General features: G+C 64.9%; 58 protein-coding genes (2 of these 58 running past the window's edge). 48 read left to right on the top strand and 10 right to left on the bottom strand.

Features of this window, described 5'->3' with window-relative positions:
- The 4 genes from AC2A04_RS09710 to AC2A04_RS09695 form a co-directional block, all read left to right on the top strand.
- Nucleotides 1-113 carry the 3' portion of a TonB-dependent receptor gene (locus tag AC2A04_RS09710; protein ID WP_484212121.1) on the top strand. Its footprint begins 2,092 nt before the window's first position, so the window shows 113 of its 2,205 coding nt (coding positions 2,093-2,205); the start codon falls outside the window, past its left edge; the stop codon is at nt 111-113.
- A 104-nt stretch (nt 114-217) separates the two neighbouring features.
- Nucleotides 218-1,465 (top strand): amidohydrolase family protein, encoded by a 1,248-nt coding sequence (locus AC2A04_RS09705; RefSeq protein ID WP_484212120.1) that lies wholly within the window; start codon nt 218-220, stop codon nt 1,463-1,465.
- Between the two features lie 161 nt (nt 1,466-1,626).
- On the top strand, nt 1,627-2,595 hold the full coding sequence (locus AC2A04_RS09700; RefSeq protein WP_484212119.1) for a fumarylacetoacetate hydrolase family protein: 969 nt from the start codon (nt 1,627-1,629) through the stop codon (nt 2,593-2,595).
- 38 nt (nt 2,596-2,633) lie between these two features.
- A complete protein-coding gene (locus AC2A04_RS09695) occupies nt 2,634-3,566 on the top strand; it encodes a VOC family protein (RefSeq protein ID WP_484212118.1) in 933 nt (310 codons plus the stop codon).
- 88 nt (nt 3,567-3,654) lie between these two features.
- Here the strand turns inward: AC2A04_RS09695 and AC2A04_RS09690 are convergent, their stop codons facing one another.
- The gene (locus tag AC2A04_RS09690) at nt 3,655-4,518 is read right to left on the bottom strand and encodes an aldo/keto reductase family oxidoreductase (RefSeq protein WP_484212117.1); all 864 of its coding nucleotides are present in this window, start codon (nt 4,516-4,518) and stop codon (nt 3,655-3,657) included.
- Between the two features lie 29 nt (nt 4,519-4,547).
- Nucleotides 4,548-5,450 (bottom strand): LysR substrate-binding domain-containing protein, encoded by a 903-nt coding sequence (locus AC2A04_RS09685; protein ID WP_484212116.1) that lies wholly within the window; start codon nt 5,448-5,450, stop codon nt 4,548-4,550.
- Between the two features lie 595 nt (nt 5,451-6,045).
- Here AC2A04_RS09685 and AC2A04_RS09680 point away from each other — a divergent pair.
- Genes AC2A04_RS09680 through AC2A04_RS09655 form a run of 6 tightly spaced genes read left to right on the top strand, consistent with a single transcriptional unit; the run spans nt 6,046 to nt 11,998 of the window.
- Complete coding sequence (locus AC2A04_RS09680) at nt 6,046-7,533, top strand: bifunctional 3-(3-hydroxy-phenyl)propionate/3-hydroxycinnamic acid hydroxylase (RefSeq protein ID WP_484212115.1); 1,488 nt, start codon at nt 6,046-6,048, stop codon at nt 7,531-7,533.
- A 20-nt stretch (nt 7,534-7,553) separates the two neighbouring features.
- Nucleotides 7,554-8,414 (top strand): SMP-30/gluconolactonase/LRE family protein, encoded by an 861-nt coding sequence (locus AC2A04_RS09675; protein WP_484212114.1) that lies wholly within the window; start codon nt 7,554-7,556, stop codon nt 8,412-8,414.
- 34 nt (nt 8,415-8,448) lie between these two features.
- The gene (locus AC2A04_RS09670; RefSeq protein ID WP_484212113.1) at nt 8,449-9,621 is read left to right on the top strand and encodes a thiolase domain-containing protein; all 1,173 of its coding nucleotides are present in this window, start codon (nt 8,449-8,451) and stop codon (nt 9,619-9,621) included.
- Nucleotides 9,622-9,657: 36 nt separating this feature from the next.
- Complete coding sequence (locus tag AC2A04_RS09665; protein WP_484212112.1) at nt 9,658-10,374, top strand: CoA transferase subunit A; 717 nt, start codon at nt 9,658-9,660, stop codon at nt 10,372-10,374.
- Nucleotides 10,374-11,033 carry a 3-oxoacid CoA-transferase subunit B gene (locus AC2A04_RS09660; protein ID WP_484212111.1) on the top strand — a complete coding sequence of 220 codons (660 nt, stop codon included), beginning with the start codon at nt 10,374-10,376 and terminating at the stop codon, nt 11,031-11,033. Before AC2A04_RS09665 ends, AC2A04_RS09660 begins: the two co-directional genes overlap by 1 nt.
- Before the next feature lie 38 nt (nt 11,034-11,071).
- Entirely contained in the window at nt 11,072-11,998 is a 927-nt protein-coding gene (locus AC2A04_RS09655; protein WP_484212110.1) for a fumarylacetoacetate hydrolase family protein, read from the top strand.
- Between the two features lie 38 nt (nt 11,999-12,036).
- On the opposite strand, the gene AC2A04_RS09650 is transcribed toward AC2A04_RS09655, so the two are convergent.
- Together AC2A04_RS09650 and AC2A04_RS09645 are read right to left on the bottom strand one after the other, a co-directional pair.
- Nucleotides 12,037-12,831, bottom strand: coding sequence for a glutathione S-transferase family protein (locus AC2A04_RS09650; protein WP_484212109.1), 795 nt, complete (start codon nt 12,829-12,831; stop codon nt 12,037-12,039).
- Between the two features lie 41 nt (nt 12,832-12,872).
- Nucleotides 12,873-13,517: a carboxymuconolactone decarboxylase family protein gene (locus AC2A04_RS09645; protein ID WP_484212108.1), complete on the bottom strand. Its 645-nt coding sequence runs from the start codon at nt 13,515-13,517 to the stop codon at nt 12,873-12,875.
- A 92-nt stretch (nt 13,518-13,609) separates the two neighbouring features.
- Here AC2A04_RS09645 and AC2A04_RS09640 point away from each other — a divergent pair, with 92 nt between their 5' ends.
- The 12 genes from AC2A04_RS09640 to AC2A04_RS09585 all read left to right on the top strand — a co-directional run bounded on the left by AC2A04_RS09640 (nt 13,610) and on the right by AC2A04_RS09585 (nt 24,596).
- Nucleotides 13,610-14,941, top strand: a complete 1,332-nt coding sequence (locus AC2A04_RS09640; RefSeq protein ID WP_484212107.1) for an MFS transporter — start codon at nt 13,610-13,612, stop codon at nt 14,939-14,941.
- 70 nt (nt 14,942-15,011) lie between these two features.
- Nucleotides 15,012-15,944 (top strand): LysR family transcriptional regulator, encoded by a 933-nt coding sequence (locus tag AC2A04_RS09635; RefSeq protein WP_484212106.1) that lies wholly within the window; start codon nt 15,012-15,014, stop codon nt 15,942-15,944.
- Between the two features lie 154 nt (nt 15,945-16,098).
- Nucleotides 16,099-17,070 (top strand): VOC family protein, encoded by a 972-nt coding sequence (locus AC2A04_RS09630; protein ID WP_484212105.1) that lies wholly within the window; start codon nt 16,099-16,101, stop codon nt 17,068-17,070.
- A gap of 49 nt (nt 17,071-17,119) precedes the next feature.
- A complete protein-coding gene (locus tag AC2A04_RS09625; protein WP_484212104.1) occupies nt 17,120-18,277 on the top strand; it encodes an alpha/beta hydrolase family protein in 1,158 nt (385 codons plus the stop codon).
- Nucleotides 18,274-19,308 carry an SMP-30/gluconolactonase/LRE family protein gene (locus tag AC2A04_RS09620; RefSeq protein WP_484212103.1) on the top strand — a complete coding sequence of 345 codons (1,035 nt, stop codon included), beginning with the start codon at nt 18,274-18,276 and terminating at the stop codon, nt 19,306-19,308. The genes AC2A04_RS09625 and AC2A04_RS09620 overlap by 4 nt, the downstream gene beginning before the upstream one ends.
- Nucleotides 19,309-19,336: 28 nt before the next feature.
- Nucleotides 19,337-20,977, top strand: a complete 1,641-nt coding sequence (locus AC2A04_RS09615) for an FAD-dependent monooxygenase (RefSeq protein WP_484212102.1) — start codon at nt 19,337-19,339, stop codon at nt 20,975-20,977.
- A 100-nt stretch (nt 20,978-21,077) separates the two neighbouring features.
- Complete coding sequence (locus AC2A04_RS09610) at nt 21,078-21,317, top strand: aminotransferase class I/II-fold pyridoxal phosphate-dependent enzyme (protein ID WP_484212101.1); 240 nt, start codon at nt 21,078-21,080, stop codon at nt 21,315-21,317.
- A 214-nt stretch (nt 21,318-21,531) separates the two neighbouring features.
- Nucleotides 21,532-22,320 carry a LuxR family transcriptional regulator gene (locus tag AC2A04_RS09605; protein WP_484212100.1) on the top strand — a complete coding sequence of 263 codons (789 nt, stop codon included), beginning with the start codon at nt 21,532-21,534 and terminating at the stop codon, nt 22,318-22,320.
- Between the two features lie 70 nt (nt 22,321-22,390).
- Entirely contained in the window at nt 22,391-22,996 is a 606-nt protein-coding gene (locus AC2A04_RS09600) for an acyl-homoserine-lactone synthase (protein ID WP_484212099.1), read from the top strand.
- A complete protein-coding gene (locus AC2A04_RS09595; RefSeq protein ID WP_484212098.1) occupies nt 22,993-23,859 on the top strand; it encodes a phytanoyl-CoA dioxygenase family protein in 867 nt (288 codons plus the stop codon). The genes AC2A04_RS09600 and AC2A04_RS09595 overlap by 4 nt, the downstream gene beginning before the upstream one ends.
- A gap of 10 nt (nt 23,860-23,869) precedes the next feature.
- Nucleotides 23,870-24,055, top strand: coding sequence for a transcriptional regulator domain-containing protein (locus AC2A04_RS09590; RefSeq protein ID WP_484212097.1), 186 nt, complete (start codon nt 23,870-23,872; stop codon nt 24,053-24,055).
- 25 nt (nt 24,056-24,080) lie between these two features.
- Nucleotides 24,081-24,596 (top strand): DNA -binding domain-containing protein, encoded by a 516-nt coding sequence (locus AC2A04_RS09585; protein WP_484212096.1) that lies wholly within the window; start codon nt 24,081-24,083, stop codon nt 24,594-24,596.
- Here AC2A04_RS09585 and AC2A04_RS09580 read toward each other — a convergent pair.
- Nucleotides 24,593-24,814 (bottom strand): helix-turn-helix domain-containing protein, encoded by a 222-nt coding sequence (locus AC2A04_RS09580; protein WP_484212095.1) that lies wholly within the window; start codon nt 24,812-24,814, stop codon nt 24,593-24,595. The genes AC2A04_RS09585 and AC2A04_RS09580 overlap by 4 nt on opposite strands.
- A gap of 86 nt (nt 24,815-24,900) precedes the next feature.
- Here AC2A04_RS09580 and AC2A04_RS09575 point away from each other — a divergent pair, with 86 nt between their 5' ends.
- Nucleotides 24,901-25,176, top strand: a complete 276-nt coding sequence (locus AC2A04_RS09575; protein ID WP_484212094.1) for a hypothetical protein — start codon at nt 24,901-24,903, stop codon at nt 25,174-25,176.
- 60 nt (nt 25,177-25,236) lie between these two features.
- Here the strand turns inward: AC2A04_RS09575 and AC2A04_RS09570 are convergent, their stop codons facing one another.
- Nucleotides 25,237-25,467 (bottom strand): hypothetical protein, encoded by a 231-nt coding sequence (locus AC2A04_RS09570; RefSeq protein ID WP_484212093.1) that lies wholly within the window; start codon nt 25,465-25,467, stop codon nt 25,237-25,239.
- 110 nt (nt 25,468-25,577) lie between these two features.
- Here AC2A04_RS09570 and AC2A04_RS09565 point away from each other — a divergent pair, with 110 nt between their 5' ends.
- From AC2A04_RS09565 to AC2A04_RS09545, 5 genes are all read left to right on the top strand, one after another.
- A complete protein-coding gene (locus AC2A04_RS09565; RefSeq protein ID WP_484212092.1) occupies nt 25,578-25,751 on the top strand; it encodes a hypothetical protein in 174 nt (57 codons plus the stop codon).
- Between the two features lie 170 nt (nt 25,752-25,921).
- Nucleotides 25,922-26,893, top strand: coding sequence for an ArdC family protein (locus tag AC2A04_RS09560; RefSeq protein ID WP_484212091.1), 972 nt, complete (start codon nt 25,922-25,924; stop codon nt 26,891-26,893).
- Nucleotides 26,890-27,324, top strand: coding sequence for a DUF2958 domain-containing protein (locus AC2A04_RS09555; RefSeq protein WP_484212090.1), 435 nt, complete (start codon nt 26,890-26,892; stop codon nt 27,322-27,324). Before AC2A04_RS09560 ends, AC2A04_RS09555 begins: the two co-directional genes overlap by 4 nt.
- A gap of 90 nt (nt 27,325-27,414) precedes the next feature.
- Nucleotides 27,415-29,172 carry a ParB/RepB/Spo0J family partition protein gene (locus AC2A04_RS09550; RefSeq protein WP_484212089.1) on the top strand — a complete coding sequence of 586 codons (1,758 nt, stop codon included), beginning with the start codon at nt 27,415-27,417 and terminating at the stop codon, nt 29,170-29,172.
- Nucleotides 29,173-29,329: 157 nt separating this feature from the next.
- The gene (locus AC2A04_RS09545; protein ID WP_484212088.1) at nt 29,330-30,277 is read left to right on the top strand and encodes a hypothetical protein; all 948 of its coding nucleotides are present in this window, start codon (nt 29,330-29,332) and stop codon (nt 30,275-30,277) included.
- On the opposite strand, the gene AC2A04_RS09540 is transcribed toward AC2A04_RS09545, so the two are convergent.
- Complete coding sequence (locus tag AC2A04_RS09540; protein WP_484212087.1) at nt 30,274-31,245, bottom strand: restriction endonuclease; 972 nt, start codon at nt 31,243-31,245, stop codon at nt 30,274-30,276. The two genes, AC2A04_RS09545 and AC2A04_RS09540, sit on opposite strands and share 4 nt — an antisense overlap.
- 209 nt (nt 31,246-31,454) lie before the next feature.
- Here AC2A04_RS09540 and AC2A04_RS09535 point away from each other — a divergent pair, with 209 nt between their 5' ends.
- Complete coding sequence (locus AC2A04_RS09535; protein WP_484212086.1) at nt 31,455-31,697, top strand: hypothetical protein; 243 nt, start codon at nt 31,455-31,457, stop codon at nt 31,695-31,697.
- Nucleotides 31,698-31,748: 51 nt separating this feature from the next.
- On the opposite strand, the gene AC2A04_RS09530 is transcribed toward AC2A04_RS09535, so the two are convergent.
- On the bottom strand, nt 31,749-32,153 hold the full coding sequence (locus AC2A04_RS09530; protein WP_484212085.1) for a thermonuclease family protein: 405 nt from the start codon (nt 32,151-32,153) through the stop codon (nt 31,749-31,751).
- Nucleotides 32,154-32,480: 327 nt separating this feature from the next.
- On the opposite strand from AC2A04_RS09530, the gene AC2A04_RS09525 reads away from it, so the two are divergent.
- The 10 genes from AC2A04_RS09525 to AC2A04_RS09480 all read left to right on the top strand — a co-directional run bounded on the left by AC2A04_RS09525 (nt 32,481) and on the right by AC2A04_RS09480 (nt 44,394).
- A complete protein-coding gene (locus tag AC2A04_RS09525) occupies nt 32,481-32,780 on the top strand; it encodes a DUF736 domain-containing protein (protein ID WP_343890338.1) in 300 nt (99 codons plus the stop codon).
- Nucleotides 32,781-33,113: 333 nt separating this feature from the next.
- Nucleotides 33,114-33,353: a helix-turn-helix domain-containing protein gene (locus AC2A04_RS09520; protein ID WP_343890339.1), complete on the top strand. Its 240-nt coding sequence runs from the start codon at nt 33,114-33,116 to the stop codon at nt 33,351-33,353.
- Nucleotides 33,340-33,924 carry a S26 family signal peptidase gene (locus AC2A04_RS09515; protein WP_484212084.1) on the top strand — a complete coding sequence of 195 codons (585 nt, stop codon included), beginning with the start codon at nt 33,340-33,342 and terminating at the stop codon, nt 33,922-33,924. Before AC2A04_RS09520 ends, AC2A04_RS09515 begins: the two co-directional genes overlap by 14 nt.
- Nucleotides 33,912-34,520 (top strand): lytic transglycosylase domain-containing protein, encoded by a 609-nt coding sequence (locus tag AC2A04_RS09510; RefSeq protein ID WP_484212083.1) that lies wholly within the window; start codon nt 33,912-33,914, stop codon nt 34,518-34,520. Before AC2A04_RS09515 ends, AC2A04_RS09510 begins: the two co-directional genes overlap by 13 nt.
- Before the next feature lie 179 nt (nt 34,521-34,699).
- Nucleotides 34,700-35,092 carry a hypothetical protein gene (locus tag AC2A04_RS09505; RefSeq protein ID WP_484212082.1) on the top strand — a complete coding sequence of 131 codons (393 nt, stop codon included), beginning with the start codon at nt 34,700-34,702 and terminating at the stop codon, nt 35,090-35,092.
- A gap of 251 nt (nt 35,093-35,343) precedes the next feature.
- The gene (gene rlxS / locus AC2A04_RS09500; RefSeq protein ID WP_484212081.1) at nt 35,344-37,320 is read left to right on the top strand and encodes a relaxase/mobilization nuclease RlxS; all 1,977 of its coding nucleotides are present in this window, start codon (nt 35,344-35,346) and stop codon (nt 37,318-37,320) included.
- A gap of 90 nt (nt 37,321-37,410) precedes the next feature.
- Complete coding sequence (locus tag AC2A04_RS09495; RefSeq protein WP_484212080.1) at nt 37,411-39,075, top strand: DNA cytosine methyltransferase; 1,665 nt, start codon at nt 37,411-37,413, stop codon at nt 39,073-39,075.
- Nucleotides 39,076-39,114: 39 nt separating this feature from the next.
- The gene (locus AC2A04_RS09490) at nt 39,115-39,540 is read left to right on the top strand and encodes a very short patch repair endonuclease (protein ID WP_484212079.1); all 426 of its coding nucleotides are present in this window, start codon (nt 39,115-39,117) and stop codon (nt 39,538-39,540) included.
- A 43-nt stretch (nt 39,541-39,583) separates the two neighbouring features.
- Nucleotides 39,584-42,679, top strand: coding sequence for a helicase C-terminal domain-containing protein (locus tag AC2A04_RS09485; protein ID WP_484212078.1), 3,096 nt, complete (start codon nt 39,584-39,586; stop codon nt 42,677-42,679).
- Nucleotides 42,676-44,394, top strand: coding sequence for a hypothetical protein (locus tag AC2A04_RS09480; protein WP_484212077.1), 1,719 nt, complete (start codon nt 42,676-42,678; stop codon nt 44,392-44,394). Before AC2A04_RS09485 ends, AC2A04_RS09480 begins: the two co-directional genes overlap by 4 nt.
- On the opposite strand, the gene AC2A04_RS09475 is transcribed toward AC2A04_RS09480, so the two are convergent.
- Nucleotides 44,375-45,982: an NERD domain-containing protein gene (locus AC2A04_RS09475; RefSeq protein WP_484212076.1), complete on the bottom strand. Its 1,608-nt coding sequence runs from the start codon at nt 45,980-45,982 to the stop codon at nt 44,375-44,377. The genes AC2A04_RS09480 and AC2A04_RS09475 overlap by 20 nt on opposite strands.
- Nucleotide 45,983: 1 nt before the next feature.
- Complete coding sequence (locus tag AC2A04_RS09470; protein ID WP_484212075.1) at nt 45,984-47,195, bottom strand: sigma-70 family RNA polymerase sigma factor; 1,212 nt, start codon at nt 47,193-47,195, stop codon at nt 45,984-45,986.
- 288 nt (nt 47,196-47,483) lie between these two features.
- On the opposite strand from AC2A04_RS09470, the gene AC2A04_RS09465 reads away from it, so the two are divergent.
- From AC2A04_RS09465 to trbF, 9 genes are all read left to right on the top strand, one after another.
- Entirely contained in the window at nt 47,484-49,520 is a 2,037-nt protein-coding gene (locus tag AC2A04_RS09465; protein ID WP_484212074.1) for a conjugal transfer protein TraG, read from the top strand.
- Between the two features lie 2 nt (nt 49,521-49,522).
- On the top strand, nt 49,523-49,939 hold the full coding sequence (locus AC2A04_RS09460; RefSeq protein WP_484212073.1) for a CopG family transcriptional regulator: 417 nt from the start codon (nt 49,523-49,525) through the stop codon (nt 49,937-49,939).
- Nucleotides 49,936-50,925, top strand: a complete 990-nt coding sequence (gene trbB, locus AC2A04_RS09455; protein ID WP_484212072.1) for a P-type conjugative transfer ATPase TrbB — start codon at nt 49,936-49,938, stop codon at nt 50,923-50,925. Before AC2A04_RS09460 ends, trbB begins: the two co-directional genes overlap by 4 nt.
- On the top strand, nt 50,922-51,263 hold the full coding sequence (locus tag AC2A04_RS09450) for a TrbC/VirB2 family type IV secretion system protein (RefSeq protein WP_241659536.1): 342 nt from the start codon (nt 50,922-50,924) through the stop codon (nt 51,261-51,263). Before trbB ends, AC2A04_RS09450 begins: the two co-directional genes overlap by 4 nt.
- Nucleotides 51,260-51,532: a VirB3 family type IV secretion system protein gene (locus AC2A04_RS09445; protein WP_484212071.1), complete on the top strand. Its 273-nt coding sequence runs from the start codon at nt 51,260-51,262 to the stop codon at nt 51,530-51,532. Before AC2A04_RS09450 ends, AC2A04_RS09445 begins: the two co-directional genes overlap by 4 nt.
- Nucleotides 51,526-53,964: a conjugal transfer protein TrbE gene (gene trbE, locus AC2A04_RS09440; protein ID WP_484212070.1), complete on the top strand. Its 2,439-nt coding sequence runs from the start codon at nt 51,526-51,528 to the stop codon at nt 53,962-53,964. The genes AC2A04_RS09445 and trbE overlap by 7 nt, the downstream gene beginning before the upstream one ends.
- A gap of 4 nt (nt 53,965-53,968) precedes the next feature.
- Nucleotides 53,969-54,715, top strand: a complete 747-nt coding sequence (gene trbJ / locus AC2A04_RS09435) for a P-type conjugative transfer protein TrbJ (RefSeq protein ID WP_484212069.1) — start codon at nt 53,969-53,971, stop codon at nt 54,713-54,715.
- A gap of 115 nt (nt 54,716-54,830) precedes the next feature.
- Entirely contained in the window at nt 54,831-56,132 is a 1,302-nt protein-coding gene (gene trbL / locus AC2A04_RS09430) for a P-type conjugative transfer protein TrbL (protein WP_484212068.1), read from the top strand.
- On the top strand, nt 56,132-56,877 hold the 5' portion of the coding sequence (gene trbF / locus AC2A04_RS09425; RefSeq protein WP_484212067.1) for a conjugal transfer protein TrbF. Its footprint extends 67 nt past the window's final position; 746 of the gene's 813 nt are visible here — the first part of the coding sequence; the start codon lies at nt 56,132-56,134; its stop codon lies beyond the right edge, outside the window. The genes trbL and trbF overlap by 1 nt, the downstream gene beginning before the upstream one ends.

Here is a 56,877-nt window from a genome sequence, read left to right as displayed (position 1 = left end):
ACAAACTGGTGCGCAGCGGCATGACGCTCGGTGCTCAGGCAGTCTCGTTCATGATAAACGGCAGCTACAAGGCGCCGCGGACATACGGCATCAAGGTCGGCTACGAATTCTGAGCCGATCGAGAACCTCCGACAGGCCGGGCCACTGCGCACGATCCTTTCGCGCGCAAGGCTCGGCCTTCATGCCTGCCTTTCCGACCTTGAGTGGAGCGGACCCGATGCCCCCATCCTCCGACGCCGACGATGCCCATATGGACGCGCCGCGCCATGACTTGGTGATCCGCGGCGCGCGTGTGTTCGACGGGCGCGACATGCTGCCGGGCACGCATGACATCGGCATCGATGATGGGTTCATCACCGCCGTATCGGCCAGACCGCTACAGGGCCGTTCCGAAATTGACGCCGACAACCGTTGGGTCACCCCCGGGCTGATCGACGCGCATATTCATTTCTATGACGTCTTCGGCATCAACGACGCGGCCTCGATGCGGCATTTCGAGCAGGAAATTGCCCCCGACCGCCTGATGCAATTCCTCGAACACGGGATCACCACCGTAAAGTCGGTGGGCGACCCGACCGACGGAATGCTTACGATTCGCGACAGAGTGGCCGCCGGGGACCTGCCAGGGCCGCGCGTGCTGACGACCGGCTTGGGCATCACCGGCATCGACGGGCACCCCGCCGCGACTATCTTTCGTACCAACCCCTTCGCCCGCGCGCTCGCCACCGGCGAGGTGGAGACGGTCGAACAGATGCGCGATACCGTGCACCACCTGGCCGATCGCAAGGTCGATGCGATCAAGCTGCTGTCCGAAGGCGCCAAGGGCTGTTGTGGCGCCGAACGCTATGTCTGGGATCTGCCGATGCTGCCGCCACCGGTCGAACTGGTGCGCTTGCCGGTCGATCTGTTGCAGGCTGGCGTCGATGCCGCGCACGAACGCGGCCTGCGCGTTACTGTGCACACCGCGCAGGAAGAGGCAGTGCGCGAGGTGCTGGAGGCCGGGGTCGACGCGCTGGAACACGGTGTGACGGTGGAACCGATCGCAGACGATGGGCTGATCGCGATGATGCTGGACCTCGACGTCACTTACGTTCCGACGCTGTCGATCAAAGGTGCGTTCTTCCCCGACGCGATGACCAACCTGAAGCGCGTCTCCGATGCGGGCGTACGCATCGCGATGGGCAGCGACAGCTTTGGCGGCGGCCCCGGCGGATTCGGCGAGAATAGCGTCCGCGAAGCCGAATTGATGGTCGAGGCCGGGCTGACCCCGCAGCAGGTCCTGGTCGCCGCGACCAGCGTTGCCGCGGCCCATTGCGCACGCGATGACCTGGGCACGATCGCGCCGGGCAAGCGGGCCGACCTGTGCCTGTTCGATGCCGATCCGCTGGTTGACATCGCCAATATCCGCAAACTGACGACGACGATCCTCGGCGGCCGCGTGATGGTCGCGCGCGATCCGGCATGAACGGGTATCACAGGGCCGGGTTTGGCATACCCCCGGCTCACGGGGCGTCTGATACGAATTGAAGCGATTGGAAATATTGACGTGAACCGACAACAGAACAGCATGGCCCCCGTCCCGCCGTTGCCCGCGGCAGGTCGCAACCTGCAAACGGATCAGCGGGCATGAGGCTGGTAACTTTCGAGAGCACTGGCGGGAATGGCGCTGAAGAGCGGCTAGGCGCGTTGGTTGGCGACCGGGTGCTCGACTTGCGCGCTGCCGCCGACCTGCGGGGCATGGCCGCCTTTCCCGCAACGATGCAGGCGCTGATCGAGGCGGGCGACAGGGGACTCGACGATGCCCGCACGCTGGTTGCAGCCGCGCCCGGAGAGGCGCTGGTCGTCGCCCCGCGCCTGCTTTCGCCGTTGCCCCGGCCGATCAGGCTGCGCGATTGCTGCCTGTTCCTCGAACACATGGAAGTGTCGATGGGTCGCATTTGGCGCGAACAGGCACGCGCCGCCGGGAAGCCCGAGCCCCAGCCCGATGCAAACGGCCGGTGGCTGAACCAGCAATATTATAGGCAGGTCATCTACTACAACGCCGATAACCTGCACATCGTGGGTCACGAGGACGACATTCACTGGCCGGTGCAGCCCGGCTGGGCAGATTTCGAGCTGGAATGGGCCTGCGTAGTCGGCAAGGACGGCCGCGACCTCACCGCAGACAATGCCCGCGACCACATCTTCGGCTATACGATATTCAACGACTGGTCGGCCCGCGACATCCAGTTCCCGTTCATGGAAGCCGGACTTGGCCCCGGCGAGGCAAAGGATTTTGCCAACGGCCTTGGCCCGTGCATCGCGACGGTCGACGAATTCGACGATCCCTATGCGCTCACCATGACCGCGCGGGTCAATGGCGAGACGTGGACCACCGGATCGACCGGCACCATGCACCACAGTTTCGAGGACGCGATGGTCCAGTTCACCCGCGGCAAGACGCTGTTCGCGGGCGAAGTCTTCGGATCGGGCACGGTGCGGGGCGGCTGCGGACTTGAGCTGGAGCGCGAACTGGCCCACGGCGATCTCGTCGAGCTGGAGATCGAGGGCATCGGCGTGATGCGCAACCGCGTGCTCTTTCCGCAGAGCGCCTGACGGGGCGCGACAGCAAGCGACAGAACAGGAGAGGATAGATGGCAGGCATCAGCGGCATCCGGTACGTCCGGTACCAGGCACCCGATCTGGACAGGATGGAGCAGTTCCTGACCGATTTCGGAATGGTCCGCAGCGCGCGCACCGATAGCGCGCTGTTCATGCGCGGCACCGGCGGACAGCACCACATCCACATCACCGAACTGGGCGACGAACCACGCGCTATTGGCGTGGGCCTCAGGGTGGAAACGCGCGCCGATCTCGACGCGATCGCGGCACGGGCGGGCGTTGCGGTAGAGGGCGTAACCGAGCCGGGCGGTGGGTGCCGGGCGGTGACGCATGATCCGAACGGCATCCGGATCGAGATCGTTCACGGCCAGGCGGAACTGGACCCGATCGCCACGCGCGATCCGCTGGTGCTGAACCACTCGCGCGAAAGTCGCCGACTCGGCGCCTATCAGCGGCCAGCGCGCGGCCCCTCGCACGTCGCGCGTATCGAACATGCCGTGCTCGAAGCCCCCGAATTCGAGGCGGCGCGCGCGTTCTATTGCGACATCCTAGGCATGGAGACGTCAGACACGCTCTATGCCGACGATCCTCACGCGCCGGTCATCGCCTTCCTGCACTGCGGGCTGGGCGAGGCCTATACCGACCATCACACCATCGCCCTTGCGAAAAGCACGAACGCGGGCTTTCACCACGCCGCCTTCGTCACGCTCGACTGGGATGACCTGATGCTGGGCCACTTCCACCTGAAGGAAAAGGGATATCGCCACAACTGGGGCATCGGCCGCCACATCATCGGCAGCGAGGTGTTCGATTACTGGCGCGATCCCTTTGGCAACATGGTCGAACATTGCTGCGACGGCGACATGGTGAACGCCGCGCACGAACCCAGCAACCAGTTGCTGGAGGAAGATGCGCTCGCCATCTGGTCGGCGCCTCCAACCGAAGTCGTCATGCCCACCGATTGAGGGCTGACTGCTTCGCGGGCCGTTTTCAGGTTCGCATTCAGAGCCTTGGGGGGCGGGGTCGGTCGTGCCGGCCCCGCCCCTTATCGCATCAGCCCGCCATCTCGTTCAGTTCGCCAAATGCCTCGTCGGGCAGATCGATGTCGGCCACCGCCAGGTTCTCGCGCAAGTGCGCGATCGAGGACGTACCTGAAATCAGCAGGATGTTGGGCGACCGGCGCAGCAGCCACGCCTGCGCCACCTGCAGCGGCGTTGCGCCGAGATCATCGGTAATCCGCAGCAACGTCGCGGACTGCACCGGGCTGAAGCCGCCCAGCGGGAAAAACGGCACATAGGCGATGCCGTCGCGCGCCAGCTCGTCGATCATCGCATCGTCGCCGCGGTTCGTGATGTTGTACATGTTCTGGACGCAGACGAAGGGCGCAACAGTGCGCGCTTCGGCCACTTGCGCCGGGGTTACGTTGCTGATCCCGATGTGGCGGACCAGCCCCTGCTGCTGGAATTCGGCCAGCGCCGACAGTGGTTCTTCGATCGAACCCTCGGCGGTTCCCAAAGGCGCGAACATGGCGCGCAGGTTGACGACGTCGAGCACGTCGAGGCCGAGGTTGCGCAAGTTGTCATGCAACGCCTTCGCCAGTTGCTGGCGCCCCATCGCGGGCAGCCATTCACCATTGTTTCCGCGCACCGCGCCGATCTTGGTGACGATGGTCAGGTCGTCGCGGTAGGGGGCCAGCGCCTCGCGGATGATCTGGTTGGTGACGTGCGGGCCATAGAAGTCGCTGGTGTCGATATGGTCGACGCCCAGGTCCACCGCCTCGCGCAGCAGCGCGATCGCCGCCGCTCGGTCCTTTGGCGGGCCGAACACGCCCGGCCCGGCCAGTTGCATCGCGCCATAGCCGACACGCCGGACCGCGCGGTCGCCAAGCTTGTATCGGCCTACTTTTCCGAGATTCACTTCCAGTACTCCAGTCACGGTGATCGGATCTATCGCGCCGCGTTCAGCCCCGCCTTGCGCATCAAGTCGCAAAGCCGTTCGGACAGCGGGGTCAGCGGCAGCCCCTGGCGCCGCACGATGCAGATCGGCGCCGAAGGGATGGGCGCGATGTTCGACAGCGGGAGGCAGAAATTGCCCAGCGGCATCACCTTGAACATCTGTTCAGGAAAGACGGTCAGCAGGTCGGTGTTGGCGACCGTCAGGATCGTGACCAGCATCGACGGCGAATAGACCACCACCTTGGGATCGGGGAGGTTCAGTTCGCGCAGCAGGCGACCGAGATCCTTTTCGGCGCGGCGATCCTCCAGCGAAACGCTCGCCCAGCTCGCCCCGCTCAGCCCTGCAAGGTCGCGCACGTCGAGCAGCGGATGCTCGCGCCGAGCGGCGATGACGTGGTTGAACGACAGCAGGTGCTCGACCGAGAACTTCTGCGAGACGCTCCGCGGATCGACCGGGCCAATCCAGAAGTCGATCAGTCCGTCGGTCAGCTTCTGCTCGATCGCGCCGAAGAAATCCTGCGTGATCTTGACCACCGCCTGCGGATATTCGCGGTTGAAGGATTCGATCGCGCGGGGCAGCAGGACGAGGCTGGCGATCGGCGAAAGCGAGATACCGACTTCGCCGACCAGTTCGCCCTCCCACTGCAGCGCCTCGTCGCGGGCGCGCTGAATCTCGACCTGGATCGCCTCGACACGGCGCACGAAGCGTTCGCCCGCCGGGGTCATCGTCGCGCCCTTGGCATGGCGTTCGAGCAAGACGACGCCAAGGTCGCGCTCCAGTTCGCGGATGCTGCGCGAGATGACCGGCTGCGCGAGGTTGAGGCTGCGGCTGGCGGCGCGCAGGCTTCCGGTATGCGCCACCGCGAGTAGGTCACGAAAATGCTTGAGCTTCATCAGGTACGTCTTCCTAGCGTTATGCTATCACAAGGCATCGGTTACGTTATCGCCCCTTTGGCCGGCGATACCCGGACTGGGCAGTGGCGGCCACGGCGGCAACGGTTTGTCGAATCATCTTCAGGTCACGGAAAACAAATGACCTTCCGGTGCTCTCCACGATTCGCGATGCCATTTTAGGCACAGTTGCGGGGAGAAAGCGATCTTGCCATCCAGGGTATCACCCCGCCGCAGATGTCATCTCACCAAGATCGGTGACCGCGGCTAGCTTGCGGAATGCGACGCGCCTCGACCGCGGCCCGAAAGAGGGTGGCACGACGCGCTTCGGGAAAAACGGGCCGGTTGGAGAGGATGAGATCATGATCGCTTGGCGATGCCCCGCGGAGGGGCGCGGTGGAAGGTGCGGATCACGGCCGCCGAACCGCCCGACCATTTCGCAGCCTTGCTGACATCCGCGTAGAGCGATGCTCGCCGCGCCCCACCTGACACCAGCCTCACCTTACCCAGGCCAAACCTGACCCAGCCACCAACCACCGTCGATCGGTCCGCCGCGACAGGGCATCAACGACAACAATACCGGGAAGACAAGGACACCATGAAACCGCAATACGATGTCGGCGTCGTCGGCTATGGCCTTTGCGCGGCCGTGCTGGTCAACCTCCTGCTCGAACAGGGCCTCAGCGTCGTCGTCTTCGACAAGGATCCGGGCGTGCTCGAACTGCCGCGCGCGGCGCACTTCGATGACGAGACGCTGCGCACGTTCCAGCTGCTCAAGGCGGCGGACGACCTTGCCGAACATTTCACCCATTCGCGCGATTACGGCATGTACAACGCCGATGACGAACGCGTCTGGGGCTTTGCCGAGATCGAGCATGTCCCGACCGACCAGGGCTGGCTGTCCGACTACTGGTTCTTCCAGCCCTACGTCGAACACTATCTGCGAGACAAGGCGAAGGCGCTGGGCGGTGTCGCCAAATTGTCTTGCGAGGTTGTCGGGCTGGAGCAGTACACCGACGGGGTCACCATCACCTATGTCGACAATGGCGAAAACGGCGCCGGCGCGACGCAGAGCGTCGACGTGGCCTGGGTCGTCGGGGCGGACGGGGCGAGCTCCTTCGTGCGCAAGGCGATCGGTACCCAGTGGGAAAAGCTGGCCGAGAGCCAGCGCTGGATGATCGTCGACATCAAGGTACACGAAGGCATCGACCTGAACCTGACGCACGACGCCTGGACCAAGGTGACGCCGCAGGAAACCGTCACCTTCTGCCCGATGCCCGAAAACATCCAGCGTTTCGAGCTTACGCTGAACGACGAGCACGACATTGAAGAGGTGATGACCCCGCAGGCAATCGAGAACTTTATCGCCAAGTGGTTTAAGCCGGGCGAGTACGACATCCTGCGCCAGGACGTCTATCACTTCCACTCGCTGGTCGCAAACGACTGGCAGAACGGGCGGGTGCTGCTGGCGGGCGATGCCGCGCACCTCAACCCGCCATTTCTCGGTCAGGGCGTATGCGCCGGGGTGCGCGACGCGCTGAACCTGGCCTGGAAACTGGGTCGCGTGGTTAACGGCCAGTCGGGCCCCGAACTGCTGACCAGCTACACCGCGGAACGCCGCCCGCATGCCTACGAACTGGTGCGCATCGCGGCGGAACTGGGCGATCAGCTGGCCTGGATGGCCAAGGCGACGAAAGAGGAAATCGCCGCCCTGCCCGAACAGGTTTACGTCAATCCGCGGCCCAGCCTGGGCGCGGGTCTGAACCCCGATGCCACCCGCGCGGGCACGCTGTCGCCGCAGCCGCACCTGTCCGACGGCACGCTGATTGACTATCGGATCGGCTACAACTTCGCGTTGGTCGGCAGGCCCGAGGTGATCGACGCGCTATCGCAGGCGGCGCGCGACGATCTCGACGCGATGGGCGCGGTCATCCTGTCGGACGACGGCGCCGACGTGGCGGAAGCGCTGACCAAGGTGGGCGGCAAGGCGATCCTGATCCGGCCCGACCGCTATCTTGCCGGGGTGGGCGAGTCGGCGGACGACATGAACCGGATCATCGCCGACATGCGCGCGGCGCTGGCCTGAATGCGCGACGGAGCAAAGCAATGTCAGGAACGAGTATGAGTGGCGAGCAGTTGGAGCCGAAACCCTTTGCTGGGGGCATGGTCTGGGGCGAAGGGCCGCGCCGCCATGATGGCGCGCTGTGGCTGTCCGACACGCAGGGCTCGCGTCTGTGGACTGATGCGTCGGGGACCTGGACCCCGCACGAACTGGATGCGCCTAGCAACGGTTTGTGGTTCCTGCCCGACGGGCGGTTGGTCGGCGCGATGATGGGGCAGAAGCGCGTGGGCGTGTGGACCGGCACGGCATGGGAAACCTACGCGGATCTCGCCCCGCTGGCACCCGGCCCGGTCGGTGACATGATCGGCGATGCGCACGGCAATCTCTATGTCGACGATGTCGCCTATGCCGCGCACAAGGGCGAGGCGCCCCGCCCCGGCCGCATCCTCTTCATAGGTGCCGACGGCACCTTGAAGGTCGCGGCGGAGAACATCGAATTTCCCAACGGCATGGCGCTGATCGACGGGGGCCGCACGATGATCGTCGCCGAAACGATGGCGCAGCGGTTGTCGGCGCTGACCGTCGCGGCGGATGGGACGCTGACCGACAAGCGCGACTATCTCGACGTGGCGGCGGCGACCGGCGCCAATGCCCGGCCCGATGGCATCTGGGGCACGCCGGGCGGCGTCTGGGTCTGCACGCTCGACGGGCGCAGCCTCGTGTTGGTCCGCGACGGTGCGGTGGTGCGGCGGATCGATACCGGCGACGGCTGCCCGATCGCCTGCTGCGCCGACGGATCGCGCTTGTTCGTAACTATGGCGCGCACCGGCGGGCTGCCGGTGTTCGAGGCGGTCAACGCCAAGGCCGTATCCGCCGACGTCGTGGTCTATGATCTCGATGCCTGAGGCCGCCTGACTGCTGCTGCAAGGAATTTGCACCATGACTGACACCGCCAACCCCGTGATCGTGGGCACTGGCCATACCAAATTCGGCAAGCTTCCGGCAACGCTGGAAGAACTGATCGTCGCGGCGGGGAGCGAGGCGCTGGCCGATGCCGGGATCGACGGCGACGGCATCGATGCCGTCTGGCTGGGCCACTTCAATGCCGGACTGGTGCTAGACGGATTCTGCTCGTCGATGGCGATCGGCATCGATGAGAAGCTCCGCTTCAAACCCGCGATCCGCACCGAAAATGCCTGTGCCTCGGGCTCCGCCGCGGTTTATGCCGCGCTTGACGCGGTGCGCAGTGGGCGGATCGATACCGCGCTGGTCATCGGGGTGGAGAAGATGACCGGCCACGACACCGCTGGCGTCACTCGCGCCTTGTCGGCGGCCAGTTACCAGGCCGAGGAAGCGGGCATGTCGTTTCCCGAAATCTTCGCGCAATACGCCCGCGCCTATGCCGATCGCTTCAGCAGCCCGGTCGAGGCGATGGCCCGCATCGCGGTAAAGAACCACGCCAACGCGATGCTGAATCCGCTGGCGCAGCTGCACAAGCCGCTCGAGCTAGAATTCTGCCTACATCCCTCGGAGCGCAATCCAATGATCGCCGACCCGCTGAAGGTCACCGACTGTTCGCTAGTCAGCGACGGGGCGGCGGCGATCGTCATCACGCGCGGCGACCGGGCGGGCACGTTCGACCACGCGGTTCAGTTCCGCGCCGCCGAGCAGGTGAACGACATCCTACCGCTGTCGCGCAAGGACCCGGCCGCGTTCGAAGGACCGCACCGCGCCTTCGCCAGGGCCTATGCTAAGGCGGGACTGACGGTGGACGACATCGACCTGGCCGAAGTGCACGACTGTTTCACCATTGCCGAACTGCTGACGACAGAGGCGATGGGTCTGGCCGCGCCGGGCCAGGGCCGAGCCGTCATCGACGAGGGGCAGACCGAACGCGGCGGCCGCCTTGCCGTTAACCTGTCGGGCGGGCTCAAGGCCAAGGGCCACCCTGTCGGCGCCACCGGCGTATCAATGCATGCGCTGATCGCCCGGCAACTCACCGGCAAGGCAGGCGACATGCAACTGCCCGGCGCAACGCGCGGCATCGCCTTCAACATGGGCGGCGGTGCGGTGGTCAGCTGCGTCTCCATCCTCGAAACCCTGCGCACCTGAACCCGCCCGCGCCCCTTATCCGAGCAGGAATACACGATGGCAAAACCGATATTCGACGAAGCGGCAAAGGCCCTAAAAGGATGCCTGTCGGACGGAATGACGATCTGCTCGGGTGGGTTCGGCGTGTGCGGTATTCCTGAACGGCTGATCGACGCGATCCTGGCCGACGGGGTGGGACGGCTGACCGTCGTGTCGAACAATCCGGGGCTCGACAGAATCGGGCTGGGCAAGCTGATCCGGTCGGGCCAGATCGTGAAGATGATTTCGTCATACGTCGGCGAGAACAAGGAATTTGAACGCCGCTATCTGGCCGGCGAGATCGAGGTCGAGTTCTGCCCCCAGGGCACGCTGGCCGAACGATGCCGCGCGGGCGGCGCGGGCATTGCCGCGTTCTTCACGAAGACCGGCGTCGGCACCGTCGTGGCCGAAGGCAAGGAAACCCGCGAGTTCGATGGCGAGACCTATCTGATGGAACGCGCGATCCGGGCCGACCTGTCGATCGTCAAGGCGTGGAAGGCGGACGAGGCGGGGAACCTGCTGTTCCGCAAGACCGCGCGCAATTTCAACCAGCCCATGGCGACCGCATCGTCGATGACCGTCGCCGAAGTTGAGGAGATCGTCCCCGTCGGCACTTTCGACCCGGACGAAGTGCACCTGCCAGGCATCTACGTCCAGAAAATCGTGCTGGGCTCGCCTTACGACAAGCATGTCGAGTTCCGCACCACCCGCCCTCGCGACGGGGGCCAGGCCTGATGGGCTGGACCCGCAACGAAATCGCGATCCGCGCCGCGGCCGAACTGCGCGACGGGTTCTATGTGAACCTGGGCATCGGCATTCCAACGCTGGTCGCCAACAATATTCCGCCGGGCATCTCGGTCACACTCCATTCGGAAAACGGACTGCTCGGCATCGGCCCCTTCCCTTACGAGGGCGAGGAAGACCCCGACCTGATCAACGCGGGCAAGCAGACGATCACCGAGCTTGCCGATTCCAGCTATTTCTCATCATCCGACAGCTTCGCGATGATCCGTGGCGGCCACATCGACCTGACCATCCTGGGCGCGATGGAAGTCAGCACCGGTGGCGACATTGCCAACTGGATGGTGCCGGGCAAGATGATCAAGGGCATGGGCGGGGCGATGGACCTGGTCGCGGGTGTGCGCAAGGTGATCGTCACCATGGAACACTGCGCGCGCGACGGATCGCCCAAGTTCGTCGAGGCCTGCTCGCTGCCGCTGACCGGGGCGAACGTGGTCGACATGCTGATTACCGATCTTGCCCATTTCGAACGTCCGGCCAAGGGCGAACCCTTTGCCCTGCGCGAACTGGCGCCGGGCGTCACGCTCGACGAATTGCGCGCGAAAACCACGGCATCGTTCGCCGCCGGGGATCGCGACCCTGCACCAGTGTAATCGGGCGGGTACAGTCCGCCTTCTTGGGAGAACCTGCAATGAAACTCTTGCGCTACAACGTCGATGGCAACCCGGTTGCCGGTGTCGTATTGGGGGACGGCATCGTCCGCATCGCCGACGTCCTGCCCGAATATTCCCGCATGGTCGATCTTGCCGCCGCCGGGCCTGATGCGCTTGACCGGCTGGGCGACAAGCTGGCCGGCGCGCAGCCGCGCGACGCGCTGGCCGAAGCGAAACTGCTGGCCCCGATCGAGCGGCCCAGCAACTTTCTCGCGATCGGCATGAACTATTACAAGCACGCGCTGGAAGGCGTGGCGCTGGGCGTGGTACCGCCGAAATACCAGGTCTGGTTTCCCAAGGCGACGATTTCACTGTCGGGACCGTTCGACGATATCGATCCGGGCGTCACCACGCAGCTCGACTATGAGATCGAACTGGCCGCGGTAATCGGCCAGACGGCCCGTTACGTCTCTCCCGAAGAGGCGCCGAACCACGTCTTCGGCTATACCGTTGCCAACGACGTTTCGGCGCGCGACTGGCAGCTGCACACCAACACCTGGACCATCGGCAAGTCGTTCGACACGCATGGCCCGATCGGACCCTACATTGTCACTCCCGACGAGATCGGCGATCCGCACAACCTGAGGATGCGGACATGGGTCAACGGCGAACTGCGCCAGGATTCGAGCACTAGCGAGATGATCTACAATATCTGGGAGCAGATCGAATACCTGTCGACCGCCTTCACGCTGGAGCCGGGCAACATCCTCGTCACCGGCACGCCCGAAGGCGTCGGCCATGCGATGACGCCGCAAGTGCACCTGAAGGAAGGCGACATCGTCCGCTGTGAGATCGAAAACATCGGCGCGATCGAGAACAAGGTGATCGCCTCGACCGCGAAGCGCTTCCCCGAATTGGAAGTCGACCGCATCTCGCGCGTACTGGCCGAAGGCTCGGCGGCCTGAACCCGTCCCCTTGATCCGGGTGGAAGGGGGGGTGCGCGCTAGCGCGCCCCCACCGCCTCGATCAACGCCGCCATCGGCTCTGCCGAACGCTCACGCCCGCCAGCATAACGCTGTTCCTCGGCATCATCGACCCATGCAGTCAGCGCCATCGCGTAACTCGCCCGGTCCCGCATCCGCGCATACCAGTCGCCAAGGTTGGGCTTGCTCGCGAACAACGCGCCCAGGCCCAGATCGCGCAGGCGGGTGACGTAAGGCGTCAGGTCGGCATCGGCCAGCGTATAGGCGTCGCCCGCCAGAAAGGGCGCACTGGCCAGCGCATCGTCCATCGCCTGTGCCAGCTGCGCGAACCGGCGCACGGCCATCGCCGGCCACGGCGCGTCCCAGCCATGATCGAACAGGTCGCGCGATATCCGGCGCTTGCTCGGATCGGTCAGCCCTGGCAGTGCATGCTCCAGCGTCTCGGCCGGAAGCTGGCGGAACATCTCGCGCCCGATCGCGGCAAAGGTCAGGATGAAGACGTTGAGGTGGAGGCTGTCGTCCACCTGTTTCGACCATAGCCGCACCCGATGCCGTCCCGCCGCATCGGCGGGCATCAGCGCCGGGCCGTCAAAGGCGTCCTCGACATATTCGCTGATGATCCGGCTCTCGTTCAAGACCACGCCGTCGTCGACCAGGGTTGGCACGACGCCATTGGGATTTAGCCGCAGGTATTCGGGATCGCGCAGCGTCGCCCCCTCGCACAGCCGGCTTTCGTAAGGCACCTGCTTTTCGGCAAGCGCCAGCCGCACCTTCTGCGCGCAGATCGCGCCTCCGAAGTGATATAGTACCGGCATCGTCCCTTGTCCTTTCCGCAGTCCTTGCCGCGTCATCGCTGTCACAGCCCGTCTTCGTCCGGCACAAGGTCAAACGCGACGATATAGCGGGTGGCCATGTTATAGGCGGCAATAGTGGCGACGACATCGGCCATTTCGCGGTCGCCATCGCAGGTGGCGCGGGCGGCGGCAAAAGTCGCATCCGACACGGTAACGTGGCGGGTCATCTCGACCACCAGCGCTAGCAGGGCGCGATCTGTGGCGTCGAACAGGTCTGCGTCGGCGGCGGCAACCGGATCGTCACACAGCGCGTCGAGCTGCGCCGGGGTGCCACCCGCCTTCAAGAATGCGCCGCCGTGTGCAACCCGCTCGTACTCGCAGCGGTTCAGCACCGCGACCGCGGTCATGATCATCTGCGATGCGCGCGGTGCCAGCGTCAGCTCCGCCGCGACGGCACGGATCAGCGCGTTCCACCCTGCGGCAAAGGCCGGGCTGTGCAGCAGCAGCTGGTCCACCTTCAGCAACTTGCCCCCGCGCCGTTCGAGCAACGGGTCGAGCAGGCTGGCGGGTACACTGCCAAGGTCCTGAAGCAACGGAATTCTAGCCATGGCATCCTCTTCGTTTTTGCCGCGCGGACGGCTCGCCTCCACTTCCGCCTTGCTCACCCGGTGCCCGCACGGGAAATTGCCATTTTCGATCCGCGCCATCAGCGTAACCGATTTGGCAAGCGGGCGCCGACGGCGATAGGCGATGGCCAACGGCCGGGCGCAGAACCGGCAGCCATCAAGCAGGATGTTCCGTGAGGGCAGACGCCATCAATACCTACCCGGCGGCAATCGATATCCGCACGCTGATCGCCGAACGCCCGATGAGCGGCGCGCAGATCGCGGGCGTGGCAACGACGCTGGCGCTGACCATGGCGGACGGGTTCGACATCCTGTCGATGAGCTTTGCCGGGCCGCAACTGATCGCCGAAACCGGGATGAGCAAGGCGGCATTCGGCATCGTGATGGCGATGAACCTGGCGGGCATCGGCATCGGCTCGGTCTTACTGTCGGCCCTAGCCGATCGGTTCGGGCGGCGCCGGGTCATCCTGGCGGCGATGCTGGTCATTTCGGCGACGATGGCGCTGACCGCGCTGGCGCAGACGACGGTTCAGCTTTGCATTCTGCGCTTTGCGACGGGGCTGGCGATCGGCGCGATGGCGGGCCCCTCGCTGTCCCTGGCCAGCGAATATGCCAATGCGCGCAACCGCGTGCTGACTGCGTCGGTGATGTCTTTGGGCTTTCCCGCCGGGGCGACGCTGGGCGCGTTTGCGGCGTCGGCGATCCTCGCGGCTTATAGCTGGCACGCGCTGTTCGTCGCCGGGGCGATTCTGACGCTGGCGGTGGCTGTCTGCGCGTTTTTCACCTTGCCAGAGTCCATCGATTTCCTGGCAGCGCGCGACGATCCTGCCGCGCGCCGGACCTTGCTAGCGATTGCATCGCGCTGGGGCATCGCCGGCCCAGTCCACGTCGCGCCAACCGCCCCCCACACGCCCGGCACCTCGTTCGCCGGGCTGTTCGCCCCGGCAATGCGCGGCACCACGGCGGCGATGCTGGGGATCAACTTCCTGATGATGAGCACGGTCTATTTCTTTCTCGGCTGGCTGCCGCAGATCGTGGCCGACCGGGGTTTCGATGCCGCGTCCGCCGCCTCGGTCAGCATGGTGCAGAACATGGGCGGGGTGGTCGGTGCGATCGCAATGGGGTTGCTCGCCCGCCGGTTCGCCGCGGTGCCGGTGGCGGCGCTGGCGCTGGTGGCGACCGCGATCGGCGTCGCCTGCTTCGGCGGCTTACCCGCGGCATTGGGCCCGTTGCGGATCGTCGCCGCGTTAGAGGGCTTCTTTGCTGTCGCGAGCATCGCGGGCGTCTATGGCATCCTTGCCACCGCGTTTGCCACCAACATGCGATCTACAGGGATCGGCGTGTCCATGGCCAGCGGACGGCTGGGTATGGTTGTCTCTACGGTGTTGGCCGGATTTTTATACACGTGGGGCTGCTCACCCGTCGCGATCGGCGCGCTGTTGGCGACTGGAGCGGTGGGCGCAGCGTTGGTGCTGGCCCGGTGGGCCGCGAGGCCACGGCCCTGATCCGACCGCAAAGGCTTGACGAGGACCACCGAAGGCTGTTCCTTCGCCGCTTGGCAAAAGGCACGGCGCGTTGAACCCACAACTGTCTCGTATCGATCTCAACCTGTTGCGCATCCTCGACGTGCTGCTGACCGAAAAGGGCGTGACCAAAGCGTCTCGCAAGCTGTTCCTGTCACAACCCGCAGTGAGCGGTTCACTCCTGAAGCTGCGCGAAATCTTCGACGACGAACTGCTGGTGCGCACCGGGCGCGAGATGGAACTGACCCCGCGTGCGCGCCTGCTGGCGGAACCGGTGCGCGAGGCGCTGCTCAATATCCAGAACATCCTCAACCTGCATGAGGATTTCGACCCCGCCAGCGCCAAGCGCACCTTTCGCATGGCGATGTCGGACTATTGCCTGATGACGATTATGCCAGGGCTGGTCCGCCGCGTGGCGCGGGCCGCACCGGGTGTGGCCCTGATCGCCGAGCCGGTCGCGATCGACACGTTCGAGCGGCTGGAATCGGGCGCGCTCGACATGTGCGTCATGCCCGATGCGCGCCGTTCGCTGCGCCGGCCCGAACATCCTGACATGCTGCACCTGCGCACGCTCTACACCGATCACTTCGTGTGCGTGGTCGCCGCCGATCACCCTGTCGGTGCCGCGATGACGCAGGCTGATTACGAACGCTATCCCCACGCCCGCGCCTATTTCGGCGAGAAGATGCGCACGGTCGACGGCGTTGCGGTAGAGGAGATGGGCATCACCGTTACCTATACCGTGCAGGTTCCCGCCTTTTCGCTGTTGCTATTCCAGCTTCCCGGCACCGAGCTGATCGCCACGGTTCCTGCCGGGATCGTGCGCACGCTCGGTTCGATGCTGGCGGTGCGCACCGTAGCTCCACCCTTCCCGCTGCCCCCGATCGAGGAGTGCATGATGTGGCACGCCCGGTTCGACGAGGATCCCGGCCACCGCTGGCTGCGCGACCTGATCGCAGAGGAAACCGCGGCCGGCACCGCCTGACGGCGCGCCACCCTCACCCGCATCGGTGCCGATGATCGACGCGATTGGAAATGGCGATTTCACCGCGTCACGCTCCGCCGATAGGACTGACCCGACCGCAAGACAAAGGGCCGGATGATACGGTCACGCCGGCCAGCGAGAGGGGTACGCCATCATGTCCGTCAACGGCATCAAATCGCTGCGATACCGGGTATCGGACCTGGCCGAATGCACGCGCTTTTTCGACGACTTCGGGCTGCTCCGCCATGATGCCGGATGCACGGATCGGCTCACGCGCTACGCCTTGCAGGAAGGATCGTCGATCGAATTGGCTGAGGGCGTACCGCCGATCGCGGGCAGCACGATCGTGGGTGACGGGGTCGAACGCATCGTCTGGGGCGTCGACGGGGCAGACAGTTTTGCCCGACTGACCGACGACCTGGCCCGCGATCACGATCTGACGGAAGCGGGCGACGGCACCATCGCCTTCGTGCCCGATTTCGGGATACCGATGGCGCTGGCTCCCTATGCCAAACGGTCGATCGTGCAGGCGCCCGATCCGGTCAATTCGCTGGGCCACGTCGGCCGTATGAATCAGCATCGCAAGTGGCGCAAGCGCGCCCGGCCGAAAACCATCCAGCACGTCGTCTTCCAGCTGCGCGAGTATGAGGCGGCGACCGAGTTCATGATGACGCGTCTGCATTTCCGGATTAGCGACGTGCAGGAAGGCTTCGGTCGCTATCTTCGCGCGCCGGGCGCCATAAACCATCACAACCTGCTGTTGCTGAACGCCGACGCGCCGCTACCAGGCGCCGATGGCACGACGCGGTTCCACCACGCCAATTTCGGGGTCGAGGACCTTGACGAGATCATGCTGGGTGCCAACCACATGACGCGGCAGGGCTGGCCCCCGTCGGACATGGGGCTGGGCCGACACCGAATCGATTCGGCGCTGTTCTACTACCTCCATTCCCCGGCCGGGGGCGAGGCGGAGTATGGTGCCGATAGCGACTACGTCGACGACAACTGGGTGCCGCGCCGCTGGACCGTACCGCTGTTCGCTTATGCGCAATTCGCGCACAATCTGCCGCCGTTCCTGATGGAAGAGCCCGAATGGCGGGTCGAATATCTCGACCCCAAGGGCTGAACCGCCGCACCGCCTAGGCCCTGCCGAGAAATAGAGGATTGCCCGCCCGATGATGTACGAGCCGTTCGATGGAAACTATGTGTGGAACCTGTCGGTCTGCATGGCGCTGGAAATGGGCGGGGTGATGGGCGAGATCGGAGCCGCCAACGCCACCGTGCGGCTGGCCGCGCAGGAAGGCGAGGACGGCGGCACCGAGGCATTCTTCCGTTCGTGGGGCGACTTGGCCGACCGGCTGCGTGATCAGGGCGATGCCGCGATGGCCGCCGGTCACGCGATCACCGCCGCCGAAAAGTACCAGCGTGCGGTCGCCTACTACGTCACCGCCGAACGGATGCAGAGCCGCGACTACACCCCGCGCCGCGCGATGTACGCGACGATGAGCGAAACGCTCGATAAGGCGATCGCTACCGGCGAGGTCAACTGCGAACGGGTCGAGATCCCCTATGAAGGCAGCAGCTATCCGGCGCTGTTCGTGCGTGGCCATGGCGAGGGCCCGCGCCCGTGCATGGTGTTCTGCAACGGTCTAGACAGTACGAAGGAGATGATCTTCCTCGTCGTGCGCGAGGCATTTGCGAAACGCGGCATATCATGCCTGATGGTGGACCAGCCGGGCAGCGGCGATGCACTGCGTAACCGCGGATTGCCCGCGGTTATCGCCTCGGAACGCTGGGCCGGCGCGGCAGTGGACGTGCTAGGGGCTCGCGCCGATGTCGATCCGGTACGGATCGGCATGATCGGCTGGTCGCTGGGCGGCTATTTCTCGCCCCGCGCCGCCGCCTACGAACCGCGTTTTGCGCTTTGCGTCGCATGGGGGGCGAACCACAACTGGGGCGCCCTGCAACAACGCCGCCTGGCGCGCGAGGGCAAGATGCCGGTGCCGCATTACTGGGACCACGTCATGTGGGTCTGGGGCCAGCGCGACATGGCGACCTTCATGGACTTCGTGCCCGACATCACGCTGTCGGGTCATCTCGACCGGATCAAGGTGCCCTTCCTCGTCACGCACGGGTCCAACGACCGGCAGATCCCGCTGGCCGATGCGCACCGGAGCTTCGCCGAGGCGGCGAACAGCCCTGACAAGGACCTGAAGATCTTTACCGAAAGCGAGGGCGGGGTCGAACACGTCAGCGCCGACAACACCGAACCGGTGCTGAGCTTCATCGCCGACTGGGTCGCCGACCGGTTCGTGCCAAGGGGCGTGCGATGACGCTGATCCGCCAAGGCGCGGGGCCGAACCCGCTGATCGGCTTCACCGTCGATCGCGGCGCCATCGGCCATCGCGGGCACGACCTGCAGCGCCCAGAATGCATTCTGGCCGAACGCGACGGCAGCCTGTGGACGGCCGATGCCCGCGGCGGCGTGGTGCACATCGCGCCCGATGGCCGGCAACGCGTGATCTGCCAGTCGGAGGAGGCATCGGGCGGTACGGGCAATGAACAGCGCCTGATCGACGGCACCCTGCCCAACGGGCTGGCCTTAGCCGCCGATGGACAAATCCTAATTTCGAACTTCGGCACCGACCGGCTGGAACTGATGGATCCCGAAACCGGGGCGACCCGTGTCCTGCTCGATGCGCTGGAAGGCCAGCCGCTTGGCAAGGTCAACTTCGTGCTGCGCGACAGCCGCGACCGCGTCTGGGTGACGGTGACGACGCGGACCAACCCCTGGACCGAGGCGATGAATGCGCGGCTGGCCGATGGTTACCTGTTGCTGATCGACGAACGCGGTGCGCGCATCGTCGCCGACGGGTTCCAGTTCACGAACGAGATCCGCTTCGACGCGGCAGAGGAATGGCTCTACGTCGCCGAAACCACGGGCAAGCGCGTGACCCGGCTGCGCATCGGCGACGACGGCGTGGTGACAGACCGCGAGACTTTTGGTCCCGATGGCCTTGGCGCCGGGGTGATCGACGGCATCGCCTTCGACGCCTACGGCAACCTGTGGGCGACGATGATCTTTGCCGACCGGCTGATCGCGATCACCCCGCAGGGCGACGTGCTCGACCTGCTGGACGATGGCGACGCGGCGGCGACCGCCCGGTTCGAGGCCGCCTTTGCCACCGGCGACCCCGTCCCGTTTGACCTAATGATGGAATGCGGCGGCCCGATCGGCAACTGGATGGCCAGCGTCACCTTCGGCGGGACCGACCTTCGCACCGTCTATCTCGGCAGCCTGCGCGGCAGAACCCTGCCCTGTTTTCAAAGCCCCGTCGCGGGCCTGCCGATGGTGCACTGGTAACCGCAAGCCGATGGAGGGAGAGAACCGCATGGCCGGACAGGCAAACGACGCAACCACCGACGTCGTCATCGTCGGCGCGGGTCCCGCAGGGCTGGCGCTGGCCATCGAACTGGGCATGCGCGGCATCGCCTGCCGCGTGGTGGAGCGGCGCGAGCGGGCGGGCCACGCCCCCCGCGCCAAGCTGAGCAACGTACGCACCGCCGAACTGTTGCGCCGCTGGGGCCTGCAGGACGCGTTCGAGGCGGCGGCGCCGTTCGGTGCCGACTATCCGTCGAACATCCTGTTCGTCACCCGGCTGGGTGGGCCGCTGATCGCCCGGATCGAGCATGCCTTCGGGTGCCGGCCTGGGCACGATCCCCGTTTCTCCGCCCATGCGCAGTGGATACCGCAATATCTGCTCGAACAGGTGATGATGGACCACGTCGCCACCCTCCCGTCGGTCACCGTCTCGTTCGGCGAGGAATTGCGGGCCTTCGCGCAAGATGGCGACGGCGTCACCGCGACGATCCGCACCCTGGCGGGCGGCACCGAGCATGCCGTACGGGCGCGCTATATCGTTGGGGCCGACGGGGCGCACAGCACGATGCGGTCGCTGATGGGCGTGACGATGGAGGGGCAGAGCGCCCTTTCGCGCAACTATAACATCATCTTCGAGGCGCCGGGCCTTGCCGAAACGCATGGCCACGGACCCGGCGTGATCATCTGGCAGTTGAACCGCGACGTCCCCGGCGTAATCGGCCCGATGGACAGCGGCGATCGCTGGTACTTCATGCCGACCGGACTGGCTGACGGCGTGACCTATTCGAAGGAAGAAGCGGCAGAGGCGATCCGCATCGCAACGGGGATCGACCTGCCTTACACCGTCCTGTCGTCCGACGAATGGATCGCCAGCGGATTACTGGCCGATCATTACGCCGACGGCCGCGCCTTCCTGATCGGCGATGCCTGCCACCTGCACCCGCCTTATGGCGGGCACGGCATGAACATGGGCATCGCCGACGGGCTCGACCTCGGCTGGAAGCTGGCGGCGGTGCTGCAAGGCTGGGCCGAGCCCGCGATGCTGGATACTTACGAGGGCGAACGGCGTCGGGTCCACCAGATGGTGATCGCCGAAGCGCTGTCGCACCACGAAATGTCGCCCAACCAGCTGGTTCCCGAAGGGATAGAGGACCCCGGCACGCAGGGCCAGGCAATTCGCCAAAAACTGGGCGAGATCATTCTGACCAAGAAACAACCGCAGTTCCATAGCCTAGGGGTGACGCTGGGCTATTGCTATCAGGGATCGCCGATCGTGTTCGACGAAGGTGACGAACGGTGGGAACCGGACCATGAATACGAACCCAGCGCGATGCCCGGCTGCCTTGCGCCGCACGCGTGGTTGGATGCCGAGGTTTCTCTCTACGACTGGTTCGGGCCGGGATTCACCCTGCTGGTCCTTGTCGCCGGGCACGACGAGGTGGTAGCCGAGGCGGTCGCGCGGGCCAAGGCGCTGGCGATCCCGTTGAAGGTGGCGCGGTTTCCCGATGCCGGGCTCGAATCGCTATATGAAGCGCCGTTGGCGCTGATCCGCCCCGACCAGCATGTTGCATGGCGCGGCGAAGATCTTCCCGCCAACTTGTTCGAACGGGTCACGGCGCGCCAGGTGCACAGCCCCGTCACGCCCGCATGACTTCATTTTGAAACGGTGATGGCTAGTCTATCCTCCGGCCACCGCGCGACGCACCGCACTTTCAGTGCCGGAAGAGGACTGGCGTTCGGAATTGGCCGGCATGTGCGCCCGCATCCGCGCTCTGCGCGCTCGGCTTGGCGGGGCGCATCCGGCGCTCGCACCGGTCGCGCGCCAACAGGGCCTGTTCGCGCTCCTGCCTATCGGCCGTGCGAGCGTGGCGGAGCTGCGGGAGCGGCATGCGATCTACATGCCGGATTCCGGCCGCATCAACATAGCTGGTCTGCGCGAGGAAACGGTTGGGCAGTTCGTCTCCGCCCTTGCTCCGCACCTTCCCTCCTGAAAGGCACGACCATGGCCGATCAAGGAGCGAAAAGTTGGCGATGGTGTTGTCAGAGCAACTGTACCGCGCCCCTTCAAGGGCAGTTCTACCGCCGTGTGCTCCGCCTATTGGAGCAAGCGCCCCCTAATTCGGGAACAAGCCGAACGCGCTCGCTACGATGCGCAAAAAGTGGAGATTTACTGTCGGTTGAATAGGGGGAGAAGGACGTGGGAGTATGCCGTCTAATCCTGAGTGGCGAGGCAGCTTATGCTGCCTCGCACTGACCGACGCCGTCGTCGGGGCCCTGCGCGCGGTGGTGTCACGAGACGAGCTCATCTCGCTGATGGGAGCCGTTGCGCGCGAGATGGGTTTTCGCCATTATGCGCTGATCCATCATGACGATCTCCGGGAGGCACGGTCCGACCGCGTCGATCTCAAGGACTATCCCCCGGCGATCACTGATCGCCTGATCGGCCAACATCTTTATCGCCGTGATCCGATCATCCGCGCCTGCATCTTCGCTGACAGCGCATTCCTCTGGTCCGATTTGTCCCGCTTCATCCATCTGGACCGGCAGGATCGCGCCAGCTTCGAGCTCGGCAGGCACGAAGGCCTGAACGAGGGCATCACAGTGCCCTATGCCCGGCTCGGTGATCGCATGGGATCGTGCACCTTCGCGGGCATGCGCCACCCTGAGCTTGCGCACCGTTATCTTGGGGCCGCGCAGATGATCGGCATCTTCGCGTTTCAGGCCGCACGGCGGCTGATATTGGGAGAGGTGCCGATTGTCGCGGCCTTGCCAAGGCTACATCCGCGTCCCCGTGACTGCGTCATTCTGGCAGGGCGCGGCTATTCGAACAAGCAGATCGCGCGTGCGCTTGCGCTGGCGCCGCGCACCGTCGATGGCTATTTGACGGAGGCGCGTCGTCTGTTTGACGCGCATGATCGGACCGAGCTTGTGGTCAGCGCTGTGCTCGCCGGCGAGATCGGGCTGGACGAACTGAAGGCCCGTCAACCCGAGTAATCGCTCGGTCTATTTTGACCCGCGCAATGCTGCTTCCCTCCTGCGTGGAAATCACGACCGGGAGCACATCATGATCCACGTCATCGACAACCATCTGGCGGCAGGAAACCAGCCGCTGCTTCGGTCCATGTTCGCCGACCGCAAGCGCCTCTTCGTCGACCTGTTCGGCTGGGATGTGCCGGTGGTCGACGGCCAGTACGAGATGGACCAGTTCGACAATGCAGATACAATCTACCTGATCGCCGCCGATGAAGACGGCGGACACGCGGCGTCGATCCGGCTGTTTCCGAGCACCCGCCCGCACATGCTCGGCACGCTCTTTCCCCATCTCTGTCCGTTCGGTGTGCCGGTCGACGAGGCGACCTGGGAAACCACGCGGCTGTGCCTGCCCCAGCGCCACGGAGCCGAGCGGCGCCGCGAGCTGCGAAACATGCTTTTCTCCGCGATGGTCGACGTTGCGCTCGATCGCGGCATCGAGCGCTACACAGGCGTGATCCCGGACCCGTTCCGTAAGGAAGTGCTGTCGCTGGGCTGGCAGGCCGAACCGCTCGGACCCGCGGTGCGCATCCCGGGCGGACCGATCGGCGCCTTTCTTATCCACGTCCGGCCGGACACGCCCGAGCGGCTTGGCTGGACCGGCGTCTATTCTCCCGTGCTTGACCGGCTGACGGCGTGAGCGCCGCGGTCGATCGCTACGCCGCGACGCTCGCGCGCGACGGCTGGTGCGTGTTCGGGCGGGCGGTCGAGCCCGCGCTGATCGCCGGCATCGAGGCGGACCTCGATCCTCGCTTCGCCGCTACCCCCTTGTGCCAGGGAGCCTTCTACGGAGAGCGGACCAGGCGCTTCGGTTCGCTGCTGACCCGTTCGCCGGCGATCGAGCGGCTGGCGATGCATCCGCTGGTCTTGGAGATCGTCGAGCAGATGCTGCTGCCATGGTGCGAGCGGATCGCGCTCAACCTGACCCAGGCGATCGAGATCCATCCCGGCGCGCTGCCGCAGCTGCCGCATCGCGACCAGGATATGTGGCAGGGTCCGAAGGGCGGCCTCGAATATCTCGTCAACGTCATGTGGCCGCTGAATCCATTCACGCGCGAAAACGGTGGCACGCGGCTGTGGACGGGAAGCCAGTTCGATCAGGACGTTCCCGTCCTTCCTGAAGAAGAGTCGGTCGTGCCGGCGGTGATGCCCGGCGACGCCCTCATCTTCCTCGGCTCCACGCTCCACGGCGGTGGCGGCAATGTCAGTAACGCACCGCGGCGCGGGGTCGTGATCAGCTACTGCCTCGGCTGGCTGAAGCCGTTCGAGCTGCAATGGCTGGTCTATCCGCCACAGGTGGCGCGCCACTTCTCGCCGGAACTTGCCGCGCTGGTCGGCTACGCCCAGCACCGACCCAACCTCGGCAATGTCGAAGGACAATGCCCGTCGATCCTGCTCGGCGGCCATGTGCCGGACCATCTTCCGGCCGTCGATGCGCTCCGGCCGGACCAGGCCGAGGCTGCCGCGATGTTCGTCCAGTCGCAGATGGGCGAGCTCGGCTGAGCCCCGCGACGTGAGCACGCCCGATCCCGCTGCCTTCGAGGCCATCGTCCGCCGGGGACGCAGCGCGCTGGCATGGGAAGTACTTCGGCGCGACCCGGCTTATCGTGCAGCCTTTGCCGGCCTGCCGGCATTGCCGCCGGCCGGGGTAGCCGCCGATGCCGACTTCGCGGCACGCTGGGGGCTGCACTTTCCCTGAAGATCCGGCCCGGACGTGCGCCTGCGTGCTGCCGGTCTGGTCGGCGGCCATCGACCCGCGCGTGCTCGCCGTCCGGGCTTTGGAGCCTGTTGCTGCCGCCGGCGCACGCCTCTTCGACGCGCTGGCGGTCGATGCGCGGTTCGTGCGCGGGCCACACGCCGAACATCTCCTGATCGAGCACGGCGGCGAGGTCATCCGGTTCGACGTGATCGATGGCACCGCGGCGGCCGGACCGGTAACGCTTCGTTTCGATTTGGCCGATGACGATCGGCTTCCAGCTCAAATCTCAACGCTCAGCGCGTACCGTCGCGCGACCGTCCCGGCGCCCCGGCATGCTCAACTGGGAAATCGGCTCCTCGCCTTGCAAGCCTCTGACGCGCGAAGCACCGGAGCCAGCCTGCGGGAAATTGCGGACATCATCCTTGGACCCGGCACATGGCCGGGCGAAGGTGAGCATCGGAAATCGCTTGTCCGTCGGATGCTCGTCGCCGGCGAGCGCATGATTGGCGCGGGCCCGCACCCCATTCTTGCTGGACGCTAGGCACTTTCGTCGATCGGTTGAACTAGATCGGCGGGCATGGCGTCAATCGCTTGAGCTAGCATCCATATGGAGATCGCAGTGGGGTTGCGCTGGCCGCGCTCAAGCCACCCGATATAGCTCTGCGAAAATCCGGATTTCTCGGCGACAGCTTCCTGGGTCAGCCCTTTGCTCTTCCGCAGTCGAGCAAAATTGCTCCCTATGACCTTGCGCATGTCCATCGACCCACGGTCGAGGAATTGCCTCCGGTGGGTTATTCATTATATTTAATATCGCTGATGGCTGTGAACTGCGCGAAGAGAGAGAGATGGATACCCTTGATCGTCTAGCGCCGTCTGGCGACGTTGCCGTCGACTATGACCGCCGCCACCTGGCCCTGTATGCTGCCCTTTTGGACGCGGCCGACGCCGGCCGGGCATGGCAGGAAGCCGCGACGTCGCTGATGCGGCTCGATGTCACCGAGCCCGACGCGGAGGCTTGTTGGCGTTCCCATCTCGAGCGCGCGCGCTGGATCGTCGGCGACGGTCTCGGGATCGCGATTGATGCGTTCAACCAGCGCGGGCCTGAAATCAAGGTCGAGTAGAGCCGGCGCCTCGCGAGTTCGTTTAAGTGGCTGCGCGATGGAATCGGCGATCGAATGGAGCTATTCCGGCATCGTGGATAGCAGCGACGATGCAAGGGCCTTTCTGATCGCCCGGACCTGATCGCCGAACATGGCGACGACGTCGCGCGTTTCCTCCAGGACAGGATCGACGCGTTCATTGCCGCGCACGATTATGAGGAGCTGTCGGAATGGTTCGTCATCCGGAATGCTGTGGCGCTCTCGCTGGGATCCGGTCCAACCTTTCAATAGTCGATCCGTATTGCGCGGCATTTCCCGCGGGATTGGCCGGACCCTGAGGCTTCGCGCATAACCGCGAAACACCTCCCCGATGCTCTCCATCTTTATTGAAAACGAGATGCAAATTGGCGCCTCGCACGTTCGTGCGACCGCGCTCTACTCCGACCGCCGCCAAGGCGCCGGTCTCCGCCGAGCCCCTGGCGGGTCTCGGCCGTCCGGTCACGATCGCTGGCGTGACGATGGACGCCGCGCGTTCGCGCGGCGGCGTTGCTTGTGCCTCTCCCGGTACGGCGGGTGCGGGCGGCGCTCCCGGCTAGGCCCGTCGCGGCCTGCGGCAACCCCTCCGCTACGCTTCGGGGTGCTCCACTTGCGTTCCGCCCTGACGGTGCCGCCGGCCACTGGAGCCGGGCCTCTTGGTCGCATTTCGCCGCCCACCCCCGCCTTCCGGGGAGGCTTGCCGCTTTTTGGGTGGCGATGGAGGATAGCGATGCGAAATGCCGCCAACCGTCGTTCCCGCCGCAAGGGTGCGGGCGAAGATCGTCAGACCGAGAACCGGGCGAACCTGTATGATGAGGTGACCGCGCGGATCATTTCCGAGCTTGAGGCCGGGCGTTTGCCGTGGGTCCAGCCGTGGGGCGCGGCGGGCAGCGCCGGACCCGGATTGCCCCGCAATGCCCTCACCGCGCGCAACTATTCGGGCGTCAATGTCCTGATCCTGTGGGGGGCGGTCATCGAGCATGGCTGGCCTTCGCAATCGTGGCTGACCTTCCGGCAGGCGCAGGAGGCGGGCGGATGCGTCCGCAAGGGCGAGCATGGCGTGACGGTCGTCTATGCCGACCGCTTCACCCCCGAGGCCGAGAAGGAACGCGCCTCGCGCGATGGCGACGAGGCCAAGGCGGTGCCGTTCCTCAAGCGCTTCACCGTCTTCAATGTCGCGCAGTGCGAGGGGCTTCGTGCCGGGCTGGCGTCCGATCCCGCGCCGCTGCCCGAGCGCGAGATCGTGCCCGTAGCCGAGGAGGTGATCGCTGCGTCGGGCGTGGATTTCCGCATCGGGGGGACACGCGCCTTCTATGTGCCCGCCCATGATTTCGTGCAGGTGCCGCCGCAGCCCGCCTTCTTCGAGCAGGTCAATTATTACCGGACCTGCCTGCACGAACTGACCCATGCCACCGGCCACGCCAAGCGGTTGAACCGTGACCTTACCAACGGTTTCGGCAGCAAGGATTACGCGCGGGAAGAACTCGTTGCCGAGATGGGCTCGGCCTTCCTCTGCGCCGCGCTCGGCATCACGCCGACCGTGCGCCATGCCGATTACATCGGTTCGTGGCTTGAGGTGCTGCGCGAGGACAATCGCGCGATCTTCCGCGCGGCCAGCGCCGCGACCAAGGCCGCCGACTGGCTTCTGGCGCGCCACCGCGAGGCGCAGGCCACGCAGGCAGACGGGAGGATCGCGGCATGATCCTCCTGACCCCCGAACTGCGCTTCGCGCTCCGCGCCAACGACATTTCCCGCCGCGGCTGTGACGAGAAGGGACAGCGCTTCGATCCGCCACCGGTGGTCAAGCTGTTCAATCCGCTTGGCGCGGCGACATGGCTGGCGACCGAACTGGACGAAGACGGCGACACCCTGTTCGGGCTGGCCGACCTTGGGTTCGGCTGCCCCGAACTCGGCTATTTCAGCCTGTCCGAGATCGCCGAAGTCCGCCTGCCCTTCGGCCTGTTCATCGAGCGCGACCTGTCGTTCGAGAGCGCCTTTCCGCTGACCATCTGGACCGAGTGGGCGCGCCGCGCCGGTTCGATCCTGTGGGCCGAAACCTTGTTGCGCCGCGCCGTCCAGACCCGCGCGGCCCCTGATCTTCCGCACCGTCCGGGCGAACCGGGCGGCGGTTGAAGCGCGGGCGGCGCGCTTCGCCGCCAATCCGAAAACCGGCCCGCCATCCCAGCAAAGAGCGACGGACCGGCACTCGCAAGGAGTTGTGCCATGACACTCGTTTTCATCGATCAAGACAAGCTGTCCGTCAGCAAGACCAACATGCGCTACGGCAAAAAGGCACCGGACGTGTCCGATATGCTGCCGACCGTGCGCAAGCGCGGCATCATCCAGACATTGCTGGTGCGCCCCAATTGTCAGGACGGCCATTATGAGATCGTCGCGGGCGCGCGGCGCTTCCACGCCGCGCGGATCGTCGCGCAGGAAACCGGCGAGGCCGAGCCGCTGCCGTGTCGCATCCTGGCCGAAACCGATGACGCCGCCGCCATCGAGGCGTCGATGATCGAGAACCTTGCCCGTCTCGACGCCGACGAGGTCACGCAATGGGAAACCTTCACCCGGCTGGTGAAGGAAGGCCGCGACGTTGCCGACATCGCCGCGACCTTCGGCCTTCCCGACCTGACCATCGCGCGGGTGCTGGCGCTCGGCAATCTGCTGCCGCGTGTCCGCAGCCTCTATGCGGCGGAGAAGATCGACCGCGCCACCGTCCGCCACCTGACGCTGGCCAGCAAGAGCCAGCAACGCGCGTGGCTGGCGCTCTATGATGACCCGGAAACCTATGTGCCGACCGGGCACCAGTTGAAGGCGTGGCTGTTCGGCGGGCAGTCGATCCCGGCCCGCTTCGCGCTGTTCGATCTGGACGGGTTCAAGGGCGCGACCGTCGCCGACCTGTTCGGCGACGACCGCTATTTCGCGGATGCCGACGCCTTCTGGACCGCGCAGAACGAGGCCATCAAGGCCCGCCGAGCGGCCTATCTGGAGGAAGGCTGGAGCGATGTCGTGATCGTCCCCGCGTCCGAGCATTTCCATTCGTGGGAATATGAGAAAGCCCCGAAGCGCAAGGGCGGGCGCGTCTATGTCGATGTCCGTTCGACCGGCGAGGTCACCTTCCACGAGGGCTATCTCTCCGCCAAGGAAGCCCGGCGCGCCGCGCGCGGCGACGGCCCGGAACCCGCGAAACTGGCGCGCCCGGAGGTCACATCGACCATGCAGACCTATCTCGACCTTCACCGCCACGCCGCCGTCCGCGCCGCCTTGCTTGGGCATCCCGGCATCGCATTGCGCCTGATGGTCGCCCACGCCATCGGCGGGTCGCATCTGTGGCGGGTGGCGCCCGAACCGCAGGTGACGCGCAACGACGACGTCCGCGAAAGCCTCGAAACCTGTCGCGGCGAGACGCTGTTCGACGAGCGCCGCCGCGCCGTGCTTGGCGTGCTCGACTTCTCGCCCGAGGAGCCGACCGTCACCGGCGGCAATGGCGACGACTATGGCGTGGCGGGCATCTTCCTGCGCCTGATCGACCTTCCCGACGCCATCGTCATGGAGGTCATCACCGTCGTCATGGGCGAGACGCTGGCCAGCGGCAGTGCCGCCGTCGCGGCGGCGGGAACGCAGATCGGCGTCGACATGGCCGACTGGTGGCAGGCAGACGCGCCATTCTTCGAGCTGATCCGCGACAAGGAAGTGCTGACCCGGATCGTCGCCGAAGTGGCGGGCGAGACGGTCGCCACGGCCAATGCGGGCGAGAAGACCAAGACCCTGAAGCGTATCGTCCGCGACCATCTTGATGGTGCGGACGGGCGGACCAAGGTCGAGCGCTGGGTGCCGAAATGGCTGGGCTTCCCGGCATCGGCCTATACCAGCCGAGGCGGCGTGGGCACCGTCGCCGCCCACGCCAAGGTCGAGGCGGCGCGGACCCCGGAGCCGGACCCCGATACCGAGCAGGAGCCGTTGAAGCAGGCGGCGTGATCCTCGCGGGCGGGGGAAACCCCGCCCGCCTACGTACCCTCAAAATCCGGCCGCGCGCCTCCGCCGTTCCGGCGGCGACGCGCGGAAAATGTTGTGGTTGCCGTTGGTGCAGCCCAGCACCCATGACGCAGCCTGCGACGTCACCTATCTAAGAGGCATGGGCAAGACCAAGTCAGAACGCCACCATTGGTGGCCCGAATGCGTGTCGGAGCGATGGGCCGACGAAGACGGCGGCGTGCACTGGCTGCTTCCTACCGGCGAAGAGCGTCGCGCGCGGCCGGAATCATTCGGGGTGATCGGCAACGGTCATTTCATCAAGCTGGGTAACAAGCCCAGTGAACCGACTCCGTGGGATCAGAATTTCGAGACAGTTTTTCATCAAGCCGACGCCGGATTCCCGGCGGTGATCGACTGGCTGGAAGGCCTCACCTTCGAGGCGCGACCTGGTCAGCCGCGCCGAAGTCGGTTCCTGCCGCAGCCCTCTTCTGACGTGCGCTTCGGCCAGATGGTCGAGTCTCTTACGTCGCTCGCCATCCGCAGCCCGATGACGCGCGAAGCTTGTGTGGGCATCGCGGAGCGCTTTCGCGGCCCCTTGCCTGAGTGGGAGCGCAACAGCCTGATCGCGATGAACATGCGGGATATGCACGCCCGCGCGGTGCAGGCGTTCGGGGTGCGCGGCAAGGCCACCGCCATTTTGTCGCCTGACCGCGAATTCGTGTTCGGGGACGGTTTCTATCACAATCTGACATCGCCGAGCGGCGCGCCACACGCGCCAAACATCCTCGCGCCCCTCACGCCGCGCCTTGCTGTCCTCTATGCTCGACCGATGCAATATACGGTCGAGCCACGGCTCTCGACCCTCGTTATCGCTGCGGACGAGGCCGAGGCGCTCAATCGCGTCGTCCAGATCTACGCGCGCGACAAGCTTTTCTACCGTTCCGACCGGCCCGACGTGACCGAGGAATACCGCGCCGCGAAGCATCTGCAGTTTTCGAGCCCCGGCCATCTCGTCGAAGAGATGATCCACGGCATGCCCGGCGTACCCGACCGCGACACGTCGCTGGACTTCCTTGGTCAGTTCGGACGCCGACAAGGGCGGTCCTAGCTCTCGTCTTCGAAGAGAACTTCACCCAGGTTGCGCGGCGGTGACCACAGGCCCGCTTTTGCTTTCACATAGGTCTGGCAGAAGGTCACAATGCGATCCTGATCCCCAAACCGCAGCTTTTGGCGATCGATCGTGGTCAGCTGCTCGAAGGCATTCTCCGTAAATCCGTAGGTCGAGAGAAACAGGCCGCCCGCCTTTTTCTCCTCGACAATGACCTTAAGAAGCTTCTCGACCGCCCCCGACCCGACCTTCGTCGATGACCGCCAGTGCTTGATCTCGACATAATATTCCGCCTGCTGCCCCTTCACCGTGCAGGCGAGAACCACATCCTTGCCGCCGTCCTTCGACCCCGGCGTCAGCGTGACCTGAAACCCTATCCCGTCGAAGACTTCGGCCACGACGCGCTCGACATCACGCCATTCCAGGTGTGCGAGCGTGCCCTTGTCGCGCGCGATCATGTGCGCCAGCCGCGCGCTCAGATCGCGCAGAATGATCCGGACCTCACCCTCTATATCCGGTGTTTCAAGACGATACCGAGCGACCCAGCTGCTCAGTTCCTCTAGTCCCAGCAGTTCAATCTTCAGCGGCATTTCCCGATCGACGGCGGCACGGGCGGACCGGCTAAAGGGACGATTGGCAACCAGAATGGCCCGGGCGATGTTCTGAAACATCGCAGCGCCGGCTACCGCTCGGACCTGTTCGACGCCGATCGTGGACCGACGATAATATTTCGTCTGAATGCCGCACGTCTCTGATTCCAACGCGTCGTCCGCAGCTTGACGTTCGCCGTAAAAATCGATGCCCGCATCATTAGTCTGCGACGTTTGCTTTAGCTCGTACCCCTCCTGACGCAGCAACGGCGTCAAGATTTTGCCGTACACGGCCTCCGCGGTCCTAGGGTCGAGGGTTTCTTCGCCCGCCAGCCGACCGATCTCGTGATCGAGCTCATCGCATTCGTCGTTCGTCAATTGCACCGTTCATCCCCGCGTGATCGCTTTAACTCGACAACCACATCCACCCAATTGCCAGAGCAGCCCCAACAGCTTCATCGATCGGCGCCAATTGCCACGCAATGGCGGGCCTGGAGGCACTTTATTTTCACGGTCGACCGAGGTGGCGGATCGCCGAAGATAAATAGACTGGCCCCATCTTCAACTCGGTGGCCAGAGGTATTTCAATGACGACAAACATTTCCCAATCAAAGCCGGTCCGTGAGGCCCAGATCAACAACCGGCTCGGCCAGATTCACCGCCGTCTCGGCGATATTTCCGCCATCGAGGCCAAGGCTGTCCTCGTTGGCGGCTACGGCTCGAAGGGCGAGTTCGACCCCGAACGACAGCGCCTGATCGAGGAGACCGACCGCTTGCTCGACGAGCTTGCGGCGATCGGCGGCACCCTGCCGTTCGAACCGAAACCTTGACGACACGAACCCTGCCAGCCCGAATCCGGGCTGGCAGCGGCCACCGCCTCCTCAGCCGGTACGGTCGCACCAGGCCGGCTTCGGTCGGCCGCGCGGCCACCAAGCAGCAATGCCCATCCGGACCAGCTCTGATCCGACATCCCGACCGTCGAGCGTGACGGCGGCGACGGTGCGGTTATAGCTCCGGCCGACCCGGCGGAACGTCACGTTGCGCCCCGCGAGTAGTGCCGTGGCCTGACCCTTCGCGCGCAATCCCAACGCTACCTCGCCTGTGCACTTGGCTTGATCGCGGTGGGTCTCCGGGGCGTCGATCCCTGCGATCCTGATCCGCTCGCCGCTCTCCAACCGGAACGTGTCGCCGTCCGTCACCCACGCTACGCGGCCCGAACCGTCATAGTCGGCGGCGTCGACCGGCGGCGACATTCCCGTCGCGACAGCAATGATGATGATCGACAAGACGCGAAGCATGGCGATGATTATCGCCGTGCAGGGCACCTGTTGTCGAGCGTCGCCCACGCTGTGCATACCTCCAACAGTCCGGTTACCGCCCGAAACGGACCTCTCTCTCGGCGGGTCTGGCGGGGTCCGCCGGTCCCGCAACGGCGTCGCCGACCTTCTTCCCCGGCTCGGATTCCCTCGCCTTCCTCGCGAGGCAAGAAGCCCGGCTTTGGCCGTCCTCCGCTGTGCTGCGGCCCTGCGGGTGCGGGACCGTCCTCCGCCCGCCTGATCGACCGCCTGTCGAGGCCGCATCGGGCGGCATCGCATCACTTGAAGGAGGTTATCATGGCACAGATCGGCAGCTTCACCCGCGGCGAAAACGGCGTCTACACCGGCGAAATCCGGACCCTGACGCTTCGCGTCAAGGCGAGCATCCGCCCCTGCGAGCGCGACAACGAGAAGTCGCCCGACCACCGGGTCAGCGCTTCGGGCGTCGAATTCGGGGCGGCGTGGACCAAGGCGGCGCGCGAGACCGGCGCGGAATATCTGAGCCTCAAGCTCGACGATCCGTCGTTCCCGGCTCCGATCTACGCGACGCTCAGCCAGGGCGACGACGGCGAGCACAAGCTCATCTGGTCGCGCTGAACCGGATGCCCCGCGCGCCACCGCGCGCGGGGCACGAGCGGTGAGCCGGATTTGCCATAGCTCGCGAGAGACCTTGCAGGCGGGGGCGTCTGCACCGTCAGCTTACCGTCGCACGGGACCGACAAATCCCCTGCCACCCGGCATAACCCACACCGCTCTTCCCGGCGAAGGCGAGCCCCGCGCGCTCCGGCGCGCGGGGCATTCACGCCCCGGCGCATCAGGTGTGTCGAAAACGCAGGTCGCGATTCCGACACTCCGCAACCAGTGTCCCGCCCGCCATTCCCGGTGTCAGCGACGGCAGATCGCCGTCGCTTTCGGACCCGGACAGGAAGAATGGACAGCGACGACGACATCTCCCGCGCGACCCGCGCGAAACGCGGCTCCCCCTACCTCAATACCGATCAGGCGGCCGCCTATCTGAAGTTCTCCAGCCGCCTGCTCAAGCGGCTTCGCCGCGCCGGCAAGGGGCCGGTGTTCCGGCTGCACAGCCGCTTCGTCCAGTATCATATCGACGATCTCGACGCATGGTCGAAGGCCCAGTCAATGGGAGGCCGCGACCATGACCAGGCGTGACATTCGTGGTTCGACGACACCGCTACTGGACTGGGGCGATCAGCTTCGCGCCGACAAGCAGCGGCGCAGGCTCCTCGGTCGTCGCATCGCGATCACCGGCGTCGGCATCGTACTGCTCGGGCTGACGACGGCGTTTCCGCCGGCCCCGCGCCTGGTGTGGAATGCCAGCGCAAGCGCGCCGATCGGCCTCTATGCCGTCACCCCCGGAGCGTCCGTCGACCCCGGCGACATGGTCATCGCACGGGTGCCCGATCCGTGGCGGATGATGGCGGCGCAGCGGCGCTACATTCCCGCCAACGTGCCGCTGGTGAAGCGCGTCGCGGCGGTGGCGGGCGACGAGGTCTGCGCGCTCGGTCAGGAAATCTTCGTCAACGGAAAATGGGTGGTCGAGCGGCGCATTGCCGACGCCAGTGGCCGGCCGATGAAATGGTGGAGCGGCTGTGTGCGCCTTCGCGGCCACCAGCTCTTCCTGCTCATGCCGGGCAGTCCGGCGTCTTTCGACGGCCGTTATTTCGGCGTGACCGAAGGCGGATTGGTGGTCGGCAAGGCGCGGCTGCTATGGGCGCGCTGACCCGATTGCTCCCGGCCATGCTGCTGCTGGCCGCCACTGCCGCGCGAGCCGACGAGGTCGGGCGCTGGCGGCCGATGATCGAGGAGGCATCGACCAAATTCGGTATTCCGACGAGCTGGATCGAGCGCGTCATGCGGGCCGAGAGCCGGGGCTACACGACGCTGAATGGTCGCCCGATCCGAAGTCGCGCCGGCGCAATGGGCCTGATGCAGCTCATGCCAGCGACCTGGACGGACATGCGCGTGCGCCTCGGATTGGGCACCAATCCCGACGATCCGCGCGATAACATCCTCGCCGGCACGTGTTTCCTGAGGCTGATGTATGACCGCTTCGGCTATCCGGGATTGTTCGGCGCCTACAATGCGGGACCGGGCGCCTATGCCGCCTGGCTTGCCGGTCATCGGCAGCTCCCCGGCGAGACGGTGGCCTATCTCGTTACGGTTGGCGGCACGTCGCAGCCGTCCTCGCTGGCCAGTCAAGCAGCAGTTCCGCCCCCGCTGTTCGTCGTCCGGCGCATCGTTTCCGGGGATCAAGCCTCGCCCACGGTTCGTGAGGCGCAGTCGTCCTTGTTTGCTGTCCGGAAGGTCGGGCCATGATCCCGGGCGTGGGAGGGGCTCGTCTCGACAGGCCCAGCATGACGGCTGCCGAAGCGTCTATCAAGGCCCGTGGGTGCCCCCCAATTTTCTGCGAAAATCGGTTCCCCCCACGTCCGCTTCGCGGCGCTCCGCTACGCTCCGCGGCCCTGACAGCCGCTCCGCCACCCGTCTTCTTCACGATGTTCTCGATCAGGAGAACAGAAGCGAAGAAGATGATCATGGGCATGTTTCACATTTCGGTGGCGTCGGATCGCGTGATGGCGGCGCTGGTTTCGGGGCTGGAGATCGAGTTCGGCCACGATGTCGGGGAGGCTCTGGCGCATCGGTTTCTGGAGGCCGAGGAAACCGATTTTCTCTGGGATGCGCGGGATCAGGAGCGCTGGATCGGCGCCTATGAGACCACTGACGAAGATGAAATCGACCTGGATCGGGTTAGGATCTTCGGGCGACTGGATGGCCGGTGGTTCGTGGCGGTGATGATCGTCGATGGCGATGGAAACGCGCACGGAGTGATGGGCAAGCGCGAATTTGGGCGGCGGAAGCAGGCTTTGGCGGCATTCGCGGATGCGTGAGGATCTGCGCATTTCGGGCCGGGGCGCGGTGCCGGGTCGGCATCGTGTCCCGGCCTTTGTTTTGAGCCGAGGAGAGGGAGAAGAAGGAAGAAGGCGAAAGCAAGAGAAAGGCAATGCCTCGCAGGCATTGCCAAGTGATTGTCTGCACATCGTTTTTTCACGAGACATGCCGCGCGGCGCGCGAGACATGCTCATTAGGACTGGCGGAAATCCGCCGTTTTCGCCGCCAATTTGCGAGACCGGGGTGGGTCGTGAGTGAGGACGACGAGTTCACGCCCCGGCTGGGCCGCCAGCGTCAGCGGAGCGGCAAGAAGGCCCGCCGATACCTCGGCCGCGTCGTTGGCGCGGCGATCCGATCGGCCGAGAAGGGCGCGATCAGAAGCCGGCGGTTCGACGGCAGCCGGATCGGACGTGGTGCGAGCATGGGGCGGCTGCTTTCCAGCCGCGATCGGTTCGGCGGGCTGCGCGCGCGCCGCGCGGTGGTGAAGACGCGCCTGGTCCGCATAGGCAGCAAGGGGATGCCTGCGGCGCGCGCACACCTGCGCTACATCCAGCGGGACGGCGTCACCCGCGAGGGTGCGCCGGGAGAGCTGTACTCGGCCGAACGCGACACGGCCGACGGCAAGGCCTTCCTCCAGCGCTGCGATGGCGACCGCCATCAGTTCCGCTTCATCGTCTCGGCCGAGGATGGCTCGGAATATCCCGATCTCAAGCCCTATGTCCGACGGCTGATGACGCAGATGGAAGCCGATCTCGGCACCAGGCTCGACTGGGTCGCGGTCGACCACTTCAATACCGCCCATCCCCACACGCACATCATGCTGCGCGGCGTCGACGACACCGGCCAGAATCTGATCATCGCCCGTGAATATATCTCGCACGGCATTCGCGAGCGCGCGGCCGAGCTGGTGACGCTCGATCTCGGGCCGCGCACCGACCAGGAAATCGAGGCACGGCTTCGGCACGATATCGGCGAGGAACGGCTGACCGCGATCGACCGGCGTCTGGTCCGGTCGATGGACGCCGATCGCCTCGTCACATCCGCCGAGCGCGATCCTTTCCAGCAGTCGCTGCGGGCCGGTCGGTTGCAGAAGCTTGCGAGCATGGGCCTCGCCGAGAATGTCGGCGGTGGCCGCTGGCAGCTCGCCGACGACCTGGAGGGGAAACTGCGCGCGCTCGGCGAACGGGGCGACATCATCCGCACGATGCAACGCGAGCTGACGGCCCGGAGCCTCCAGCGGCCGTGGATCGGGCGGAGCCTATTCGGAGCCGGGGAAATCGATCCGGAACCGGTCGTTGGCCGCGTGATCGCGCGCGGTCTCGCCGACGAGCACCGTGACCGCCACTATCTGCTGGTCGATGGCGTCGATGGGCATGCCCACTATGTCGATATCGGGCGGGGCGATGCCGTGGCACCGATCCCGGACGGCGCGATCGTGCGGGTGTCGGCGCGAAGCCTGGAGGTTCGCGACGCCGACCGGGTCGTCGCCGAGGTGGCGGCGGCGAATGACGGGCGATACTCTACTGATTTGCATCTGCGGCATGACCCCTCGGCCACGCAGGCGTTCGCCGAAACCCACGTGCGGCGGCTTGAGGCGATGCGGCGGACGGGCGCTGGCGTCGAGCGCGAGCCGGACGGGACTTGGACGATCGCGGAGGATCATGTCGATCGTGCCGCCGCCTTCGAGGCACGCCGTCATCGGGACCAGCCGGTCGAGGTCGAGACCCTGTCAGCGCAACCACTGGAACAGCTTCGAGGAGCCGACGCGGCAACCTGGGTCGATCGAGAGCTGGCATCGCAATCTCCGTTGCCGATCCGTGACGCCGGCTTCGGGCGCGACGTCCGTGCGGCTATGGCGGGCCGGCAGCAGTGGCTGGTCGAGCAGCAACTCGCGGATGTCGATGGCGATCGCATCCGGCTCCGCGCCAACGCGATCATGATGCTTCAGCGACGTGAGCTCCTTCGTGCCGGCGACGAGCTGGCTGGCGAACTCGGCAAGCCGTTCATCGAGATGCGCACAGGAGATGCGATCGAAGGGAGGTTGGTGCGGCGGGTCGATCTCACCAGCGGTCGGTTTGCGGTGGTGGAGAAGAGCCGGGAATTTACGCTGGTGCCCTGGCGTCCGGTGCTGGAACGCCAGCTAGGCAAGACAGCATCGGGGATCGTGCGTCCCGACGGAGTGACCTGGAGATTCGGGCGCGATCGAAGCGTTCCCGAGATCGGCTGAGGCTTTTTTTCAGTGGCGTCGCGATAAAGGATCTTGCCAAACACCGCGAGGATCTATTCAAGGAGGGCCATGTATCAAGGTGGGGGCGGAGTGTCACAAAAGGCGAAAAGAGCGAGAGCCATCGATCTGTATTCCGGCGTCGGCGGTTGGTCGCTCGGCCTTCGCCTTGCCGGTGTCGAGGTTGTCGCCTCCTACGAGCTTTGGGGGCCGGCTAACGAGACCAACTTCAAGAATAACTCCCATCAGGCCCAAACCGTCGACATCCGCCGTCTGTCACTCGACGATCTGCCTGGCGACATCGACATCGTCGTTGGAAGTCCTCCTTGCACCCAGTTCTCCTTCAGCAACAGGGGCGGCGGCGGCGACCTCGCGGATGGCCTCAAAGACATCATCTGCTTCCTAACGATCGTCGACCATCTGAAGCCGAGGATGTGGGCGATGGAGAACGTCCCTCGCGTCGCGAAGATCATCGAAAAGGAACTCGAACCTGGCGGCGTTCTCGCCGAATTCGCGCACCTCGGATGCGCTACCCATGTAGTGGACATGGCGGAGTTCGGAATCCCACAGCGCCGACGTCGTTGCATCGCCGGCAACTTCGATCTCGATCTGCTCAAGTCATTCAAACCGGAGGTAGGTAGTCCCACCCTTGGTGAGGTGGTGACCGCTCTCGCGGCGAATCCGGTCGTCGATCCAATTTATGGTCTTGAGATGGAGCGTGCCGAGCTGATCGATCACGTCGAAGAAGATTTCCTGAGCGTCGAAGAGGTGAGGATCAACCGAGCCAACAAGATGACGCATACCGTCTACAATTCCATGCCCTTTCCCGATCCGTTGGACAGGACGGTCCGGACGATCACCGCCACCTGCACGCGGGTATCGCGTGAGAGCATCGTGATCGCAGTCCCGAATCGACCCGACGCTTACCGGCGCCTGACCCTGCGCGAACGAGCGTGCCTCCAGGGTTTCCCGATCACGTTCCAATTCTACGGCGCCAATTATGGTCAAAAGCTACGTATGATCGGGAACGCGGTTCCGCCGGCGTTCTCCTATCTAATGGGCCAAGTTCTGCAGGGGCGGCCGGCAAGCGAAGCGTCGCCTCTCTCCAAAGCCGCACGCGGGCTCAAACGCCCGAGGCCGATACCGGTCGAAACGCCACCGGATCGCATCGGAGCGCGCTATCCCGCTAACAGGACATTCAAATTCGCCATCCCGAGCCTGCAATTGAAGAGTGGGGTGCGGTTTGAGCTTAGTAATGATTGCTCAGGCGCCGTCGTCACTTGGAGCGTCGCATTCTATTTCGGCACGTCGAAGGCGATCCACTCGATCCCTCTGAACGACGACATAGCGAGCCGCCTCCTCGCAGAAGCCTCGCCGGCTTTGAAAGCGGCTGTCGCCCCCCATCTGAAAGAGGTCAGCCGTTTCGTCACGACGGCTGACATCGCGAACATGCAGTCTCTCTGGACGCATCAAGGTCCTGGCGGCACCCGCGCATTCATGTTGCTCGATAAGCTTGACGAGATCGGGACATCGCTGTCCAACGCCATCGCCGCGCACGCCGACGAAGCGCCAGGGCTTATTGAAGCGATCATCCGTCATCAGCATGGTTCAGCGGCGGCGACCTTGCCTGGCCTGGCCAAGCTCGCCAGGAACGCGGCGACGATCCTGGCGGGGCTATTCGTCGGATCAACGGTGAATCCACTTCTTCTGGCGCACGCACGACATCGCATTGGACGGAATAGTCGCGCGTCGTTTTGACCCCCTGTGCTTCTCCATGTCGGCTCCCATATCAATCTGATGACTGATCCACTCTCGCCCGAGCAGCGAAGCGCGGTGATGTCCCGTATCAGGCGATCGGACACCAAACCCGAGCTGACGGTCCGCAGGCTGTTGCACGCGATGGGATATCGGTTCCGTGTGCAGTTGAAGGGAGTACCTGGCAGACCAGACATCGCTTTCCCTCGTCGCCGGAAAATCGTCCAGATCCATGGTTGCTTCTGGCACGCTCATGAAGGGTGTGCGACGTTCCGTATGCCGAAGTCGCGGACCGAGTTCTGGGAAACCAAGTTCGCACGGAACAAGGAACGTGACGCCAGGCTCGACCAAGCGGCGCGGGCCGCTGGATGGGATGTGCTGACGCTATGGGAATGCGGGTTGGAGGACGAGCGTACACTCATCGAAAAGCTGATGCATTTCCTTGGGCCACCGAGGTTCAGCGTCTGATTGGCATTGCCTCGATTCCGTACACTGTCGGAAGGGGTTCCGCATGACGACCTGGATCGAAGGCTCGGATCAAGAAGCTGCTCGTTATCGGGCCGCCGAGCGCTTCGTCGGATGGCTCGAGCGGCGTGTCATGATCGAGGCTCGAGGCGACGAGGAAACCTTCTCCCAGGTCGATCCCACAGGTCGGTTCTGGCTCGGCCGCCTTGGGCCGAAAGATTTCGTGACTCGTCCTGACGAACGGCAGGACCGATTGGAACCGTGTGCTATCGGGCTGAGGATCAGGCCGGCCGCGGGATTCCCACAATCATTCGAGGTAAGCGTCAGCAGCCGGCTTTGGAAGCGAAGGCGGTCGGATGACGGCGGCGGCCTTAGATGGGCATGGGACAAGACGGACCCGGTGGTCGTCAGCCTCCCAATCCTCGTTGAAGATCGGCAAGGTGACCAGGTATTCGGCGCCGATGCGATCACCGACGCTCTGGCGACGGCGGGCGTCTCCGGATTGAGCGGAGAAATCCGGGTCCGGATAACCGGGCGGACGCCCTCCTCACGGGCATTGGAAATCACTTTCGTCAACACAAGCCAAGAGGTTGCCGACTATGCGGACGGCCGTTTCTTTGAGGCACAACTGGAGGTGACCGGCCTCCCGCGACTGCCGTTCGAGCTTGAGACGCTGCCCGACTCCTTCCGCTATGATCGCAATGTCCAGGCCTACGGGATCAATTGCGGCTTCGACATTGAGGATGATGACACCATCCGAACCAGCGACGGTCCAGCACATACCAAGCAGAGACAATTGTTCTGGCCATCGACAGACCAGAAACCGGATCTCACCTTTGCTGGGTTGGCAGCCGATCCGGTCGAAAGCGCCCGTGCACTCCTCCGGTCCTTCGAAGACTGGTCCTTGGACGTCTGGTCCGACGCGGTGCTCTCCCGGCGCGCCGGTTCCGAGGGTTGGTCGGAAGGCATGCGCCAGGAGGCCAGGGAGGCGCAGGAGGATTTCAGGTCCGAACTGGAGCGGGTCAGGGTGGGCGTCTCATCCTTGGAGACCGACGAGAACCTGCGGACATCGTTCCAGCTGATGAACCGCGCGATGCGGCTTTCGGCTGCTGGCAAATACGACGAGTGGCGACCGTTCCAGCTCGCATTCCTGTTGGCGAACCTACAATGTCTTGTCGATCCGGTCGCGGAGGCGGAGATCGTCGACATCGTGTGGTTCGCCACAGGTGGCGGTAAGACCGAGACTTACCTCGGATTACTTCTCACCGCCGCGTTCCTCGACAGGAAGCGCGGCAAAATCTCCGGCATCACCGCTTGGTCGAGATTCCCGTTGCGGCTTCTCTCCCTGCAACAGACCCAGCGCTTCGCGAACGCATTGGCGGCGGCGGAGATGGTCCGCCGCGAAGTCGGTTTGGCGGGGGATCCATTCTCGCTCGGCTTCCTCGTCGGAGGCGCAGCAACGCCCAACCGAATCCTGAAGGAGGCATCGCCGCGAGGCGTCGACGCGGATTCGGTCGAGGAGAAGCAGAATCCATATCTATTGCTGGATCGATGCCCCTTCTGTCGTGAGCGCACGGTCGGGACCGAGTTCGACCGGCTGCTGTGGCGTCTCGACCATATCTGCTCGAACAGGGCGTGCCCGACCGCCGGCGCGCCGCTGCCCATCCATGTGATCGACGATGAGCTATGGCGCTTCTTGCCGACCATCGTGATCGGCACGCTCGACAAAGCAGCCAATATCTCTCGCCAGACCGGGATGAGGGGCCTTGTCGCAAGCCCCCACGGCAAATGCACGGTGGAAGGGCATGGTTATACCTACGCCACACGGAGCATGTTCCCGAACGGCTGCTTCGTCCCGGATTGTCCCGGCGGGGCTCCGGGGCCACTCCCCATGGCTCCCGATCTCTACCCGGTGAGTTTCCGTCTCCAGGACGAGCTGCATCTCCTTCGCGATAGCTTGGGCGCCGTCGATGCGCATTACGAGTGCGCGCTCGACGGTATCCAGGAGCAACTCACCGGTCATCGGCCGAAAATCCTCGCGTCCTCCGCGACGCTCTCCGGATATGCCAAACAGGTCGACGTCCTCTATCGGCGGAAGGCGCGGGTGTTCCCCCAACCGCCTCCCGTTGACGGGCAGGGATTCTGGGCGGCCGATTCCGCTCAGGTGATGCGGCGTTACGTCGCGTTCGCGCCACGTCGCCTGACAGTAGAGTTCGTTGTGGACCGCCTGATCGTAACACTGCAAAGCGCAATCCGTCGGCTGGTCACCGAGCCGGAGCCATTGTGTGCCGAGCTTGGGATGGACGCCTCTTTCGCCCCGTTCCTGGTCGACCTCTACGGGACGAATGTGATCTACGGGAACACACTCCAGGATATCGACGCTGTGGTCCGATCATCGGAGACTCAGTACGCGGAGCTTGAGCCACCCCCGAATGTCGCGACATTGACGGGCAGGGTCGGGTTCGAAGAGGTGAAGAGGATTCTCGATCGGCTGGAGACTGCCGAGGAGCGCTACGACGACCGCCTCCATCTGATCGCAGCATCATCTATGATGTCACATGGTGTTGATATCGACCGCCTCAATGTGATGATCATGTTGGCTTTTCCGCTTGGGGTCGCGGAGTTCATCCAAGCCACCGCGCGCGTCGGTCGCAAGTGGCCCGCACTCGTCGTTGTCGTCCCCAAGATGACGCGGGAGCGCGACGCGAGCGTCTATCGCGCGTTCCCGGAATTCGTATCGCACGGCGACAGGTTCGTCGAACCGATCCCGATCACACGCAAGAGCCGGCGGGTCTTAGAGAGGACGATATCGGGCCTCGAGATGGCGAGGATCAACTTGATCCACGAGCCGGCTTCGAACGCGCGCATCACGATGATCCGCGATCTGAACAGATATACGCAAGCCCACCCCGACATGCTTGCCGACGATGAACGGTCGATCGCGGCCGATATCGGGATTGATGAGCATGACGAGTTCATGCGGGCGCAGCTGCATGGTTGGTTCGAGGGGTTCGCGCGGAATCTGCGCGAACCCCCGGCCGATGCGAGATTCCCCTCAGATGCCTCCCCGACCGGATCGCCGATGACCTCACTGCGCGATGTGGAGGAGCAGGCACCGTTGAAGGGGAACAGCACGCTATGAAGGAGTTCAGGAGCGGTTCGCAGATACTCTTCGGCCACCTTCCCGAGCAGACCGTCGATGCCGGTGGTGGCGTCTGGAAGGTCAAGAGATGGAATGATCCGAAAACGGTGAATGCGATCGACACCGGTGCGCTCCGGGAGGAGCTGATCCGGGCCGCCTATCCTTGGAAGGAAGCAAGCCCCAGCCAGGACGGTGGTTTTGTCGATGACCTGCTGGCCCATCGCCCGGTACGCGTCCACGCATTGAACCGGGAGGAGGGCGTTTATTGCGAGCCGTTTCCCCGCCTCTTCATGTGCCAGCGATGCAAAAGGCTCCACGATGATGCCATGGGGAAATGCAAGTGTGGCGCAACGGCTCGTCGCGGCCAGCTCCCCTTTGTCGGATACCATGAAGCCTGCGGAGCCATCAAAACCCCCTACGTCAGGAAATGCCCCCAGCATAAGCAACGGGCAGTACGCTTCCCTGGCACCGCTTCGGCGGCTGAGTTGGTGTTTTATTGTCCGGAGTGTCCACCGGGCACGTTTCTCGACCGCGGCTTCGGAGCTTCTTGTGATTGCGCCCTAGGAGGGGTGCTCTCGTTCACCGTCCACCGATCGGGCAATGTGTTCAAGCCGCGTGGGATCAGTATGATCAATCCACCTCGACGCGAGATACTTGTCCGCATCGAGCAGGCTGGCGGCGGAGAACGCGCGCTCGAGTGGATGCTCGAAGGCATGGTCGGAAGGCGACTTACGGAGTCGGCCGCCGCCCAGAATCCCGGTTCGATCCGTAAGCTTCTAGAGGACCGCGGCTTCGACGAGGCGACGATCACGGCGATGTTGGCCGCGATGCCGGACACGACGGATTCCGGCAAACGCGCGTTGGAACTCGAACCAGAGCTGCGGGCCGATGCGGAACGCCAGGCGAAGCAGGTAGCGTTGGCGACGTTTGAGAGCCGGATCACGATCGCTGACCTGCTGGGTCGATCGACCTCCGATGTACTTCGCGATCAGTACCGGTCCGAATACCCTCGCGCCCTAGAGCGAGCAGGGATCGAGAGGATCGAGCTGATCGACAGGTTCCCAGTCCTGACCGCTCAATTCGGCTATACGCGGGGCAAGCCCAATCCCGGCGACAGCAGGCTGCGCACCTATCGCGAGAAGACCGGCGAATACATAGTCTACGGCGACCTTGCGCAGACAGAGGCGCTATTGGTGAAGCTCAACCCGAAGACAGTTCTCCGCTGGCTGGTCCAACGGGGGTTCGCGCTTCCCGAAGGCCTGGGCAGTCGCGAGGCGGCCGAGGCGATCCTGTCGGCGATGGGTCCGATCGACCGGCCTAATCCACTGACGGAAAGCGTGATCGAACTCGTCCATTCGATCTCGCACGCGTTGATCAAACGCGCGGCCGTCTATGCCGGCATCGAGCGAAGCTCCCTTTCGGAAGTCGTCTTGCCCACGGCGCTGTCATTTTTCGTCTATGCTGCCGCCCGGGGCGATTTCGTGCTCGGCGGTCTCCAGGCGTTGTTCGAATCCGACCTCCATCACCTGTTGGATGGGATGGTCGATGATGAGCATCGATGTGCCTTGGATCCAGGTTGCGAGGATACGGGCGCGGCCTGCGCGGTTTGTCTGCATCTTGGCGAGCCGTCATGCCGGATGTTTAACACGCGACTGTCGCGCAAGGCGCTAGCCGGCGGACTGGGCTATTTCGATATCACGGCGTCTCCCAGCTGAGCGGCGATCGATCGGCCTCATCGCCCACAACAACGAGAACACTGCGGGCGCGGCTCATACCGACATAAGCGGACGTGCGGCCATCGGTCGCGAACGGCCCGTCGAGGACCAGCACGATCGCTTGCGATTCAAGTCCCTTGAACCGTGAGACCGTCTCGACCGGGATACCGCGGCTTCCCCATGGTCCGAAGGAGAATGGACCGATCGATCGCTCCCGCAACCGTTCTGCCATTCGTGCCGAGCCACAGAGGACGACCAAATTCTGCGGACCGAAGCCTTCGTCGAGCAGGTGTTCCACCGCGTTGACGACATCCCTTTCCTTCGCGGGGCCCTCGCTCGCTCTCCAGATCGGGGCTGGTCCCGGAATTCCGCGGCCCTGTGCGTCCCCACCCACGATCGCCGCGACACGCTTCGCGATCGGCAAGGTGTTCCGCATGTTGCGCGTCAGCTGCCAGACGAACGGATAGTCGGCAGCGAGATCCCAACCGCGTCGCCATAGATCCTGGCGTGGATCCGCGAACACAAAAAACGGAGCCTCTTCCACGCCACGGGTCACGCATCGGAGTGCAGCGAGCCAGATCGGTGAGAAATCCTGCCCCTCGTCAACGACGATCGCGTCGTAGATCGTCTCATTGCGTGAGCACGCATCGATGAGCAGGGACGGAGCCTCATCCTCCCACCATGCTTGGTCACGCGCGTTCGATATGGCGATCCCTGCACGCTGCGCCTCCCGGAGGCACAACGCATGGAACGTGCCGGCGGTGAGTCCGGAATCTTGACCAAGGCGTTCGTTCAATTCGGCACCGAGCAATTCATTGTAGCAAACCAGCAGCGTCCGGAATCCATCTTTGACCAGCTGCTGAGCCCGCGCGATCGCCAATACGGTCTTCCCAGTGCCGGCGCCGCCGATGATCAATCCACCTCGCTGGGCGCGTAGGCGTGAGAATGCCTCTATCTGCTCGGCTGTGAACACGATCAGGTTGGCCTCTGCGTCCCCACTGGCGCTGGACAGCGTCGGCGACGCCGAAACGGTAGGCGCCAAAAGCGTGATCACTTTCTCGACGTCTTTCGGCGGAAGGTTCGCCTCAAGCGACCAGTGCGCCAGACAACGCGCGATCGCGGCGTCGATATTCAGCAAATCCGGCTTGCCGAACGTGATCTGAGGCTGCGCGGCAGGCCCGAGCGATGGGATCGCGTCCATGTGGGGAAACACCACCGCGTGGCCCACGCGGACGCGCGGGCCGAGACCGTGATCCCGGAGCCATCCGACCAATGCGTGTTTCGAAGCGGTCGCCTGCTCAAACGGATTTTTGATGTCGTGCTGCTTTCCGAACCGATCGGTGGTCACCCACCGGCCGCGGTCGACCTCAATCCCGCCACCCTTGACTTCGAAGACCACCATGCCTTTGCGGGGATGGAGGATGATGAAGTCCGCCTCGCCATCACCTTGACGGCCTCCGCGCTTCGACTGCCAGCTGACGTGGTGCAACACGATCCATCCGTCAGGCAACCTCCGCAGAGCGTCCGCGACCCTGCGTTCGGAATCTTCAATGGGTTCGTCAGAACCCAGACCGATGTAACGCGCCATATCAGTTGTCCAGGAAACCGCGAAGGCGCGTGCTGCGGACGAAATGCCTGAGTTTCCCGAGGGCCTTCGCCTCGATCTGCCGGATACGTTCCCTTGTCACGCTATATTCCTGGCCAACGCTCTCCAGCGTGTGATCGCGATCGAGTCCGATGCCGAACCGCATCCTCAACACGCGCTCCTCGCGAGGAGTCAGTGTCGCGAGGATGTCGCGGAAACGCTCTTGGAGCTCTTTGTAAGACACCATGTCGAAGGCAGAATCCGTCGGATCCGCAGCGAGCGCGAGCAAGGTTGTGTCCTCACCGACCGGCGCATCCCCTTCGACGCAGTCCGTCGCCTGCACGCGCCACAGCAACTTCATCAAACGCTCAGAATCCATGCCGATCGCGATCGCGAGTTCGTCAGGTGTCGGAGCTTTCCCATTGGCCAAAGTCAGTCTCGCCTCAGCGCGTCTAATTCGGGTCAACCTCTCCTGGAGATGGACTGGCAGCCGGACCAGGCGATCACCATCCGCGATCGCCCGGCGGATTCGCTGCTCGATCCACCATGTCGCGTATGTTTTGAACCGGAAACCACGCTCGGGGTCGTATAGGTCGGTCGCGCGCATCAGCCCGATGACGCCTTCCTGGACAAGATCCTCGAGAGCCAGGTGCTTCTTCTGGCCGCGGCGTCGGGCGAGCATTTCCACGTACCGGAGATTGCCGGCTACAAATGTCGCTCTTGCCTTGTCAGCGTCCGCTCGAACACGACTGACGTAGGCGGCATCGAGGCCATCCGTATCTTCCGGGAGCTGGAGCGCGAGTTGAATGCGTCTTCCGAGTTCACGTTCCTCGGTCTCGTTGAGATAGCGGTATTTCCGACGGGCATTGGCTGCGCTAGCTCCGTCTTGGAGCGACGGCTCATCCTCCTCCTCGATGATTTCATGACCAGCGGAAGCCAATAGGGTCTCAATCTCGACGCACTCGGCGATCGATAATTTGCGACGTAAATAGGTCCGGTTCACATCGGCGCGCGCCAGCGTTCCGCCGCCTCTCTGCGCGTCAGCGGAAAGGGCCTTGAAAGCCTTTGTGACGAAGTCCGGCCGAATTACCCTTGCGAAGTCGTCCGTGTCGACCTCGTCCCCGTCGGACAACAAGTCGATCAGTTCATCGTCGTCGTCTTCAGCGGCCCGTTCGACGTCTGGATCGTCGCCCGTGCCGAGCTCAGCATCTTCCACATGCCCCCCTTCTCGGCAAGCGAGCCTGGCGGCGCTGCAATCCTTTGACCGCCCCCAGCGCCGCAAGCCGCATCACGGTATCACAACAAGTTGCAAAGGTCCGGTTGGATTCTCAGCAGCGATTTGAGGGAGGAATCGGACTTCACTCCCCTTCTGCAGCCGCTGCGACCGGGGGTCCCTAGAAGAGCACCGCGCGGCACCAGACAGGGCCTGACCCTCAGGAGCGAGATCGCGGACTCTATTGGCTGAAGCTCGCAGGGACTGATTCCCACGCGGGCGGAGGCCCGCATGACCCCGACCAAACTGCTTATCGGACAGATCCTTGTCGTGTTCGCCATCGTGTTGGCGGGCGTCTGGTTTGCCACACAGTGGGCTGCGGCAGAACTGGCCTATCAGCCCGAGCTGGGCCGGCCATGGTTCACAGCCTTCGGTCATCCGATCTACCTGCCCTGGGCACTGTTCGGCTGGTGGTTCTCATTCGAGGCCTACGCCCCGAAGCTGTTCGAAGAGGCAGGTGCGATCGCCGCCGCGAGCGGCCTGGCCGGATGCGCCGCCGCAATCTTCGGGTCGCTGTGGCGTGCGCGCCAGCGAAACAACCTCACCACCTACGGTTCGGCGCGCTGGGCCGATGTGAGTGACATTCGCAGGGCCGGGCTGCTCACGGAATCCGGCGTTTTTCTAGGCCGCACGGGTCCCCGCTATCTTCGTCACGATGGTCCCGAGCACATCATGGCGTTCGCGCCGACCCGGAGCGGCAAGGGTGTCGGCCTGGTCGTTCCCACATTGCTTGGCTGGCCAGGATCGGCGGTCATCCACGACATCAAGGGCGAGAACTGGCAGCTGACCGCCGGCTGGCGCCAGCGCTTCTCGCACTGCCTGCTCTTCAATCCCACCGACGCCCGCTCTGCCCGCTACAATCCGCTGCTCGAGGTTCGCCGCGGGACCGATGAGGTGCGCGACGTCCAGAACATCGCCGACATCCTCGTCGATCCCGAAGGCGCGCTCGAACGCCGCAATCACTGGGAGAAGACCAGCCACTCGCTGCTTGTCGGCGCGATCCTCCACATCCTCTACGCCGAGGAGGACAAGACGCTCGCCCGCGTCGCGTCCTTCCTGTCCGACCCGCAACGGCCATTCACCGCCACGCTGCGGCGGATGATGACCACCAATCATCTCGGCACGTCCGACGCGCCGGTCGTTCATCCGGTCGTCGCCTCGGCGGCGCGCGAAGTGCTCAACAAATCCGAGAACGAGCGCTCCGGCGTGCTGTCGACGGCAATGTCGTTCCTGGGCCTGTATCGCGATCCCACCGTCGCGACCGTGACGTCGCGATGCGACTGGCGCATCGCAGATCTGGTCGAGGGCAAGTCACCGGTCTCGCTCTATCTGGTCGTGCCGCCCTCTGACATCAGTCGGACCAAGCCGCTCATTCGCCTCGTGCTCAACCAGATCGGCCGCCGGCTGACCGAGCATCTCCATGCGGAGAACGGCTCCAATGCCGCTGCCCGGCACAAGCTGCTCATGATGCTTGACGAGTTCCCGGCGCTCGGCCGGCTGGATTTCTTCGAGACCAGCCTTGCGTTCCTGGCCGGCTACGGCGTGCGCGCCTTCCTGATCGCGCAGAGCCTCAACCAGATCGAGAAGGCTTATGGCGAACACAACGCCATCCTCGATAATTGCCACGTCCGCGTTGCCTTCGCGACCAATGACGAACGCACGGCAAAGCGCATTTCCGATGCGCTCGGAACCGCGACTGAGCAGCGCGCGATGCGGAACTATGCCGGTCACCGGCTCGCGCCTTGGCTGGCGCATGTCATGGTTAGCCGGCAGGAGACCGCCCGGGCCCTGCTGACGCCCGGCGAGGTGATGCAGCTTCCCGCGACCGACGAGTTGGTCCTCGTCGCCGGCTCGCCGCCGATCCGCGCCACCAAGCTGCGCTATTACGAAGACAGCACGTTCAAGGCTCGTGTGCTGCCGCCGCCTGTGCTCGCGGGCGGCAGCTATTCCGATCGACCCGCTGCGCGCACGGACGATTGGGCTGGCATTGTTCGCGGCATCGATGTTCGCCTCGGCGGTGCCGCCGACGGTGACGGTGGCGATGTGAGTGGCGGTCCCGAGCAGGCCCGCCATCCCGGTCAAGAAATCGATCAGGCGCTGTCACCCGAGCCGATCACGGCTGACCCGCTAGGCCTCGGCGAGGATGACGGCGATCTCGCTGCCGATCAGCGCGCCATGGACCAAGCTCGAGCGCTGGGCGTCGCGCGCGCCGTCTACGCGATCGACGCAGGCGACCATCGGCCCGGCGACCTGCAGCTGGACCTCTGACCATGGTCGAGAAGATTCGCCACCAGCTGTTCCTGCCGAAACCGGTAAGCGACCGCCTTGAGGCCTTGGCCGCCAAGCCGGGCGCATCCAAATCGGCAATCCTGACCGACGCGGTCACCGCCTGGCTCAACCGGCGCGGCGCGTCCGAGCTGGAAGATCGCTTTGGCATCCGGCTCGATCGCCTGACCACCGCGATCGGACGGCTTGAGCGCGACGGGCATGTCCAGCTCGAAACGCTCGCCCTGTTCATCCGCTACGAGCTGGCGATCCAGGCCCCGCTCGCAGAGAATGATCATGCTGGCCGGGCAATCGCCGCCAAGCGGTTCGATGCCTTTATCGCTCAGGTCGGCCGGCAGATCGCCGCTGGACGGCGAACGATCGCCGACGGGTTCGGCGGCGCGGCGGAGTCCGGCCGGTGAGCGCCGGTATCTCCGCGGACCGGCGGCGCGCGATGCTGCGAACGGCGATGGGACCGGCGATCGCCGAAGCCCTCGGCGATGTCCGTGTCATCGAGATCATGGTCAATCCCGACGGGGCGCTGCGCCTTGACCGACTTGGCGAGGGCCGCACCGACACAGGCGTGCGGATGGACGCCACCCAGGTCGAGCGGATCATCCGCCTCGTCGCTTCCCATGCGCGGGCCGAGGTTCACGGTGACGCACCGATCGTTTCTGCCGAACTACCACCGCATATCGAGGGACGCGCCGGTGAGCGGTTCGAAGGAGTGCTGCCGCCCGTATCGACCGCACCCTGCTTCTCGATCCGCAAGCCCGCCGAGCGCCTCTACAGTCTCGATGATTATGTCACCGACGGCATCATGGCGCAGGCCGCTGCCGACCGGCTGAGGGCCTGTGTCACCCAGCGCTACAACATCTTGGTGGCCGGCGGCACCAGCTCGGGGAAGACCACGCTCGCCAACGCGCTCCTCGCCGAAATGGCCTGGGTCGACGAGCGCGTCATCCTGATCGAGGACACGCGCGAGCTGCAGAGTCCCGCCGCCGACACGGTGGCCCTCCGCACGCGACCGGGCGTCGTGACGATGGCCGATCTCGTCCGCTCGACGCTGCGCCTGCGCCCTGACCGCATCATCGTCGGAGAGGTGCGCGGTCCCGAAGCGCTCGACATGCTCAAGGCCTGGAATACGGGCCATCCGGGGGGCATCGCCACCGTCCACGCCAATAGCGCGATCTCAGCGCTCTACCGGATCGAGGGTCTCGTCCAGGAGGCGGTGGTCACGGTCCCGCGCCGGCTGATTGCCGAGGCGATCGACATCATCGTCTTCATCTCCGGACGCGGCCTCCAGCGCCGCATTTCGCAGATCGCGCGCGTCGCCGGGCTCGATGCCGACACCGGCGCCTACGCGCTCGCCGACTTCCTCTTGCCTCTCAACCCCGAAGGAGAATGACCATGCAGCTTGCCAAGATTCCGTCTCGCGGATCGACCTTCCTCGTCGGCGCGGCGATCGGCTTGACCCTCGCCATAGCCCCCGCCGCGCAGGCGGCGGGATCTGGCATGCCGTGGGAGCAACCGCTCCAGCAGGTGCTGGAATCGGTCCAGGGTCCGGTTGCGAAGATCGTCGCAGTCATCGTGATCATCGTCACCGGACTGACGCTCGCGTTCGGCGAGAGCAGTGGCGGCTTCCGGCGCCTCATCCAGATCGTCTTCGGCCTTTCGATCGCCTTCGCGGCGTCGAGCTTCTTCCTCAGCTTCTTCAGCTTTGGCGGCGGGGCGCTGATCGCGTGATCGGCACCGGCCAACATCTCGAAGGGTTCGAGGCTCCCATCCATGGGAGCCTCGGGTCGCCGATCCTGCTCGGGGGCGCACCGCGCGGGCTGGCGATCGTCAACGGCACACTGGCCGCCGCCGTTGGCCTTGGCCTCCAGCAATGGATCGCCGGCCTTGTACTCTGGGCGGTCGGCCACAGCATCGCCGTCTTTGCCGCCCGCCGCGATCCGGATTTCGCGCCTGTGCTAATCCGCCATCTCCGCCAGAAAGGCTATTTCGCGTGCTGAACCTCGCCGAATATCGTCACCGGCCCGACCGGCTGGCGGATCACCTTCCTTGGGCGGCGCTGGTCGCGCCTGGCGTCGTCTTGAACAAGGACGGAAGCTTCCAACGGACGTTACGCTTCCGCGGGCCCGATCTGGAATCGGCGACCGAAGGCGAGCTGATCTCGGCCTGCGCGCGCGCGAACAATGTCCTCAAGCGGTTCGGGACTGGTTGGGCATTGTTCTTCGAGGCCGAGCGCCGCGAAGCGTCTGCTTACCCGGACAGCGGCTTTCCAGACGCCGCGTCCTGGCTGGTCGACCAGGAACGCCGCGCCGCCTTCCTCGGCGAAGGCGAGCACTATGAGAGCCGCTACCATTTGACGCTGACCTGGCTGCCCACGCCCGATAGCGCCGAGGCGGCCGGCCGGTCGCTGGTCGAGCGACCCGATGCCGACAAGGGCCGCGACTGGCATGGCGCACTGTCCAGCTTCATCGCCGAAAGCGATCGCGCCCTGGATCTCTTCGCGAGCTTCATGCCCGAGGTCCGCGCCCTCGATGACTCCGAGACGCTGACCTTCCTGCACAGCACGATCTCCAATCGCCCGCATCATGTCGCGGTCCCCGAGACGCCGGTCTATCTTGACGCGCTGCTCGTCGACACGCCGCTGACCGGCGGCCTGGAGCCGCGGCTCGGCGGAACCCACCTTCGCACCCTGACCGTGCTCGGCTTCCCAAGCATCAGCCGGCCGGGGATCCTCGATGCGCTCAACCATCAAGACTTCGGCTATCGGTGGGTCACGCGCTTTCTCGCGCTCGACAAGAGCGACGCCACCAAAGCGCTGACCAAGCTACGTCGGCAGTGGTTCAACAAGCGCAAGTCGATCACCGCGCTCCTGCGCGAGGTCATGTACAACCAGCCATCGCAGCTGCTCGACACCGACGCCGACAACAAGGTGGTCGATGCCGACCTCGCGCTTCAGGTCCTGGGCGGCGACCATGTCGCGTTCGGCCACCTGACCACGACAATCACGGTCAGCGATAGCGATCGCGCCGGCGTCGAAGACAAGGTCAGGCGGGTCGAGCGGATCGTCAACGGGTTCGGCTTCACGACGATACGAGAAGGCGTCAATGCCGTCGAGGCATGGCTGTCGTCGCTACCTGGCCAGGCCTACGCGAACGTCCGGCAGCCGCTGGTTCACACGCTGAATCTCGCGCATCTCATGCCGCTGTCGTCGGTCTGGGCCGGCCCTGTCCGCAACGCCCACCTCGACGGTCCACCGTTGCTCCATGCCAGCACAGCAGGATCGACGCCGTTCCGCCTATCGACGCACGTCGGCGACGTCGGGCACATGCTGGTGGTCGGACCGACGGGCGCCGGCAAATCGGTGTTGCTCGCGTTGATTGCACTTCAGTTCCGGCGCTACGCGGGCTCTCAGGTCTATATCTTCGACAAGGGGTTTTCCGCACGGGCGGCCGTACTTGCCATGGGCGGCGCACACCATGCGCTCGGACTCGGTGCCGATGCGGGTGAGACGCTGGCGTTCCAGCCTTTGCGCAGGATCGATGACGCCACCGAGCGAAGCTGGGCGGCGGAATGGATCGCGGCACTGCTCGCCCACGAGAAGGTCCTCGTCACGCCCGAAGTGAAGGATGCCGTCTGGTCGGCGCTCGGCAGCCTCGCGTCTGCGCCGCCGGAGGAACGCACCCTCACCGGGCTGACTCTGCTCCTCCAATCCAATGCGCTCCGCACCGCGCTCGGCGCCTACACGCTGGACGGCCCCTATGGACGGCTGCTCGACGCGGCCGAGCAGCATCTCGCCTTCGCTGATGTGCAGTGCTTCGAAACTGAAGCGCTGATGGGCCAGGCCGGCGTCGTGGCGCCCGTGCTGACCTATCTCTTCCACCGATTGGAAGAACGGTTCGATGGCCGGCCGACCCTGCTGGTCCTCGACGAGGCCTGGATATTTCTCGACCACCCGTTGTTTGCGGCGCGCATCCGCGAATGGCTGAAGGTGCTGCGCAAGAAGAACGTCGCGGTTTTGTTCGCGACCCAGAGCCTCGCAGACATCTCGTCGAGCAGCATCGCGCCGGCCATCATCGAGAGCTGCCCACAGCGCATCCTGCTGCCCAATGATCGCGCGATCGAGCCGCAGAGTCGCGAGGCCTATGAGCGGTTCGGCTTGAACGATCGCCAGATCGAGCTGGTCAGCCGCGCCACACCGAAGCGGCAATATTACCTGCAGTCGGCGCGCGGCAACCGGCTGTTCGAACTCGGTCTCGGCCCGATCGCGCTCGCCCTGTGCGGCGCGTCCGACCCCGTCACGCAATCGCGGATCGACGCGATGATCGCCGACGATGGCCTCTCGGACTTCGCGGCCCGCTTCCTCACATCGGCCGGGCTCGACTGGGCCGCCGACTTGCTCGCCGATTTTCCCGCCCCCCAAGCAAAGGAGTAATGTGATGCGTTTCCCCACCCGCAAATATCTGATCGCGAGCGCCCTTGGCCTCGGGACAGCAGGCTCGCTCGCTATGGGCCTCGCTATGACGAGTACGCCTGCCCACGCCCAGCTGACCGTGTTCGACCCGAGCAACTACAGCCAGAACATCCTGACGGCGGCCCGGACACTCACCCAGATCAACAACCAGATCCAGTCGCTGCAGAACCAGGCGCGAAGCCTGCTCAACCAGGCGAAGAACCTGACGACGATCGATTTCCCCGAGCTGCAGGCGCTCACCCAGACGCTGCAGCAGGTCGACCGCCTGATGGGGCAAGCCCAGGGCATCCGCCTCCAGGTCTCCGGCCTCGACCAGCAATTCCACCAACTCTTCCCGCAAAGCTTCGGCCAGGCATTGCGGATGAACGATCAGGTCGTTGCCGCGCGCTCTCGCCTCGACACCGCAATGTCCGCTTACAAGCACACGATGACTGTGCAGGCGCAGGTCGCCGAAAACGTCGCATCGGACGCCCAGACACTCTCGGCGCTTGTGGCGAAGAGCCAGGGTGCTGAAGGTTCGCTGCAGGCGCAGCAGGCCACCAATCAGTTGCTCGCCCTCAGCGCCAAGCAGCAGTTTCAGATCCAGAACATGATGGCTGCTCAATATCGCGCCGAGACGATCGAGCGTGCCCGCCAGGCGCAGGCACAGATCGACGCGCAAGCAGCAACCAAGAAGTTCCTCGGTTCCGGCACCGCCTACACGCCCCAGTAGGCGCGCCGGAAGGCCGCGACGGTCCGCCTCCCGTCGTCGTCCGCCGCAGGGCGGGGCTTCGCTCCCCCGGCTTCGCCCTGCGGCCTTTTTCACCTCGCTGAGGAAACCGACAGCCGTGAACGATCTCAATGTCATCGACCGCTTCATGCAGGCGTTCATCACTTATATCGACGCCGGCTTCGGATTGCTCGGCGGCGACGTCCACTTCCTGACCGTGACGTTGATCGGCATCGACATCACGCTGGCCGGCCTCTTTTGGGCAATGGGCGGCGACGACAACGTGATCGGCCGCTTCCTCAAGAAGATCCTCTACATCGGCGCGTTCGCGTTCATCCTGAACAGCTTCTCGACCCTTGCCGACATCATCTTCCGCTCGTTCGCGCAGGCCGGGTTGACCGCAGGTGGCGGCGGCATGTCTGCGGCCGATCTGCTCAAGCCCGGGCGGCTTGCGGGCACGGGGTTCTCAGCGGCCTGGCCACTCTTGCAGCAGGTATCCGAACTGACGGGGTTCACGACCTTCTTCGACAGTTTTCTCACCATCGCCGTTCTGTTGTTCGCCTGGGCGATCGTCATCATCACCTTCTTCATCCTCGCGGTGCAGATGTTCGTCACGATCATCGAGTTCAAGCTGACCTCGCTGGCGGGCTTCATCCTCGTGCCATTTGCGCTTTGGAATCGAACCAGCTTCCTGGCCGAACGCGTGCTCGGCAACGTGGTCTCGTCAGGCATCAAGGTGATGGTGCTCGCCGTCATCGTCGGGATCGGCTCAAATTTCTTCACCGAGTTCACGACGGCGCTACAGGGCCAGGAGCCGGACATCGGACAGGCGCTGAGTCTGATGCTCGCCAGCCTCACCATGTTCGGTCTCGGCATTTTCGGTCCGAGCATTGCCTCGGGACTAGTCGCAGGCGCGCCGCAACTCGGTGCCGGTGCCGCGCTCGGCACGACTGTGGGCGCTGCCGGTATCACGATGCTTGCGGGTGGCGCCGCCGTTGGGGGGGCGCGTGCTCTCGGCGGTGCGGCACTCGGCGCAGTCCGGGCCGGTACGTCGATGGGATCGGCAGCTTCGACGGCCTACACGCTGGGCAAGGAAACCGCGTCGTCACCGACGATGGCGGCAGGACTTAGCGGTGTGGCGCGCGCCGCCGGCAATGCCGCTCGCGAGCGTGCATCCAGCGCGCTCGGCCTGGGCGAAGCCGCTTCGCAAGGTCGGGCCGTGGCCTGGAATGCCCTTAACCGCAATGACCGGGCCGAAGCAGCAGCATCCTCCGACGCCGACGGCACCCCGGCCTGGGCACGCGCTATGCGAGGCCAGCAGACCGCCCGACATCACCGCCAGATCGCGCTGCATGCCGTGCAGCAAGGCGATCGCGGCGGCGCTTCCGCCACCCCCGATATCAAGGAAAGGGACGACTGATGATCTTCAAACGCGCCGTCCAGCGTTACGGACAAACCCCGGAGCCGACGACACCGTACCAGCGTGCCGGGCAGGTCTGGGATGAACGGATCGGTTCCTCTCGCGTCCAAGCGCGCAACTGGCGCCTGATAGCGTTCGGATGCCTTGCTCTCTCTGGCGGTCTCTCGTCGGGTCTTGTCTGGCAATCAGTCCAGAGCCGGATCACGCCTTATGTCGTTGAGGTCGATCGGCTGGGCGAAGCGCGCGCCGTCTCGGAAGCAGAGGCGGGCTACCACCCTACTGATCCGCAGATCGCCTGGCACCTGTCGCGCTTCATAGCGAACGTCCGCGGCCGATCGCTCGATCCGGTGCTGGTTCGCCAGGACTGGCTCGAAGCCTATGATTTCACCACCAAGCGCGGCTCCCAATTTCTCGGCGACTACGCTCGAGCCGCCAACCCCTTTGCAAATATCGGCGAGCGGACGGTGTCGGTTCAGGTGACGAGCGTGGTGCGCGCATCTGATCGATCCTTCCAGGTCAAATGGACCGAGACCGCATATGAGCGCGGCGCGCAGGCAGGGACGCAGCGTTGGACGGCGATCCTGACCGTCGTGATGCGGGCACCTACCGATGCGGACACGCTCCGAAAGAACCCGCTTGGCGTCTACGTTGATGCGGTCGATTGGAGCCGGGAACTCGATCCCCCTGCGCAGTCGCGTCCCACACCGCCGCCGGCTGCCCCACCGCCTGTGCCCGCAGGCTTGCC

This window comes from Novosphingobium sp. HNCC26DJ243, assembly GCF_057180545.1.
Note: the sequence above shows the minus strand (reverse complement) of the source record. Positions and strands in the feature narration are given on the sequence as shown.

Excerpts from the sequence above, each read along its gene's own strand:
- AC2A04_RS09520 (WP_343890339.1), top strand. The coding sequence starts at position 33,114 with ATGGACAGCGACGACGACATCTCCCGCGCGACCCGCGCGAAACGCGGC.
- AC2A04_RS09525 (WP_343890338.1), top strand. The coding sequence starts at position 32,481 with ATGGCACAGATCGGCAGCTTCACCCGCGGCGAAAACGGCGTCTACACC.
- AC2A04_RS09450 (WP_241659536.1), top strand. The coding sequence starts at position 50,922 with ATGACCATGCAGCTTGCCAAGATTCCGTCTCGCGGATCGACCTTCCTC.
- AC2A04_RS09695 (WP_484212118.1), top strand. The coding sequence starts at position 2,634 with ATGGCAGGCATCAGCGGCATCCGGTACGTCCGGTACCAGGCACCCGAT.
- AC2A04_RS09645 (WP_484212108.1), bottom strand. The coding sequence starts at position 13,517 with ATGGCGCGGATCGAAAATGGCAATTTCCCGTGCGGGCACCGGGTGAGC.
- AC2A04_RS09580 (WP_484212095.1), bottom strand. The coding sequence starts at position 24,814 with ATGGACATGCGCAAGGTCATAGGGAGCAATTTTGCTCGACTGCGGAAG.
- AC2A04_RS09660 (WP_484212111.1), top strand. The coding sequence starts at position 10,374 with ATGGGCTGGACCCGCAACGAAATCGCGATCCGCGCCGCGGCCGAACTG.
- AC2A04_RS09515 (WP_484212084.1), top strand. The coding sequence starts at position 33,340 with ATGACCAGGCGTGACATTCGTGGTTCGACGACACCGCTACTGGACTGG.
- AC2A04_RS09555 (WP_484212090.1), top strand. The coding sequence starts at position 26,890 with ATGATCCTCCTGACCCCCGAACTGCGCTTCGCGCTCCGCGCCAACGAC.
- AC2A04_RS09510 (WP_484212083.1), top strand. The coding sequence starts at position 33,912 with ATGGGCGCGCTGACCCGATTGCTCCCGGCCATGCTGCTGCTGGCCGCC.
- AC2A04_RS09680 (WP_484212115.1), top strand. The coding sequence starts at position 6,046 with ATGAAACCGCAATACGATGTCGGCGTCGTCGGCTATGGCCTTTGCGCG.
- AC2A04_RS09570 (WP_484212093.1), bottom strand. The coding sequence starts at position 25,467 with ATGCCGCGCAATACGGATCGACTATTGAAAGGTTGGACCGGATCCCAG.
- AC2A04_RS09475 (WP_484212076.1), bottom strand. The coding sequence starts at position 45,982 with ATGGCGCGTTACATCGGTCTGGGTTCTGACGAACCCATTGAAGATTCC.
- AC2A04_RS09480 (WP_484212077.1), top strand. The coding sequence starts at position 42,676 with ATGAAGGAGTTCAGGAGCGGTTCGCAGATACTCTTCGGCCACCTTCCC.
- AC2A04_RS09620 (WP_484212103.1), top strand. The coding sequence starts at position 18,274 with ATGACGCTGATCCGCCAAGGCGCGGGGCCGAACCCGCTGATCGGCTTC.
- AC2A04_RS09700 (WP_484212119.1), top strand. The coding sequence starts at position 1,627 with ATGAGGCTGGTAACTTTCGAGAGCACTGGCGGGAATGGCGCTGAAGAG.
- AC2A04_RS09600 (WP_484212099.1), top strand. The coding sequence starts at position 22,391 with ATGATCCACGTCATCGACAACCATCTGGCGGCAGGAAACCAGCCGCTG.
- AC2A04_RS09610 (WP_484212101.1), top strand. The coding sequence starts at position 21,078 with ATGTGCGCCCGCATCCGCGCTCTGCGCGCTCGGCTTGGCGGGGCGCAT.
- AC2A04_RS09625 (WP_484212104.1), top strand. The coding sequence starts at position 17,120 with ATGATGTACGAGCCGTTCGATGGAAACTATGTGTGGAACCTGTCGGTC.
- AC2A04_RS09655 (WP_484212110.1), top strand. The coding sequence starts at position 11,072 with ATGAAACTCTTGCGCTACAACGTCGATGGCAACCCGGTTGCCGGTGTC.
- AC2A04_RS09670 (WP_484212113.1), top strand. The coding sequence starts at position 8,449 with ATGACTGACACCGCCAACCCCGTGATCGTGGGCACTGGCCATACCAAA.
- AC2A04_RS09485 (WP_484212078.1), top strand. The coding sequence starts at position 39,584 with ATGACGACCTGGATCGAAGGCTCGGATCAAGAAGCTGCTCGTTATCGG.
- AC2A04_RS09705 (WP_484212120.1), top strand. The coding sequence starts at position 218 with ATGCCCCCATCCTCCGACGCCGACGATGCCCATATGGACGCGCCGCGC.
- AC2A04_RS09630 (WP_484212105.1), top strand. The coding sequence starts at position 16,099 with ATGTCCGTCAACGGCATCAAATCGCTGCGATACCGGGTATCGGACCTG.
- AC2A04_RS09560 (WP_484212091.1), top strand. The coding sequence starts at position 25,922 with ATGCGAAATGCCGCCAACCGTCGTTCCCGCCGCAAGGGTGCGGGCGAA.
- AC2A04_RS09460 (WP_484212073.1), top strand. The coding sequence starts at position 49,523 with ATGGTCGAGAAGATTCGCCACCAGCTGTTCCTGCCGAAACCGGTAAGC.
- AC2A04_RS09545 (WP_484212088.1), top strand. The coding sequence starts at position 29,330 with ATGGGCAAGACCAAGTCAGAACGCCACCATTGGTGGCCCGAATGCGTG.
- AC2A04_RS09575 (WP_484212094.1), top strand. The coding sequence starts at position 24,901 with ATGGATACCCTTGATCGTCTAGCGCCGTCTGGCGACGTTGCCGTCGAC.
- AC2A04_RS09685 (WP_484212116.1), bottom strand. The coding sequence starts at position 5,450 with ATGAAGCTCAAGCATTTTCGTGACCTACTCGCGGTGGCGCATACCGGA.
- AC2A04_RS09550 (WP_484212089.1), top strand. The coding sequence starts at position 27,415 with ATGACACTCGTTTTCATCGATCAAGACAAGCTGTCCGTCAGCAAGACC.
- AC2A04_RS09665 (WP_484212112.1), top strand. The coding sequence starts at position 9,658 with ATGGCAAAACCGATATTCGACGAAGCGGCAAAGGCCCTAAAAGGATGC.
- AC2A04_RS09605 (WP_484212100.1), top strand. The coding sequence starts at position 21,532 with ATGCCGTCTAATCCTGAGTGGCGAGGCAGCTTATGCTGCCTCGCACTG.
- trbJ (WP_484212069.1), top strand. The coding sequence starts at position 53,969 with ATGCGTTTCCCCACCCGCAAATATCTGATCGCGAGCGCCCTTGGCCTC.
- AC2A04_RS09615 (WP_484212102.1), top strand. The coding sequence starts at position 19,337 with ATGGCCGGACAGGCAAACGACGCAACCACCGACGTCGTCATCGTCGGC.
- AC2A04_RS09675 (WP_484212114.1), top strand. The coding sequence starts at position 7,554 with ATGTCAGGAACGAGTATGAGTGGCGAGCAGTTGGAGCCGAAACCCTTT.
- AC2A04_RS09535 (WP_484212086.1), top strand. The coding sequence starts at position 31,455 with ATGACGACAAACATTTCCCAATCAAAGCCGGTCCGTGAGGCCCAGATC.
- AC2A04_RS09650 (WP_484212109.1), bottom strand. The coding sequence starts at position 12,831 with ATGCCGGTACTATATCACTTCGGAGGCGCGATCTGCGCGCAGAAGGTG.
- AC2A04_RS09465 (WP_484212074.1), top strand. The coding sequence starts at position 47,484 with ATGACCCCGACCAAACTGCTTATCGGACAGATCCTTGTCGTGTTCGCC.
- AC2A04_RS09490 (WP_484212079.1), top strand. The coding sequence starts at position 39,115 with ATGACTGATCCACTCTCGCCCGAGCAGCGAAGCGCGGTGATGTCCCGT.
- AC2A04_RS09505 (WP_484212082.1), top strand. The coding sequence starts at position 34,700 with ATGTTCTCGATCAGGAGAACAGAAGCGAAGAAGATGATCATGGGCATG.